At 61.1% G+C, this 57,671-nt stretch carries 48 protein-coding genes and 1 pseudogene (2 of these 49 only partly in view); 17 read left to right on the top strand and 32 right to left on the bottom strand.

The genetic code is table 11. The features are described 5' to 3' along the window. Window positions 1–226, bottom strand: partial view of a GntR family transcriptional regulator gene (locus tag BUB23_RS10655; RefSeq protein WP_084135945.1) — the 5' portion only. The gene continues 494 nt to the left of window position 1, outside the view; only the first 226 of its 720 coding nucleotides appear in the window; it begins with the start codon at window positions 224–226; its stop codon lies off the left edge, out of view. 218 nt (window positions 227–444) lie between these two features. Here BUB23_RS10655 and BUB23_RS10650 point away from each other — a divergent pair, with 218 nt between their 5' ends. From BUB23_RS10650 to BUB23_RS10630, 5 genes are all read left to right on the top strand, one after another. Further along, window positions 445–1,326 carry a branched-chain amino acid ABC transporter permease gene (locus tag BUB23_RS10650; RefSeq protein ID WP_218598933.1) on the top strand — a complete coding sequence of 294 codons (882 nt, stop codon included), beginning with the start codon at window positions 445–447 and terminating at the stop codon, window positions 1,324–1,326. Next, a complete protein-coding gene (locus tag BUB23_RS10645; RefSeq protein WP_218598931.1) occupies window positions 1,323–3,140 on the top strand; it encodes a branched-chain amino acid ABC transporter ATP-binding protein/permease in 1,818 nt (605 codons plus the stop codon). Before BUB23_RS10650 ends, BUB23_RS10645 begins: the two co-directional genes overlap by 4 nt. Then, complete coding sequence (locus BUB23_RS10640; protein WP_218598941.1) at window positions 3,133–3,864, top strand: ABC transporter ATP-binding protein; 732 nt, start codon at window positions 3,133–3,135, stop codon at window positions 3,862–3,864. The genes BUB23_RS10645 and BUB23_RS10640 overlap by 8 nt, the downstream gene beginning before the upstream one ends. Before the next feature lie 41 nt (window positions 3,865–3,905). Further along, complete coding sequence (locus tag BUB23_RS10635; RefSeq protein WP_073103062.1) at window positions 3,906–4,841, top strand: 3-hydroxyacyl-CoA dehydrogenase; 936 nt, start codon at window positions 3,906–3,908, stop codon at window positions 4,839–4,841. A gap of 110 nt (window positions 4,842–4,951) precedes the next feature. Next, the gene (locus tag BUB23_RS10630; protein WP_073103061.1) at window positions 4,952–6,088 is read left to right on the top strand and encodes an ABC transporter substrate-binding protein; all 1,137 of its coding nucleotides are present in this window, start codon (window positions 4,952–4,954) and stop codon (window positions 6,086–6,088) included. 18 nt (window positions 6,089–6,106) lie between these two features. On the opposite strand, the gene BUB23_RS10625 is transcribed toward BUB23_RS10630, so the two are convergent. From BUB23_RS10625 to BUB23_RS10600, 6 genes are all read right to left on the bottom strand, one after another. Further along, the gene (locus BUB23_RS10625) at window positions 6,107–6,523 is read right to left on the bottom strand and encodes a ribonucleotide reductase subunit alpha (RefSeq protein WP_073103126.1); all 417 of its coding nucleotides are present in this window, start codon (window positions 6,521–6,523) and stop codon (window positions 6,107–6,109) included. A 14-nt stretch (window positions 6,524–6,537) separates the two neighbouring features. Beyond that, window positions 6,538–7,326, bottom strand: a complete 789-nt coding sequence (locus BUB23_RS10620) for a peptidylprolyl isomerase (protein ID WP_073103125.1) — start codon at window positions 7,324–7,326, stop codon at window positions 6,538–6,540. A 14-nt stretch (window positions 7,327–7,340) separates the two neighbouring features. Continuing rightward, on the bottom strand, window positions 7,341–8,024 hold the full coding sequence (gene narI / locus BUB23_RS10615) for a respiratory nitrate reductase subunit gamma (RefSeq protein ID WP_073103060.1): 684 nt from the start codon (window positions 8,022–8,024) through the stop codon (window positions 7,341–7,343). 70 nt (window positions 8,025–8,094) lie between these two features. After that, on the bottom strand, window positions 8,095–8,781 hold the full coding sequence (gene narJ / locus BUB23_RS10610; RefSeq protein WP_073103059.1) for a nitrate reductase molybdenum cofactor assembly chaperone: 687 nt from the start codon (window positions 8,779–8,781) through the stop codon (window positions 8,095–8,097). A gap of 1 nt (window position 8,782) precedes the next feature. Beyond that, window positions 8,783–10,324 (bottom strand): nitrate reductase subunit beta, encoded by a 1,542-nt coding sequence (gene narH / locus BUB23_RS10605; protein WP_073103058.1) that lies wholly within the window; start codon window positions 10,322–10,324, stop codon window positions 8,783–8,785. Continuing rightward, window positions 10,321–14,145, bottom strand: a complete 3,825-nt coding sequence (locus BUB23_RS10600) for a nitrate reductase subunit alpha (RefSeq protein WP_073103057.1) — start codon at window positions 14,143–14,145, stop codon at window positions 10,321–10,323. Before BUB23_RS10600 ends, narH begins: the two co-directional genes overlap by 4 nt. A 508-nt stretch (window positions 14,146–14,653) precedes the next feature. Between BUB23_RS10600 and BUB23_RS10595 the strand changes: the two genes are divergently transcribed. Further along, window positions 14,654–15,916 carry an NAD(P)/FAD-dependent oxidoreductase gene (locus BUB23_RS10595; protein ID WP_073103056.1) on the top strand — a complete coding sequence of 421 codons (1,263 nt, stop codon included), beginning with the start codon at window positions 14,654–14,656 and terminating at the stop codon, window positions 15,914–15,916. Window positions 15,917–15,940: 24 nt separating this feature from the next. On the opposite strand, the gene BUB23_RS10590 is transcribed toward BUB23_RS10595, so the two are convergent. Together BUB23_RS10590 and BUB23_RS10585 are read right to left on the bottom strand one after the other, a co-directional pair. Continuing rightward, a complete protein-coding gene (locus BUB23_RS10590) occupies window positions 15,941–16,909 on the bottom strand; it encodes a Bug family tripartite tricarboxylate transporter substrate binding protein (protein ID WP_073103055.1) in 969 nt (322 codons plus the stop codon). Between the two features lie 182 nt (window positions 16,910–17,091). After that, window positions 17,092–17,985 (bottom strand): MurR/RpiR family transcriptional regulator, encoded by an 894-nt coding sequence (locus tag BUB23_RS10585; protein ID WP_073103054.1) that lies wholly within the window; start codon window positions 17,983–17,985, stop codon window positions 17,092–17,094. Between the two features lie 316 nt (window positions 17,986–18,301). Between BUB23_RS10585 and BUB23_RS10580 the strand changes: the two genes are divergently transcribed. The 8 genes from BUB23_RS10580 to BUB23_RS10545 all read left to right on the top strand — a co-directional run bounded on the left by BUB23_RS10580 (window position 18,302) and on the right by BUB23_RS10545 (window position 29,135). After that, window positions 18,302–19,378 carry an ABC transporter substrate-binding protein gene (locus tag BUB23_RS10580; protein ID WP_073103053.1) on the top strand — a complete coding sequence of 359 codons (1,077 nt, stop codon included), beginning with the start codon at window positions 18,302–18,304 and terminating at the stop codon, window positions 19,376–19,378. 16 nt (window positions 19,379–19,394) lie between these two features. Further along, window positions 19,395–20,519: an ABC transporter ATP-binding protein gene (locus tag BUB23_RS10575; RefSeq protein ID WP_073103052.1), complete on the top strand. Its 1,125-nt coding sequence runs from the start codon at window positions 19,395–19,397 to the stop codon at window positions 20,517–20,519. Then, complete coding sequence (locus BUB23_RS10570; RefSeq protein ID WP_073103051.1) at window positions 20,516–22,288, top strand: ABC transporter permease subunit; 1,773 nt, start codon at window positions 20,516–20,518, stop codon at window positions 22,286–22,288. The genes BUB23_RS10575 and BUB23_RS10570 overlap by 4 nt, the downstream gene beginning before the upstream one ends. Window positions 22,289–22,374: 86 nt before the next feature. Then, window positions 22,375–23,955, top strand: coding sequence for an AMP-binding protein (locus BUB23_RS10565; RefSeq protein WP_178372296.1), 1,581 nt, complete (start codon window positions 22,375–22,377; stop codon window positions 23,953–23,955). 73 nt (window positions 23,956–24,028) lie between these two features. After that, window positions 24,029–25,408: an aspartate aminotransferase family protein gene (locus tag BUB23_RS10560; RefSeq protein WP_425439536.1), complete on the top strand. Its 1,380-nt coding sequence runs from the start codon at window positions 24,029–24,031 to the stop codon at window positions 25,406–25,408. Window positions 25,409–25,550: 142 nt separating this feature from the next. Next, window positions 25,551–26,579 carry a hypothetical protein gene (locus BUB23_RS10555; protein WP_073103049.1) on the top strand — a complete coding sequence of 343 codons (1,029 nt, stop codon included), beginning with the start codon at window positions 25,551–25,553 and terminating at the stop codon, window positions 26,577–26,579. Window positions 26,580–26,598: 19 nt separating this feature from the next. Further along, window positions 26,599–27,468: a MurR/RpiR family transcriptional regulator gene (locus tag BUB23_RS10550; RefSeq protein ID WP_073103048.1), complete on the top strand. Its 870-nt coding sequence runs from the start codon at window positions 26,599–26,601 to the stop codon at window positions 27,466–27,468. A gap of 92 nt (window positions 27,469–27,560) precedes the next feature. Next, window positions 27,561–29,135, top strand: a complete 1,575-nt coding sequence (locus BUB23_RS10545; protein ID WP_073103047.1) for an aldehyde dehydrogenase family protein — start codon at window positions 27,561–27,563, stop codon at window positions 29,133–29,135. A gap of 25 nt (window positions 29,136–29,160) precedes the next feature. Here the strand turns inward: BUB23_RS10545 and BUB23_RS10540 are convergent, their stop codons facing one another. From BUB23_RS10540 to BUB23_RS10520, 5 genes are read right to left on the bottom strand one after another with little or no spacing between them, the layout of a single operon-like run. After that, window positions 29,161–30,129: a Bug family tripartite tricarboxylate transporter substrate binding protein gene (locus BUB23_RS10540; protein WP_073103046.1), complete on the bottom strand. Its 969-nt coding sequence runs from the start codon at window positions 30,127–30,129 to the stop codon at window positions 29,161–29,163. Window positions 30,130–30,169: 40 nt separating this feature from the next. Beyond that, the gene (locus BUB23_RS10535) at window positions 30,170–31,279 is read right to left on the bottom strand and encodes an enolase C-terminal domain-like protein (protein WP_073103045.1); all 1,110 of its coding nucleotides are present in this window, start codon (window positions 31,277–31,279) and stop codon (window positions 30,170–30,172) included. Between the two features lie 48 nt (window positions 31,280–31,327). Then, window positions 31,328–32,479: a mandelate racemase/muconate lactonizing enzyme family protein gene (locus tag BUB23_RS10530; protein ID WP_143160942.1), complete on the bottom strand. Its 1,152-nt coding sequence runs from the start codon at window positions 32,477–32,479 to the stop codon at window positions 31,328–31,330. After that, the gene (locus tag BUB23_RS10525; protein ID WP_245801230.1) at window positions 32,476–33,453 is read right to left on the bottom strand and encodes an NAD(P)-dependent oxidoreductase; all 978 of its coding nucleotides are present in this window, start codon (window positions 33,451–33,453) and stop codon (window positions 32,476–32,478) included. Before BUB23_RS10525 ends, BUB23_RS10530 begins: the two co-directional genes overlap by 4 nt. After that, window positions 33,450–33,899: an NIPSNAP family protein gene (locus BUB23_RS10520; protein WP_245801229.1), complete on the bottom strand. Its 450-nt coding sequence runs from the start codon at window positions 33,897–33,899 to the stop codon at window positions 33,450–33,452. The genes BUB23_RS10525 and BUB23_RS10520 overlap by 4 nt, the downstream gene beginning before the upstream one ends. A gap of 105 nt (window positions 33,900–34,004) precedes the next feature. Between BUB23_RS10520 and BUB23_RS10515 the strand changes: the two genes are divergently transcribed. After that, window positions 34,005–34,763, top strand: coding sequence for a GntR family transcriptional regulator (locus BUB23_RS10515; RefSeq protein WP_073103043.1), 759 nt, complete (start codon window positions 34,005–34,007; stop codon window positions 34,761–34,763). 282 nt (window positions 34,764–35,045) lie between these two features. Further along, window positions 35,046–36,095 (top strand): Fic family protein, encoded by a 1,050-nt coding sequence (locus BUB23_RS10510; protein ID WP_073103042.1) that lies wholly within the window; start codon window positions 35,046–35,048, stop codon window positions 36,093–36,095. Between the two features lie 243 nt (window positions 36,096–36,338). Here the strand turns inward: BUB23_RS10510 and rhuM are convergent. From rhuM to mnmE, 9 genes and pseudogenes are all read right to left on the bottom strand, one after another. Then, window positions 36,339–36,596 (bottom strand): annotated as a pseudogene (gene rhuM, locus BUB23_RS27335) (RhuM family protein); the annotation flags it as partial. Between the two features lie 420 nt (window positions 36,597–37,016). Further along, entirely contained in the window at window positions 37,017–37,463 is a 447-nt protein-coding gene (locus BUB23_RS10500; protein WP_073103041.1) for a virulence RhuM family protein, read from the bottom strand. 55 nt (window positions 37,464–37,518) lie between these two features. Continuing rightward, on the bottom strand, window positions 37,519–40,599 hold the full coding sequence (locus tag BUB23_RS10495; protein WP_073103040.1) for a type I restriction endonuclease subunit R: 3,081 nt from the start codon (window positions 40,597–40,599) through the stop codon (window positions 37,519–37,521). A gap of 9 nt (window positions 40,600–40,608) precedes the next feature. Continuing rightward, the gene (locus BUB23_RS10490; RefSeq protein ID WP_084135941.1) at window positions 40,609–41,910 is read right to left on the bottom strand and encodes a restriction endonuclease subunit S; all 1,302 of its coding nucleotides are present in this window, start codon (window positions 41,908–41,910) and stop codon (window positions 40,609–40,611) included. Continuing rightward, on the bottom strand, window positions 41,907–42,989 hold the full coding sequence (locus BUB23_RS10485) for a virulence RhuM family protein (protein WP_073103039.1): 1,083 nt from the start codon (window positions 42,987–42,989) through the stop codon (window positions 41,907–41,909). The genes BUB23_RS10490 and BUB23_RS10485 overlap by 4 nt, the downstream gene beginning before the upstream one ends. Continuing rightward, a complete protein-coding gene (locus BUB23_RS10480) occupies window positions 42,986–45,172 on the bottom strand; it encodes a type I restriction-modification system subunit M (RefSeq protein ID WP_073103121.1) in 2,187 nt (728 codons plus the stop codon). Before BUB23_RS10480 ends, BUB23_RS10485 begins: the two co-directional genes overlap by 4 nt. An 82-nt stretch (window positions 45,173–45,254) precedes the next feature. Then, window positions 45,255–46,247: a restriction endonuclease gene (locus BUB23_RS10475; RefSeq protein ID WP_073103120.1), complete on the bottom strand. Its 993-nt coding sequence runs from the start codon at window positions 46,245–46,247 to the stop codon at window positions 45,255–45,257. Between the two features lie 26 nt (window positions 46,248–46,273). Next, window positions 46,274–46,591 carry an HVO_A0114 family putative DNA-binding protein gene (locus BUB23_RS10470; protein ID WP_073103038.1) on the bottom strand — a complete coding sequence of 106 codons (318 nt, stop codon included), beginning with the start codon at window positions 46,589–46,591 and terminating at the stop codon, window positions 46,274–46,276. A 460-nt stretch (window positions 46,592–47,051) separates the two neighbouring features. After that, window positions 47,052–48,494 (bottom strand): tRNA uridine-5-carboxymethylaminomethyl(34) synthesis GTPase MnmE, encoded by a 1,443-nt coding sequence (gene mnmE, locus BUB23_RS10465; RefSeq protein ID WP_073103119.1) that lies wholly within the window; start codon window positions 48,492–48,494, stop codon window positions 47,052–47,054. A gap of 91 nt (window positions 48,495–48,585) precedes the next feature. Here mnmE and BUB23_RS10460 point away from each other — a divergent pair, with 91 nt between their 5' ends. Continuing rightward, complete coding sequence (locus BUB23_RS10460) at window positions 48,586–48,882, top strand: YciI family protein (protein ID WP_073103037.1); 297 nt, start codon at window positions 48,586–48,588, stop codon at window positions 48,880–48,882. A gap of 87 nt (window positions 48,883–48,969) precedes the next feature. On the opposite strand, the gene BUB23_RS10455 is transcribed toward BUB23_RS10460, so the two are convergent. From BUB23_RS10455 to rnpA, 9 genes are all read right to left on the bottom strand, one after another. Beyond that, window positions 48,970–50,403 carry a catalase gene (locus tag BUB23_RS10455; RefSeq protein ID WP_073103036.1) on the bottom strand — a complete coding sequence of 478 codons (1,434 nt, stop codon included), beginning with the start codon at window positions 50,401–50,403 and terminating at the stop codon, window positions 48,970–48,972. Between the two features lie 267 nt (window positions 50,404–50,670). Continuing rightward, window positions 50,671–51,384, bottom strand: coding sequence for an ABC transporter ATP-binding protein (locus BUB23_RS10450; protein ID WP_073103035.1), 714 nt, complete (start codon window positions 51,382–51,384; stop codon window positions 50,671–50,673). After that, window positions 51,384–52,127, bottom strand: a complete 744-nt coding sequence (locus tag BUB23_RS10445) for an ABC transporter ATP-binding protein (protein WP_073103034.1) — start codon at window positions 52,125–52,127, stop codon at window positions 51,384–51,386. Before BUB23_RS10445 ends, BUB23_RS10450 begins: the two co-directional genes overlap by 1 nt. Further along, window positions 52,124–53,131, bottom strand: coding sequence for a branched-chain amino acid ABC transporter permease (locus tag BUB23_RS10440; RefSeq protein WP_073103033.1), 1,008 nt, complete (start codon window positions 53,129–53,131; stop codon window positions 52,124–52,126). The genes BUB23_RS10445 and BUB23_RS10440 overlap by 4 nt, the downstream gene beginning before the upstream one ends. A 9-nt stretch (window positions 53,132–53,140) precedes the next feature. After that, on the bottom strand, window positions 53,141–54,061 hold the full coding sequence (locus BUB23_RS10435) for a branched-chain amino acid ABC transporter permease (protein WP_073103032.1): 921 nt from the start codon (window positions 54,059–54,061) through the stop codon (window positions 53,141–53,143). A gap of 54 nt (window positions 54,062–54,115) precedes the next feature. Then, complete coding sequence (locus tag BUB23_RS10430; protein ID WP_073103031.1) at window positions 54,116–55,318, bottom strand: ABC transporter substrate-binding protein; 1,203 nt, start codon at window positions 55,316–55,318, stop codon at window positions 54,116–54,118. A 223-nt stretch (window positions 55,319–55,541) separates the two neighbouring features. Beyond that, entirely contained in the window at window positions 55,542–57,242 is a 1,701-nt protein-coding gene (gene yidC, locus BUB23_RS10425) for a membrane protein insertase YidC (RefSeq protein ID WP_073103030.1), read from the bottom strand. A gap of 127 nt (window positions 57,243–57,369) precedes the next feature. Beyond that, a complete protein-coding gene (gene yidD / locus BUB23_RS10420; RefSeq protein ID WP_073103029.1) occupies window positions 57,370–57,603 on the bottom strand; it encodes a membrane protein insertion efficiency factor YidD in 234 nt (77 codons plus the stop codon). Beyond that, on the bottom strand, window positions 57,600–57,671 hold the end of the coding sequence (rnpA, locus tag BUB23_RS10415; RefSeq protein WP_073103028.1) for a ribonuclease P protein component. The gene runs 297 nt beyond the window's last position; 72 of the gene's 369 nt are visible here — the last part of the coding sequence; the start codon falls outside the window, past its right edge; it ends in the stop codon at window positions 57,600–57,602. The genes yidD and rnpA overlap by 4 nt, the downstream gene beginning before the upstream one ends.

Below are 57,671 nucleotides of genomic sequence, written 5' to 3'. Positions count from 1 at the left end.
TTTCCAGCCGGATCAGCGCCGCCCGGATGGGCGTTTGCGAAACGCCCATTTCCCGCACCAGGGCATCTACCGAAATGCGGCTGTTCGGCGCAATCTTCAATGCAATGAGCTGCGCCAGCAGCGTTTCATATACCTCGTCGCCCAGCGAAGGACGGCGGGCGATGGTCGGCCGCGCATCGTTTTCGGCTGCCCGCAAATAGCGGCTGATTTTCGGACCAAGGGACATAAAACGACTCCTTCATATGGCTTGACTCGATGATACCGACAAGGTAGAGTCGTGCAAAATGATATTTCCGATCGGATCATATATAGACCGGCACAGATGGTCAAGGGGAGGAGACTACCCTGCGGTCCGATGCTGCGTTGCTGCAAAATAATTACGAAAGCAGTCCCCCATGGCTCCAGCGTCAACCAGAGAGCCGGAATAGCAGAGGAGAAGACCGCATGGAGTTTTTGGCAATAAATTTTCAAGTGTTGTTCGCCGGGCTCGCGCTTGGCTCGATCTATTCCCTGGTAGCGCTCGGATTCGTCTTGATCATCCGGGCGACCAACGTCGTCAACTTCGCGCAAGGCGACTTTGCCATGCTGGGCGGCTTCGCGATGGTGGCGTTCATGAGCGGCGGCATGCCGTACTGGCTCAGCATCATACTGGCCCTGTTCGTGATGGGCATCGTCGGCATGGTTTTCAACCTGGGCGTGTACTACCCCTTGCGCCACCGGTCGTTCCTGCCGGTCATCATCAGCACTCTCGGCGCTTCCATTTTCATGCAGAACACGGTGCTGTATTTCTTCGGCCCGCAGCCCAAGCCCATGCAAAGGGTGTTCAAGACCCAGGGCATCGAGCTCGGCGGCGTATTCATGGACACGCAATACCTGGTGATCCTGGCGGTCACGGCGATCGCGGTCGGGTTCCAGTATTTTCTCTTCGAGCATACGCTGCTGGGCAAGAAGCTGCAGGCCACTTCGCAAGACAAGGACATGGCCCGCCTGGTCGGCATTCCCGTTGCCTCGATGATCGCGTTCACCTTCATCTACAGCGCGGTACTCGGCGGCGTGGCCGGCATACTCGTTTCACCCATCCTCTTCGTTTCCATCGGCATGGGTTCCATCATCGCGCTCAAGGCCTTTTCCGCAACCATCATCGGCGGTTTCGGCGACGTGACCGGCGCGATCGTCGGCGGGCTTCTGCTGGGCGTGGTGGAAAGCTTCGGCGCGCACTACATCTCGGTGCCTTACAAGGACGCCTTCGCGTTCTTGCTGTTGTTCATCTTCCTGCTGTTCAGGCCCCAGGGTATTTTCGGCGAAAAGATCTCGGAGAAGGCATGAAAAATACTCATTCTCCCGATATCCCGCCGACCGCCGCAAGGCCGGCCGCCATGCCCGGCACCCGGGCGCGCGCCGCCAGGCGCCTGGCATTCTTCACTGTCCTGGGCTTGCTGGTCGCCGCGGCGCCTTTCCTGCTCCAGTTCAGCCCCTATGTATTGAATATATTCATGCAGGCGGCGACGTATTCGATCGCGGTCCTTGGCATGACGATCGTGCTCGGCTATGCCGGGCAGATCAACCTCGCGCAGGCGACTTTTTTCGGCCTGGGGGCCTATGCCGTCGGCCTGGGCACAGTGGTGCTGGGGCTCAATTTCTGGATCACGCTGTTGATGGGCATAGGCGTGGCCACCGTCGCGGGGTTTGTCCTCGGACTGACGACGCTGCGGCTGGGCGGTCATTATCTGGCCATGATCACCATCAGCTTCCAGCAGATTTTCGATCTGGTTCTGGTCAACTGGTCGGAAGTGACGCAGGGCCCGGATGGCGTCGCGGGTATCGGGCGGCCGTCTTTGTTCGGCTATGAACTGGCCGACGATCGCGCCTATCTGCTGCTATGCACCGCGGTTCTGTATGCCGCCATATTCTTCGTATGGTGGCTGCCGCAGACCAGGACGGGGCGCGCCATGCGGGCGGTCCGCGAAAACGAGCTGGCGGCCGAGGTGACCGGCGTCAACACCCTGCGCGTCAAAGTGATTGCGTTCACCCTGAGCGCCGGGCTGGCGGGGCTGGGCGGGGCGTTCTACGCGGCCGGCTTTGCCTACATCAGTCCGGACAATTTCAATTTCGCCCGATCCATCGAATTCCTGACCATGGTCTTGCTGGGCGGCGCGCAGTCGGCATTTGGCGGCGCCTTGGGAACCAGCCTGTTGATTCTCCTGCCGGAATGGCTGCGCTTCCTGAAGGAGGTCTACCTGGCGGCATACGGCCTGGCGGTCATCCTGATCATGGTATTCCTGCCCGCGGGCATCTGGGGCTTGCTGCGCGCCCCGTTCGACCGCCGCCGCCGCAAGTCGGCGCCGGTGGATGTCGCGGCGATCGCGCCGCTGGACCTGGAGATACCTATCGTCGATCCCGCGCCCATCCTGAGCATTGAAAATGTCCAGAAGTACTTCGGCGGCGTCAAGGCGGTCGACGGCATCTCGCTGGAGGTCGCGCGCGGGACCGTGCATGCGCTCATCGGGCCGAATGGATCGGGCAAGACCACGACGCTGAATGTGTTGAACGGCATATATAAGTCGACCGGCGGGAAAATCGTCTTCGATGGCCTGGATATCACCGCAATGGCGCCGCATGAGCGGGCCGGGCTGGGCATAGGACGCACCTTCCAGAATATCCGGCTGTTTCCGGCCATGTCGGTGATCGAAAACGTCATGGTGGGGGCGCAGCGCGACAACAATCCCATCGAACCGGGGCGCGAAGCCCTGCGCGCGCGGGCGCTGTCGGCGCTCAAGTTCGTGGACATGGCGGACAAGGCCGAGCTGATCGTCAGGAATCTGCCATACGGCCATCAGCGCCTGGTGGAAATTGCCCGCGCGCTGGCCGGCCATCCCAAATTCCTGCTGCTCGACGAACCGGCGGCCGGACTCAACCAGACCGAGAAAAAAGGGCTGGGAGAACTGCTCAAGCGGCTGCGCGGGCACGGCCTGACAGTCTTCCTGATCGAGCACGATATCGGCCTGATCGAGCAGGTCTCGGACCGGATCACCGTACTCAATTTCGGCAAGAAGATTGCGGAAGGAACACCCGTCGAGGTGCTGCGCCACCCCGATGTCATCGCCGCCTATCTGGGAGAGCCCGCTCATGCCGCTGCTTGAACTTCATAATGTGCACAGCGCTTACGGCAATGTACAGGCGCTCAAAGGGATTTCCCTCCATGTCGAGGAGGGCGAGATCGTGACGCTGCTGGGCGCCAATGGCGCCGGCAAAAGCACCACCCTGCGCAGCATTTCCGGGCTGACCGCCGTCACCGAGGGGGAGATCCTGTTCGATGGCAAGCCGCTCGCGCGCATCAAGCCCGAGCATATCGTGCGCCTGGGCATCGCCCACGTGCCCGAAGGCAGGCGTATTTTTCCCGGGCTGACCGTCAAGGAAAACATCATGATAGGCGCCTCCGGCCGGGGCCGCCTGCCGCGTCAGCAGGTGGAAGGCGAGGTGGAGGAGATGTACCAGATATTCCCGGATCTGCAGCGCCTTTCGGATGCGCTGGGCTGGAGCCTGTCCGGCGGGCAGCAGCAAATGCTGGCCGTCGCGCGCGGCTTGATGTCCAAGCCCAAGCTGCTCCTGCTGGACGAGCCTTCGCTGGGCCTGGCGCCCATCATCGTGCAGCAGTTGTTCGCCACGATACGCAGCATACGCGGGCGCGGCACGACCGTCCTGCTGGTGGAGCAGAACGCCAACATGGCGCTTTCCGTTGCCGACCGCGGCTATGTGCTGGTCACCGGCAACCTGACGGTCGAAGGAACCCCGGCCCAGTTGCTGGACAACGAGGAAGTGAAGGCGGCGTATCTGGGCGGCGGCAAACATGCCGAGAGCGCGTGAATCCCAAGGCTTATTTGAATGACACTCAAAGAGACATATCCATGGAAAAAATAGCAATTATCGGTGCCGGACTCATAGGTTGCGCCTGGGCATCGGTGTTCGCGCGGGCCGGCCATCCGGTGGCGCTGCACGATGTGGACGCGCAGGCGCTGGCGTCGGCGGGGGGCGCCATCGAAACCAATCTGGCCGCGCTGTACGAAGCCGGCCTGATCAGCGAGACGCCGCAGGCGGTCATGCAGCGCATCAGTATTGACGCCAGCCTGGAAGACGCCTTGCGGGGCGCGGTATTGGTGCAGGAAAACGTGCGCGAGACCGTGGCGGCGAAGAAAGAAATATTTGCCAGGCTGGATGCGCTGGCCGACCCTGGCGCGATACTGGCCAGCTCCACCTCCGGCATTCCGGCGTCGAGCTTCACTGAAGAGCTCAAGGGGCGCGCGCGCTGCCTGGTCGGGCATCCCATCAACCCGCCGTCGCTGGTGCCGCTGGTGGAATTGGTGCCCGCGCCGTGGACCGAGCCCGCCGTCATGGAACGCGCGCGCGCCATCTATGAGGGCGCCGGCCAGGTGCCCATCATGGTCCAGCGCGAGATCCAGGGGTTTATCGTCAATCGCCTGCAGGGCGCGCTGCTGGCCGAAGCCTTCCGTCTGGTGGAAGACGGCTATATCGACAGCATCGATCTGGACAAGGCGGTCAAGGATGGCCTGGGCCTGCGCTGGGCATTCATGGGGCCGTTCGAGACCATAGACCTGAATGCGCCGGGCGGCATCCGCGACTACTGCGGCCGCTACGGGCCGCTCTATCTGGATATCGCCAGGCAGGCCCAGCCGCGCGAGTGGAGCGGGCCCTTGCTGGATACGCTGGAGCGCGAACGGCAGCAGGAACAGCCGGCTGCCGGGCGGCAGGCGCGCCAGGACTGGCGCGACCGGCGCTTGATGAAATTGATTGCGCACAAGCGCCGCGCCGCGCAAGAGGAATAGCCATATTTTCGGGGGGGCAGCAAGCGCCGCGGAGACAGGACGGCATGCATCGTCCTGCGGTCGCGGCGTGTATTGATTCAATTCATAAAGAAATATTCAAGGAGAGACACATGAAAAGAAAGATGATTTCGCTCTGCGCGGTTGCGGCAGTGGCGACGATGCCGCAGTTCGCCCAGGCCGCCGATCCCATCAAGATAGGCATGGTCGCGGAAAGCACCGGGCCCAACGCCGAAGCCGGCGTTTACCAGTCCAACGGCGCCAAGATGGCGGTCGAAGAAATCAACAAGGCGGGCGGCGTGCTGGGCCGCCAGCTGGAGTTGTACATCGAGGATAACCAGAGCACCAACCCTGGTTCGGTGCTGGCCCTGTCCAAGCTTACCAGCCGCGGCGACATGACGGCATTGATCGGGACGGTGCGCAGCACCCAGATCCAGGCGGTGTCGCCCACCGTCAAGAAGGTCGGGCTGCCCATGATGATAGGCGGCACCGACGTCGGCCTGACTCACAGCGGCAATCCCTGGATATTCCGCGCGCGTCCCAATGACGGCTATTCCGCCAAGGTCATCGCGGAATATGGCGTCAATACGCTGAAGCTCAAGAAGTGGGCGATCGTGCATTCCACCGACTCGTTCGGCAATGGCGGCGCCAAGGGCCTTACCGCGAGCCTCAAGGAGCTGGGCGTGACGCCGGTCACGGTGCAGGGGTTCACCAGCAATTCCCAGGACATGACGCCCATCGTGCTGGCCATCAAGCAGTCGGGCGCCGATATCGTCTCGACCTATATCGCCAACTCGACGGACGTCGCCATCTTCGCCAAGCAGCTGCGCCAGCTCGGCTTGACCGTGGCCTGGGTCGGTTCGCCCTCGGTATCCACCGATACGGCGATGAAGCTGGCGGGCGACGCCCTGCACGGCGCTTATTCGATCTCCGACTTCGCGGTCGGCTCCAGCCCGGAAGCCCAGGACTACGACAAGCGGTACAGGGCCAAGTACAACGCGGAGCCGGACTTGTACTCCGCGTGGGCATATGACGCCGTCCAGGTCCTGGCGCTGGGGATCAAGAATTCCAGCAGCACCAAGCCGGACGATATCAAGAAAGCCATACACGCCATCAAGGGCTACAAAGGCATCGAAGGCACCTACACTTATGACAAGAACGGCGACGGGCTGCACGGCTACAACATACTCAAGAACGATGGCGGGAAAATCGTGTTCATGAAGCACATCGACTTCACGCCGGCGGAGTAGGCCGGGCCATCTTGGCGGTCAGGACGGGTCGAATATCACCGGCTGTCCTTGCGTGTCGAAGGGAATGAACGCGCCGGTGCTGCCTGCCTTGATCGCCTCCACCATGCTGTTCAAAGGCGCCTCGGCTTCTTCCGAAGTCGGGGCGCACCCGCGTTTTCCGGCGAGCGCCGCGGCAAAGACGATGGTCCATTCCTGGACGTAGCGGCGCGATTCGTCGAGCAGCTCGCTGAATGTCCCCAGTTCTTCGGGCGTTTTGTCCAGGCAAGCCAGCGGCGCCAGCGCGCCGCCGGCGCCCGCCTCGAAGCGGGCCCGCTGCTGCGGCGTGCAATCGTCCGGCAATTCCACTCTGGTGAAGACGAAGAGCAGGCGCTGAGGCTCTGGCTGTTGCCTGGCGGCGCTGACCAGGTCTTCGAAACTTGAAATGCTTGTACTCATCTTTATGTGTTCCATTATTGCAGTAGCAGGCCGGGACGCGCATCCAGCTGGATGCCGCGCAATTCGGCGCGGGAAGCCAGCAGCGTCAAATATTGCTGAATCGCTTTATGCCGCACACGCCCCGAGAGATAGCGTCCCACGGATTCTCGCACGGCATCGAATGGCAGCGCAACGCCCGCGACGCGGCGCTCCACGGAGACGATATGAAAACCGTAGCGGGTATTGACCAGCCCGGGCAGCAGGCCGATGCGCTGGCTGTCGAAAACCGCCGCTTCGAATTCGGGCACGCTCTCGCCGCGGGCCAGCTGGCCCAGATTGCCGCCAAGCCGGCCCGAGGGGCAATTCGACAGGGCCAGCGCCAGCGCCTCGAAGCGCTCGGGATGTTGCAGCAGCTCGCGCAGCGCGGCTTCGGCGCGGGCGCGCAGCGGAGCCATGGCCGCCTTGCCTGTCAGCGCGAACAGGATGTGGCGGGCCAGGACCAGGTCCGGGCTGCGGAATTTCTGTGCGTTCGCTGCAAAGTAGCGCTCGCATTCCGCATCGGTGGGCATGGGCGTGGGGCATTCCATTTCCAGCAGGCGGTCCACGGTGCCATCGTCGAGTTCGGCGCCGGCCGCCAGCAGGCCGGTGGCGCAAGCCCGCTGGGTCAGCAGCTCGCGCAGCACCAGCGCCTTGCGCGCGGCCATGCCGGGGTCGGGTTCGTCCGGGTGCGCCGCGGATTCGGCTTCGATGGCAGCGGCTTCGATGACGACGCCATTGACGCTGAGTTCGCCCGGGGGCGGCGCGCCGATTGTATTTGCAGGCATGGCGCTTCCTTGCATCAGCGCTTGCGCACGATCTGAGGCGGCCGAAACAGATAGGCCACGGTCGCCGCGCCGCTCCAGATATGCACCAGCCGCGTGAATGGCGAAATCAGGAATATAGTGAAGCCCAGGGCGATGTGGGCTTTGTAGACCAGCGGCACCGCGGCGACCAGCGCGGCGTCGGGCTGGAACGTGACGATGCCTTTGACGTAGGTGCTCAGCGTTTCGAACATGGCCCCGTCCATATGGCCCAACGACAGCGGAATGGTGGCCAGCCCCAGCGCCAGCTGCAGCCACAGCACCGCCAGGACCAGGATATCCGCGTGCGCGCTGTTGATGCGGATGCGAGGGTCCGAAAGCCGCCGGTACAGCAGGATGGACAGGCCGACAATCGCCACGATGCCGGCGCTGCCGCCCGCGGCCATGGCGAGGAGCTGGTGCTGCGAGGCGTTCAGGAATGGCGATACCATCCAGTGCGGCGCCAGGAAACCCGCGAAGTGGCCGGCGATGACGATGAGCACGCCGACGTGGAACAGATTGCTGCCCAGACGCAATTGACGGCGCCTGAGCAATTGCGAGGAATCGCTTTTCCAGGTGTACTGTTCGCGGTCGAAGCGGATCAGGCTGCCAAGCAGCCAGATGGCCAGGCAGATATAAGGATAGACGCCGAACAGGACCTGATTGATGACATGCTGATTCATGAGTTCATCTCCCACGAAAACCGCTATTGCAGCCATGCCCGGCGAGCCCGCCGGGGCGCTGGTCCGCCGGCTAGCGCGCCGGCCTTTTTTCGTAAAACTGTATTGCCTGCGCCTGGGCGGCGGCCGGGGCCTGCGCGCCCAGGAAACTCACGGCTTCATCCTGCCACTCGCGATCGAGCGCCTCGCCGTCCACCTGGCGACTCGCGAGCGCATCGCGGGGAATTGCAGCGAGGGCCAGCGGCGCCTGGCCAGCCAGGGGCAGCAATGCGGCGACCGCCGCGCTGTAGGCGCTTCCTTGCCCGGCGAGCTGGGTCGCGATCTGGCGGTTGATGTCGGCGATTTCGACAAGCAGTTCGCGCGCATGCGCGGGACTTTCATGCGCCAGGAATTCAAGGAATACGGGCAAGTAATCCGGCAGTTCACCGCTGCCGAGAAACAGATTCTTTGCTTCGTACATTGCGAGCAGGTCCGCCATGGCCTGGCCGCGCTCGCGCGATTCGCCGTGAATATGCTCAAAGAGATACAGCGAATTCGCCCGGCCCCGATCGAAGGTTTCCACATAGTCCTCCTGCAGGTCCAGCAGGGGGCGCGACGACAGCTGGTCGACCAGCGCGGTCAAGGCGTCGCGCGTGGCGGGGGGAAAGGCGCGATGGCCTGCCACCGCCGCGCGTATCTCGGCAAGCTCGCCAAGCAGGGGTGGCTCCGGGTAGCCGAGCAGGGCGCTCAACATGCTCAAGATCTGCCTATGGTCGGCCATGTCAGTCTCCCGCCGCGCGTATGGGAATGGTCTTGCGTTCTTTGTTGATGCCTTTGCGGCCGCCGAACAGGCTGGTTTCGGTGGTGCCGTCCGAACAGCCGTTGCCGAACGAGAAGCCGCAGGAGGCGCGCAGGTCGAACGCGTCTTCGGCATATTCGCGATGCGCCGAGGGAATGACGAAACGATCTTCATAGTTGGCTATGGCCAGATAACGATACATCTCGTCGACCTGCGCGGTGTCCAGGCCGACCGCGGCAAGCAGCCCGGGGCATTCCTGGCGCTCGACATGGCGCGCGCGCATGAAGGCGCGCATGGCCAGCATGCGCTCGAGGGCCAGGCGCACGGGCGCGACGCTGCCGGCGGTGAGCAGGTTGGCCAGGTAGCGCAGCGGGATGCGCAGCGCATCGACATCGGGCAGCAGCCCTTTGAGGGGCAGGCGCCCGTCGCTCAGGGCCGAATTGATGGGCGACAGGGGCGGCACATACCAGACCATGGGCAGGGTACGGTATTCGGGATGCAGGGGGAAGGCGATTTTCCATTCCATCGCCATCTTGTACACGGGCGAGCGGCGCGCGGCCTCCAGCCAGTTCTCCGGCACCCCGTCGCGCGCCGCCTGCTCCCGCACGGCCGGATCGTCCGGATCGAGGAAGATGGCCAGCTGCGCCTCGTACAGGTCTTGCGGATCGGCGACCGACGCGGCTTCCTGGATGCGGTCGGCATCATACAGCAGGACGCCAAGGTAGCGGATCCGCCCGACGCAGGTTTCCGAGCACACGGTGGGCTGGCCCGCCTCGATGCGCGGATAACAAAAGATGCACTTCTCCGATTTGCCGCTTTGCCAGTTGTAATAGATTTTCTTGTACGGACAGCCCGATACGCACATCCGCCAGCCGCGGCATTTATCCTGGTCTATCAGGACGATGCCGTCTTCCTCGCGCTTGTAGATCGCGCCGGAAGGACAAGAGGCGACGCAGGCGGGATTGAGGCAGTGTTCGCAGAGCCGCGGCAGATACATCATGAAGGTGTTTTCGAACTCGCCGTAGATGTCGGTCTGGACCTGGTCGAAGTTATAGTCCTCTTTGCGCTTTTCGAATTCGCCGCCGAGGATTTCCTCCCAGTTCGGGCCCCATTCGATCTTCTCCATACGTTCGCCGGTGATCAGCGAGCGGGGCCGGGCGACCGGCCCGACCTTGACGTCGGGCGCGTCGTGCAGATGCGCGTAGTCGAAGGTGAAGGGCTCATAATAATCGTCGATCTCCGGCAGGTTCGGGTTGCCGAAAATATTGGCCAGCACGCGCCATTTGCTGCCGGCGCGCAGTTCGATACTGCCGCCGGCCTTGCGTTTCCATCCGCCGTTCCAGCGGTCCTGGTTCTCCCAGTCCCTGGGATAGCCTATGCCGGGCTTGGTTTCCACATTATTGAACCATGCGTACTCCATTCCTTCGCGCGAGGTCCAGACGTTTTTACAGGTCACTGAACACGTATGGCAGCCTATGCATTTGTCCAGGTTCATGACCATGCCGATCTGCGCTCGGATTTTCATGGCTTTTCTCCGGATTCTTCATCGGCCATCGCGAGAGTCGGGGCGCCCTGGGCAAGCGTATGCCGATGGCGCGCCGCGTCAGCCGCGGAGAGCACCGACGCGGGCGTGGATTCGTCCTTCCAGTCGATAATGCTCATTTTGCGGACGATCACGAACTCATCGCGATTGGCGCCGACCGTGCCGTAATAGTTGAAACCGTAGGAAAGCTGCGCGTAGCCGCCTATCATGTGCGTCGGCTTGAGCATGACGCGCGTCACCGAGTTGTGAATGCCGCGTACGCCGGTGACTTCCGAGCCGGGGGCGTTGATGATCTTTTCCTGCGCGTGATACATCATGACCGCCCCCACGGGAATGCGCTGGCTCACCACCGCCCGGGCGGTCAATGCGCCGTTCACATTGAAGGCTTCGATCCAGTCGTTGTCGACCACGCCTATCTTGCGGGCGTCGACCTCGGACATCCAGACTATCGGACCGCCGCGCGAGAGGGTCAGCATCATCAGATTATCGGTATAGGTGCTGTGTATGCCCCATTTCTGGTGCGGCGTCAGGAAATTCAGCGCGATTTCCCGGTTGCCGTTCGAGCGGCTGCCCGCCATGCCCACGGTGCTGCGCGTATCGATCGGCGGCTTGTAGACGCACAGCGCCTCGCCGAAATCGCGCATCCACGCGTGATCCTGGTACAACTGCTGGCGCCCGGAGAGCGTGCGCCACGGAATCAGTTCGTGCACGTTCGTGTAGCCTGCGCTGTATGAAACATGCTCGGATTCGATGCCGCTCCAGGTCGGCGACGAGATGATCTTGCGCGGCTGCGCCTGGATGTCGCGGAAGCGGATTTTCTCGTCCTCGCGGGCGCGGGACAGATGCGTGTGATCAATGCCTGTCAATGCGGACAAGGCCCGCCATGCCTTGACGGCGACCGCGCCGTTGGTTTCCGGCGCCAGCGACAGGATGACCTCGGCCGCATCGATCGCCGAAAGAATGCGCGGGCGCCCGTGCGACACGCCCTCGGCGGCGACGGGATAGTTCAGCGCCTTCAAGAGTTCGACTTCGTCGCCGGTTTGCCAGGCGATGCCTTTGCCGCCGTTGCCCAGCGAGTCGAGCAGCGGCCCCAGCGATGTGAACTTGCGATAGGTGTCCGGATAGTCGCGCTCGACGACGACGACATTGGCCATGGTTTTGCCGGGCAGCGGCGGGCATTCGCCGCGGCCCCAGTCCGCAATCGCGCCGGCTTGCGCGATTTCGCCGGGACTGTCGTGCTGGAGGGGCGACAACACGACGTCGCGCTCGACGCCCAGATGGCCTTGCGCCAGTTCGGAGAACTTCCTGGCGATGCCTTTGTAGATTTCCCAGTCGCTCCTGGACTGCCATGCCGGATCGACCGCCGCGGACAGCGGATGGATGAACGGATGCATGTCCGAGGTATTCATATCGTCTTTTTCATACCAGGTCGCGGTCGGCAGAACGATGTCCGAATACAGGCAGGTGGTCGACATCCTGAAGTCCAGCGTCACGACCAGGTCGAGCTTGCCTTCGGGGGCCTGCTCGCGCCACTTCACTTCCCTGGGCAGGATGCCGCCGCTCGCGCCCAGGTCCTTGCCCTGCACGCCATGCTCGGCGCCGAGCAGATGCTTGAGGAAGTATTCATGCCCCTTGCCCGACGAGCCCAGCAGGTTCGAGCGCCAGACAAACAGATTCCTGGGGAAATTCTGCGGCGCGTCGGGGTCGACGCAGGACATCTCCAGCGTGCGGTCCTTGAGGCCTTCGGCGACATAGGCGGCGGCATCCAGACCGTCCGCGGCCCGGCCGACCTCGAGCGGATTGGTCTTGAGCTGCGGCGCGGACGGCAGCCAGCCCATGCGTTCGGCCTGGACGTTGTAGTCGATAGGGCTCTGGGCGAACTGGCTGGCATCGGCCAGGGGCGACAGCAATTCGGTGACCTTCATCGTTTCATAGCGCCACTGGTCGGTGTGCGCGTAGAAAAACGAGGTCCCGTTCATGAAGCGCGGCGGCCGGTGCCAGTCGGTTGCGAACGCCAGCGGCAGCCAGCCGGTCTGCGGCCGCAGCTTTTCCTGGCCGACGTAATGCGACCAGCCGCCGCCCGATTTGCCGACGCAGCCGCACATGACCAGCAGATTGATGATGGAGCGATAGCTCATGTCCATGTTGAACCAGTGGTTCAAGCCGGCGCCGAGGATTACCATAGACTTGCCCTCGGTCTTGTGGGCGTTCTCGGCGAATTCGCGCGCGACGGCGATGACATCCTGCCGGCCGACGCCGGTGATTTTCTCTTGCCAGGCCGGCGTATAAGGCACGTCGTCGTCGAAGCTGGCCGCGACGTTCGGGCCGCCCAGCCCCTGGTCCACTCCATAGTTGGCGACGAACAGGTCATACACCGTCGCGACCAGCGCTACGCCATGGCGCGTCGCAAGCTTGCGCACGCCTATGCGGCGCGGCAGCGCGCCGGCGTGGCCGGTATGCGTGAAGTGGGTGTGTTCGACATTGCCGAAATAGGGAAAAGCCACCTCGACGGCCTCGTCGTGTTGCGCCGCGAACGACATGGCCGGGCGGATCGGATTGCCGCGGACGTCTTCTTCTTTCAGATTCCATTTGCCGGCGTCGCCGCCTTCCTTCTGGCCCCAGCGAAAGCCTATGGAGCCGACCGGCGCCACCGGTTTTCCGCTAAGCTCGTCGAAAGCGACGGTTTTCCATGCGGCGTTGTTGCCCTGGCCCAGCGCATCGTCGAATTCGTCCGACCTGAGCAGGCGCTCCGCGACATAGTGTTCGCCCTGCTTCACGATGCGCACCAGCAGCGGCATGTCGGTGTAGCGGCGGCAGTAGTCGGCGAAATACGCGCTCTTGGCCGCGACATGGAATTCCTTGAGGACGACATGGCCCATCGCCAGGCCCAGCGCCGCATCGGTGCCCTGCTTGGGGTGCAGCCAGATATCGCCGAACTTGGCGCCCTCGGCATAATCCGGAAAAACCGACACCACCTTGGCGCCGCGATAGCGGACCTCGGTCATGAAATGCGCGTCGGGCGTGCGTGTTTGCGGCACGTTGGACCCCCACATCATGATGAAGGTGGAGTTGTACCAGTCGGCCGATTCCGGAACGTCGGTCTGCTCGCCCCAGGTCTGCGGCGAGGCCGGCGGCAGGTCGCAGTACCAGTCATAGAAGCTCAGGTTGACGCCGCCTATCAGCGACAGATAGCGGCTGCCCGCGGCATACGACACCATGGACATGGCCGGTATCGGCGAAAAACCGACGACCCGGTCCGGGCCGTGCCGCTTGATGGTATGGATGTTGGCGGCCGCGATGATTTCGTTGACTTCGTCCCAGTCCGAGCGGACGAATCCGCCCAGGCCGCGGCGCCGCGTGTACGAAGCGCGCGCCGCCGGATCGTCGACGATGGCGCCCCAGGCCTGGACCGGATCGAGCGTGGCGCGCTTTTCGCGCCATTGCCGCAGCAGCGCGCTGCGGACCAGCGGGTATTTGAGGCGGTTGGCGCTGTAGAGGTACCAGGAATACGACGCGCCGCGCGAACAGCCGCGCGGTTCGTGATTGGGCATATCGGGGCGGGTGCGAGGATAATCGGTTTGCTGGGTTTCCCAGGTGACGATCCCGCTTTTGACGTAGATTTTCCACGAACAGGAACCGGTGCAATTGACGCCATGGGTAGAGCGCACAATCTTGTCATGCTGCCATCGCTGCCGGTAGGCATCCTCCCACTGGCGGTCTTCGCCCGTGGTCATCCCGTGCCCCGCGGCGAATGTCGGCCTTGCGGTCGAAAAATATTTCAGGCGATCGATAAAGTGGCTCATCCGATCTACTCCTAACAGGCGATATGCAAAAGCTACGCGTTAAAAAGTATTTCATCTGTATCTGCGCGCCGACCGTGTTGACGGCACCGTCGGTTGTTACGTTTGCCGGGGGCGGATAGCGGGTCGGAGGGCTGGCATTCGGGAACCGGGCGACTGCGCTGACGAATCTGGTAATTCATCCCGGTCGTTGTGCAAGTGAGGAGGCTTTTGAGCCAATTGGCCGGGTGATGCAAACTGAACTCCCGCATGGAAAGCGGGGATTGCCACGAAACGATAATACGTTCGCATTATTTCAAAGTCAAAGCAATATTCTGGACGGCGTTCCCCTGCCCGGAAAAACGCTGGAGCCATCGGGGGTGGTTGTCGTCGCGGGTAATCCCGGTGGATGATACGTATGATTCTTGAAAATCCTGATTGAATTATGTGTATCATTGTCGGATAAGAGAAGGTACGGCGGCCCGGCGTGCCCCGGCCATTGCCCGGCCTATATATTTGAGAGGAGTCGACCGTGGGAACTTTGGATAATGACCGCCGCGTGTTTGTGGTGGGCGGCGGCATCATTGGCACCTCATGCGCGCTGAGGCTGCAGCGCGGCGGCTACCAGGTCACCCTGCTGGAAAAGGCGGGGATAGGCGAGGGCTGCTCGTTCGGAAATGCCGGCTGCATCAGTCCGGCGTCTATCGTGCCCATGGCCATGCCGGGGATGCTGCGCAGCGTCCCCAAGTGGCTGATGGATCCGCAAGGCCCCCTGACGGTCAAATGGGCCTACCTTCCGAAAGCGGCTCCCTGGCTCCTGCGCTGGATACGCAATGGCAATCGGGCAACGGCGATCAAATCGTCGCAGGCGCTCCATGACCTGCACCGCGACGTCTTTGACGGTTATCGCGCTCTTCTCGGCCCGGAACAGTTCGACGACCTCATCAGGCCGGTCGGCCACCTCTATCTATGGCGCCAGGAGCCCCAGGGTTTGGGCGATGTGCTGGGGCGCGAATTACGCGACAGGCAGGGCATACGCAGCGTCATGCTGCGGGGCGGCGAAATCCAGGAGGCCGAGCCGCAGCTGAACAGCGGCTTCGCCGTAGGGATGCTGCTTCCTGACAATGGCTACACCGTCAACTCGGAACGCCTGGTCAAGGCGCTGGCCGCGAACTTCACGGCAGCGGGCGGCGTGCTCAGCCGCCGCAATGTCCTGGGATTCAAGGACGGCAGCCTCGGGCCGGAAGCCCTGTATACCGATTGCGGGTCCATTGCCGTGGGCGGCGCAAAGCTGGTCATCGCCGCCGGCGCATGGTCCGTGAGGCTGGCGGACAAGCTGTTCGGCCATTCAATCTCATTGGAAACGGAGCGGGGCTATCACGTCATGCTCCGATCGCCCTCGATCCAGCCGCGGCGGCCCATCATGGACTGCTCGCGCAAGTTCATCGCTACCCCCATGGAGCATGGCCTCAGGGTGGCCGGAACCGTCGAGATCGGCGGACTGGACGCGCCGCCCGACTACCGGCGGGCCGAAGCCCTGGTGTCTCACGCCCATGCGCTTCTGCGGAATCTGGAATTCGAGGAAAAGAGCGTTTGGATGGGGTTTCGGCCTTCGACGAGCGACAGCCTGCCCGTCATCGACCAGTCCAAGAAATTCCCCAATGTCTACGCGGCTTTTGGCCATGGCCACCTGGGCATGACGGGCGGCCCCGGAACCGCGCGGCTGCTTGGCGAGATCGTCGCCGGCAAGCCGGCTACCATAGACCGGTCGCCTTTCCGGATCGACCGGTTCTAGGGCGAACCGGCAGCCCCGGCGCGGCTAGTTGATGGTGATGCCGCTGGCCTTGACCACTTTCTTCCACTTGACGAGTTCCTGGTCCATCTCCGCCGCGAAAGCCTGGGGCGTATTGAACGAAGGTTCGACACCCTGGGCTTGAATCTGCGTCCTGACGTCCTGGCTGTCCATGGCTTTCTTCACGGCGGCGGACAGTTTCCCGATCACCGCCGGGTCGGTGCCGCCGGTCGCGAACAGCCCGTACCAGGTCGAAAATGAATACTCCGGCAAGCCAGCCTCGGCGACGGTAGGCACGTCGGGAAGCGCCGCGGAGCGATTCGGCGTCGTGACCGCCAATACGCGCGCCTGGCCGGATTTGGCGAATGGCAGGCCTGGGGGCGTTCCCGAAAAACCGATCTGGACCTGGCCTGCGATCAGATCCGATAGCGCCTGGGCATCGCCTTTGTACGGCACATGGACGATATCTATGCCTGCCTGTTCGGCGAACAGCGCACCCGCCAGGTGAACCGTGGAGCCGTTGCCCGAGGAGCCGAAATTCAGCGTGCCGGGCTTCTTCTTGGCCAGCGCAATCAGCTCGCCGATGTTCTTCACCGGAAGATCGTTGTTGACCATCACCAGATTGCCGGCGCGGGCGATCACGGCCACTGGCGCCAGGTCTTTGCGCGGGTCGAAGGGCATTTTTGCATACAGGGCGGGCGCAATGGTATTGGTGCCGGTGGAACCCAGATACAGGCTATAGCCGTTGGGCTGGGCCTTGGCCACATTATCGGCCCCGATGATGCCGCCCGCGCCGGGACGATTTTCCACGACGACAGGCTGACCCAGGATGTTGCCGAGTTCCCTGGACAGGATGCGGGCGAGGATGTCGTTGCCTCCGCCCGGTCCGAATCCCACCACCATGCGCAATGGTTGAGAAGGAAAGCCTTGCGTCTGCGCGGCCGCGGGCGATGCAATGATAAGGAAGCCGAGCAGCAGGCTGGAGAACGTTTTCATTTGAGCCTCATGGAGTTTTCTGATGACAAAGCCGACGATCAGCCAAAGCCAGCCGGAGAACACATCTTATTAAACATGAATCAAATGTTGTATCGAGATAAACCCCTAAAACAAATGTATCTCCCGGCGGCGAACTGGAAGCCGCCCGCGATGCATCGCAGGACATCCCCTGGGAATAGGCCTCAGCTTTTATCGGCCGGCGCGTAAGCGCCGGTTTCGTGCAATTGCCCTTCCGCGGCTTCCAGCGCCTTGACCGCGCCGCGCCCCTGTTTGGCAAGCAATTGCGCAAGCAGCGTCTCGACCGCCGCCACGCCCGCGGCGATCGAAGGAAAGAACGATGGGCTTTCGACGGAGAAGGGCAGGACGCAGTCGGCCTTCAGGGCGATGGGCGATACGCTGCTGTCGGTCAAGGCGATGATTTTGCATCCCGCCGCGCGCGCCGCATCGACGCAGCGGATGATTTCCCGGGAATAGGGGGCGAAGCTGACGGCGAACAGCACATCCTTCGGATTCAACGCGCGCAGCTCCATTTCGAGCGTGCCGGCGTCGCCCCGCAGCAGGGATACGGAGTTGCGGAAGAGGCGGTAAACATAGTGCAGCGAAAATGCGATGGGATAGCAGGCGCGAAAGCCCGCGATGCTCACATGGGACGCCGCCGCGAGCAGATCGGCGGCCTTCGACAGGGCCTCCGGGCTGACATTGCGCCAGAGATCGAGATTGCGATGCTGCGCCTCGACCATATCTGCAAGCATGCGCGAGGCGCTGCTTGAGCGGACGATTTTCTTCGCCCGGTTGGCATAGGGCTGCGGCCCGCTGCGAACCGCAGCCACAAAAATTTCACGGATACCTTGCCACCCGTCGTATCCCAACGACTGCGCGAGCCTGACCAGGGTGGCGGGCTGCACGCCGGCCTGAGCGGCGATCGTCCGCATCGAACAGATCGAAACTTCCTGGGGATGGTCGAGCATGAAGCGCGCGGCGGCCTGAAACTGCGGGCTCAGCGCGGGAAAGCTGGCGCGCAGCTTCGCCAGCAACTGCTCGCGCTGCCTGATCTGGATCTCGTTGCCTGAATGCATATGGCGTTCCAATCATTTAAGAAGTGCAACGATTGTTTCACAGCTTCAGGCGGAATGGGAGGGGGCCAGGAAATTGGCATCAGACCGACGTGGCGCCGTGGCTTGCGCCTTCGGCGCTGGCAGTGGCACTAGGGCAAACCCCAGTAATGCAAATGTTTAATTAATGATTAAATAAAACAAATGATCAATTTATGCGGGTCAAGGTATTTCCACGCGCCATGGCGCATTGCCAAACTCAACAAAAAGGAATTGGAGCCTCTCCGTTTTCCTTTGTTAGAACGACCAGAACATCGATGACTTTCCAACAGGAGGCGGTATGGGTAACGTCAAAACAGCAGTCAAGAAAATATCGCGGCGCCACTTTGTGCTGGCGGCGGGTTCGCTGGCTGCCGCAGGCGGTTTAGGTTTATCGCGCATCGGCTATGCCGCAGAAGGGCGTATCACGGTAGCGGATCCCGGTGGCGCATGGGGCGCGGCCGCGCGCAAAGCTTTTTACGATCCCTTTGAAAAGGCCAGCGGCATTCGTGTCGCCAGCGTTGCGCGCGAAGCGGATCCTCTTGCGCAGATCAAAGCCCAGATACAGACAAAGTCCTACCTTTGGGATGTCACCATTGCTACGCCTTACGCCCGGATACTGCTCGATAAGCTCGACCTGATCGAGCCGGCCGGCCTCGCTCCGGCGAGTTTCGATGGCATGATTCCCGGCTCTATTACCGATTCCTGGGTAGGCGTGGATGTATACGCGGCGATCCTGGCATACAACACGAAGACGTTCGGGGACAAGGGGCCGCAGAGCTGGGCCGATTTCTGGAATGTCGAGGCCTTCCCGGGCAGGCGCTCATTGCGCAAGTCGCCGGTCGACACGCTCGAGGCCGCCCTGCTCGCCGACGGCGTATCGCCGAAGGATTTGTATCCCCTCGACCTGGATCGGGCATTCAAAAGCCTGGATAAAATAAAGCCCCACATCACGGCATGGTGGGGGGGTGGTGCGCAGAGCACGCAGATGCTGCAGTCGGGCGAAGTGGACATGATTCTGCTATGGAACGGCCGGGCACAAGCAGCAGTCGATGGCGGCGCCCCTGTCAAAGTAGTCTGGAATCAAGGCTTGTATGGCATTGAAGGGTTCTTTATCCTGAAGGGAAGCCCCCGCGCGGAGCTGGCGCGACGGTTTCTCGAGTTCTGCACCGATCCGCTCAGGCAGGCCCAATATGTTCAAGAGGTTTCTTATGGGCCCACGAATCTGCATGCGTTCAAAAGCGTGTCGGCCGAGCGCGCGGCCATTCTGCCGACTTCGGAGAAGAACTTTGCCAAACTCATTGCATCGGGCGACGATTACTGGGCGGAGCAAATCGGTCCTGTGACGCAGCGGTTCAACTCATGGCTGCTGAAGTAGGCCAGGGCCAATAAAGATGACTAAAGCCTTACCGTGCCCCAAGCTCGAAGTCCGCGACCTGGGCAAGCGATATGGGGACGCAATCGCTCTGGAGCCGAGCAGCCTGGCCATAAACGCGGGCGAATTCATGACGCTGCTGGGGCCCTCCGGCTCGGGCAAGACTACGCTGCTGCAAATGATCTCGGGCCTGACTGAGCCGACGTCGGGCAAGGTTCTGATAGATGGATGCGACTGCACAGCCATTCCCGTTTATCGAAGAGACATGGGAATGGTCTTTCAAAGCTATGCCTTGTTTCCGCATATGTCCGTCGAGGAAAACATCGCATTTCCCTTGAAGATGCGCGGCTGGTCGCGCGGCGCTATTCCGGCGGCGGTGGACCGGGCCCTGGATATGGTGCAGATGAGCCATCTCAAAGGCCGTTTGCCGCGCGAGCTTTCCGGCGGGCAGCAGCAACGGATAGCGCTGGCGCGCTGCTTTGTTTATCAGCCTTCGGTCATCCTGATGGACGAGCCGCTGGGAGCGTTGGACAAAAACCTGCGGGAGCATATGCAGGTGGAAATCATGCGGCTGCACCGGGACCTCAAGGCAACAATCGTATACGTGACGCACGACCAGGAGGAAGCCTTGGCGATGTCCGACCGCATTTGCCTGATGAGCAACGCGCGCATTGAGCAGGTCGACACGCCCAACAATATTTACCTGCGTCCGAAAAGCCTGTTCGCAGCCAGATTTATCGGCGAGTCGAATATCCTGAGCGGTGATGTGCGCAGCAACGGGCGTGGCGGCTTCGAGCTGGATTGCGGCGGTTTCCGCGTCCCGATAGACGGCGGGTATCAGGCGGGCAGCCATATTGATTTGCTGATCCGGCCCGAGCATGTGCGTTTCACGAATGGGCCCGGCGAAACTTTGGTGCGCGGCGTGGTACGGGAACGGATTTTCGCGGGAGCGCAGGTCAAGATATTGCTGGAACTTCCTGGCGGGGTGGTAATGATCGCGCGCATGAGCAATGATCAGGTCCTGCCCGAGGTCAATGCCGCCCAAGGGCTGGCCTGGCCTCTCGACAGTACGGTTCTGCTGGACGCAGACAGTAAAACCCACAGGGAAAGAAAAAGGCCGAAACCCCTCGAGGTGGTGGCATGAGCGCCGGCGCGCTTCGCCCCGTACGCAAGGTCGGCGCACCCTGGCTGCTGCTGGTCCCGTGCCTGGCGTTCATGGCGGTATTCTTCGTCTATCCCGTGCTGAAAATACTGGCGTTCAGCGTCATAGGAGAGGCTGGCACGCTTTCAGCCGAGAACTTTGCGCGGGTCGTCGACAATTCAGTATACGTTTCCGTCCTTGCGACCACCTTCAAGATCGCTCTGCTGACGACGGCCTGCGTTCTCTTGCTGGGTTATCCGCTGGCTTACGGTCTGTACAAGATCAGCCCATCGACCCGGAACAACTATCTGATGTGGGTCTTGATCCCATTCTGGACCAGCGATCTGGTAAAGGCTTTCAGCTGGGTGGTGCTGCTCGGGCGCAACGGGGCGTTCAATCGTGCGCTGATAGATACTGGCATAGTGGGGGAGCCGCTGTCATTGCTGCATTCGAGCATAGGCGTGTATTTTGGCATGACCCATGCCCTGCTGCCCCTGGCGGTACTCACGATACTGTCCGTCATGACGGGGGTCGATAGCTCCCTGATGCGGGCGGCGAACTCGCTGGGCGCGGCGCCTTCCCATGCATTCTGGCGCATTTTCTTTCCGCTGACGCTGCCAGGCATAGCGGCAGCGGGCTTGCTCGTATTCATTACCGCCCTGGGGTTTTTCGTGATTCCCGCCCTGCTGGGCGGCGCTCGCGACACCCTGCTGGCCCAGATCATCATTTCCGAGATGCTGGTGATCATGAATTGGGGTATGGCCGCTCTCTTGTCGCTCATGTTGCTGGCCGTCGCCTTTGTGGTGTTCTGGCTATACGACCGCCTCCTGGGTGTGACGCGCCTGGTCGGCGAGGGACGAACCGACAGCGGGTTCTCCACCGGCATGTTGCGCTATTTCAGCAGGGCGTTGATCGCCATGGCCGCGTCATTATTCGCCATGCTGGATAGCGCCTTGCAGGCCGTTTTCGGCCGGCGCGGGACTGAAATCGCATTGAAGCTGTATGTGATCGTCATCTGCGTTTTCTTGATGATCCCGACCGTGATTGTGTTTCCAATGTCGTTCACCAGCGGCGCGTTTCTGGACTTTCCGCCGCCGGGCTGGAGCCTGCGCTGGTTCGAGGCCTATTTCACATCCAGTCTGTGGATAGATGCAACACTGCGCTCATTCGGAGTAGGCGCATGCGCTGCCGCGATTGCGCTTGTGCTGGGCTCCATGGCGGCATTGGCCTTGAATCGTTCTTCATCGCGATTCAAGGGCTTGATGGTCGCCTTTCTGATCTCGCCCCTCATCGTGCCGCGGGTCGTGACCGCGGTAGGCCTGTTCTATCTGTTTGCGCAACTGGGTATCGTCGGCACCACCCTGGGCCTGGTCCTCGGCCATGCCGTGATCGCGCTTCCCTTTGTCGTGATCACGATGTCGGCAGGCATGAAGTCGTACGACACCCGCCTGGACCAGGCGGCCGCGACGCTCGGGGCGACGCCGCTGAAGACGGCCTTGTATGTAATGCTGCCTATCCTCAAAGGCAGCGTGCTGGCGGCGTTCTTATTCGCTTTCATCATTTCATTCGACGATTTGAGCATTGCGCTTTTTACTAGCGGCGGCCTGGTGTCGACCTTGCCCAAGCAAATGTGGGACGACATGACGCTGCAGCTGAATCCGACCATTTCCGCAGCCTCGGTGGTCGTGACGCTGCTGACGCTGGCTTTGCTGGCGTGCGCCGCGCGCGCTACCCGCAATGTGACCAGATTGACTAACCAGCCTGCCAATTGATGCCCATGCCTACCACCACTTCAGCACCCTCCCCAACAATTGTGGAATACCCGCCGGATTCATCTGGGCTGCCCCCGGCGTTAAACGTGGAGCTGCCCCGCAGCGTCCTTTGCCAAACGCTTTATGAGCATTTGCAAGCAGTGGTCGATGCGGAACCGTCGCGTCCATACTGCACTTATGCCGGGGTTTCGTGGTCGGTATCGGATCTCATCGCCAGAGTCGATCTCGTCGCGGCTGGATTGCGGCGGCTCGGCTTGGCGCGGGATGCCCGTGTTGCGACCATGATGGCGAACAGCACAGACCATATCTGCATTATCTTTGCCCTTGCGAAGCTGGGTCTGGTGTGGTTGCCGATGAATGTCCACGCGCGGGGCGAAGGTGTCGCCTATCAACTCGCTCACGCCCGGCCATCGCTATTGATCAGCGACACGATCAATGCGGCCAGCCTCGGGCCTGTCCTGGAGGGCTTTCCCAGCCTTTCGGTCCTATGGCACGGCGCGCCGGCCGGCGAGGGCAATCGCCAGTTTCTCGAACTGCTCGAGCCAGAGGCAACGCCTGATGGACCGCCGGGCTGCGCGGCAGGGGCGGGCAAGAATGCTACGCCCGGCATGGACGACGTGTTCTGCATCCTGTATACGTCCGGCACCACAGGACGGCCCAAGGGAGTACAGCTCACGCACAAGATGCTGGCATTGGCGAGCCTGGGAATTACGCCTTTGTGCGACTTGCGTGATGGAGACGTGCTGTTCGTGTGGGAACCGATCTATCACATTGGTGGAAGCCAGCTTCTGCGGTTGCCGCTGTTCAAGTCCGCCAGCCTCGCAATAACGGAAAGATTCAGTGCCAGCCAGTTCTGGAATGAGGCGCGGTCGGTCGGCGCAACGCAGATCCATCATCTGGGCGGCATTCAACAGATGCTGTTGAAACAGCCACCCAGCGAGAATGATCATCACCATTCGGTCCGCCTGTGCTGGGGCGGCGGTTGTTCACCCGAGGTATGGGAAGCCTTTGCGAAGCGCTTCAATGTGCGCATCCATGAAGGCTACGGCATGACCGAGTGCTCGAGCATCGCAACGGTAAATGCGACGGGGCTGGCCGGATCCGTGGGGCAGCGCCTGCCATGGTTTCGCGTCGATGTGGTCGACGATAGAAAACGGCCGCTTCCTCCGGGGCGCGACGGCGAGATTGCGCTCACCGACCTGATAGGGGGAGCGTTATTCACCGGCTATCTGGATGATAGGGAGGCCAGCGACGCGGTGCTCGACGGCAACACTTTCTACACGGGTGATATCGGCTATCTCGATACGCTGGGCCATCTTTATTTCCGCGGGCGGAAAACAGACAGCATCAGGCACAACGGTGAAAACGTTTCGGCCTGGGAGGTGGAGCACATAGTGAACGGCCATCCTGACGTGGCCGAGAGCGCAATGGTCGGCGTGCCCGGTGAGCTGGGGGAGCAGGATATCAAACTGTTCATCAAACTGAAGCCTGGCAGGACATTCGATCCGGATGCGTTCGTGCAGTGGTGTGCATCCAGGATGGCAAAGTATCAGATTCCGCGATACCTCTGCCTGGTCGACGAGTTCGAAAAAACACCCAGCCAGAGGATCGCCAAGAAGGGGCTGGACCGGTCGACCGCGGGCTGCTGGGACAGGCGACAGGCATGAAGAAACAAAACCGGCTTGGCCGCGATGGCATCGTCCGGCATTCCATTCACCAACTCAAACCGAAGTGGCCGTCATGACAGGTCATCTACGCCTCAAGGAGCAGAAAGCGGTCACTATGGAGCAATCTCGTATTTTTCAGCGGGCCACGCATCAAGTCATGCCGGTCGCCCTTTCGGGGTCCGGCATCTACATTACCGATGCGCAGGGCAAGCAGTACATCGATGGATGCGGCGGCGCCGCCGTGTCGTGCATTGGACATTCCCAGCCTGCGGTCGCCCAGGCCATCATGGACCAGTTGGGCAAGCTCGCCTATGCGCATACCAGCTTTTTCTCATCAGCGCCGGCGGAGGAGCTTGCCGAGTATCTGGTTGAACTCGCTCCGCCCGGGATTTCGCACGCGTATTTTGTCACGGGCGGCTCCGAGGCAGTGGAGGCCGCGTTGAAGCTGGCGCACCAATATCATCAAGAGAACGGGCAGCCGCAACGGAACAAGATCATCGCTCGCTGGCAGAGCTATCACGGGAATACTCTGGGGGCCTTGGCGGCCAGCGGCAACAAGATGCGCAGGGTCGCTTATGCCGACATCTTGATAGACGTGGTCCACATAGAGCCGTGTTATCCCTATCGATACCGCCGCGCGGATGAAACGCTCGATGAATACGGCAGGCGCGCGGCGGATTTGCTGGAAAGCAAGATTCTGGAACTGGGCGCGGAACATGTCTCATGCTTCATCATGGAACCGGTGGTGGGCGCGAGCCTGGGTGCCGTAGCGGCCGCGCCGGGCTACCTGAAGCGTGTCCGTGAAATATGCGACCGCTATGGCGTACTGCTGATCTTCGATGAAGTAATGTGTGGGATGGGACGCTGCGGGACCAGCTTCGCATCGGAGCATGACGGCGTAGTCGCCGATATCTACACCATTGCCAAAGGTTTGACATCGGGCTTTGTGCCGCTGGGGGCGATTCTGCTGGGTCAGCGCGTATATGACATGATCAACGAGCACTCCGGAAGCTTTCGCAACGGCCATACCTTTTCCGGTCATCCCGTATCGTGCGCCGGTGCGTTGGCGGTCCAGCGCTTCGTCCAGCAGCACCACCTGCTCGATAACGTAAAGCGCCAGGGGCGCGAGCTGGAACGGCAGCTCCTCGCGCGCTTCGGCAGCCATGCCAATGTGGGCGAGATACGGGGCAGGGGCCTGTTTTTCGGTGTGGAACTGGTCGCCGACAAGAACACGCGCACCCCCTTCGGCGCGCAGCTTGGCGTGGCGGCGCGCGTCAAGCAGGAAAGCTTGCGCCGCGGCCTGCTCGTTTATCCGGGCTCGGGAACCTCTGACGGCGTCAATGGCGACCATATCCTGCTGGCTCCGCATTACATCGTCAGCGAAGAAGAGATTGGATGCATTGTCGAGCGGCTGGCCCAGGCCGTGGATGCGGTGCTGGAAAATATTGCTTGAGCCGTCCGGCCTGGCCGGGAAATCGCCGATTCCTGTTGCCGCGGGGCGGCATGAATCTTGTACAGTTAATCTCGAGGTATGAATAATGATGAAACCTGACATCCCGTCTATAAAGAGCTGGTCGCAAGAGCAGCGGTGCGACATGATTGCCGATTTCTGGGTATCCCTGTGGAGCTCCATCCAGCTTTCCATTTTGCGCGACAAGGGCGCCGAAGACCTGATCCGGTTCAAGACCTTGATCCTGCGCACGCATCAACGCACGCATTTTCTGGACGGCCTGGATAAACTGCACATTGACCGCTCGCTCCCGCCGGCCGTTGTCGCCGCGCAATATCATTATCTTTCCAACAAGATAGGAGGGCTCAATCTGCAGTACATCGAGGAGTCGCCGAAAAAAGTCTGGATACGTTACCTGCCCCCTGTGTGGAGTTTTCCGGATCTCAGCCTGGTCGCCGTTCCTTCATCGGTCCAGCGCGCCGTTTTTACGGGCTGGCATCCTTTTAATGGTGTCTCGCTGGGAGCGCCGCAGCTGGGCTTTGTGGTCACCAAGGTAGTGCAAGAGGGCGAGCCGTATGATGAGGGCTATTTTTTCGAGTATGACCATGTCCTGGAACCCGACGAACGGATCCAGTACCTGCCCAGCCCCGTGTCTCCGGACTTCGATCCGGGTTCGGCGCCAGAGCTCGATCCAGTAGAATGGCCGGCCGAACGCCTGATCAAGGCCAAGCGCAATTTTGCGCGCGGATATGTCGAGGACGGGATACGGACGGCCGTGCAAATGTACGGCGAGCACGCAGGCTCCGCGCTTATTGCCCACGCAGCGCGATTATGCGCTTTGGTCAGGTTCGAAAAACTGCGGGCCGACCTCGGCGTCCATGGAAACACGGCGCGTGATCTGGTGGACATCTTTTCTGCAATAAGCCAGCTCGCGGGGGAAAGCCTGGAAGCGCTGGAGCTTGGGCCGGGGCAGTTCAGCGTCACCCGGCGGAATCGATTGTTTATGGGGCAGCCCGTGCACCTAGGCGCCTTTTCGGCGCTCTTTCAGTACGTGGTGATGGCGGCAAGGATGCTGAGCGCGCGCGTGCGTGTGGATCTGGTGTCGGTCGGCATTGAAGATGGGGTCGTCGTAGAAAACTGGACCGCGCGGGACACATGCGAGCGACTCTATTGATTCCTGGTGATCATCATATATGACTAAAGAAGAGATGGACAAGCTTATCGAAGCCCGATTCGATAAGCTCACTCCCAAATTGCAGTGTGCCGCGCGTCATGTGCTGGATGCTCCCAACGATATCGCATTGCATTCGATGCGGGCGGTGGCCAGCCATGCCAAGCTGCAGCCAGCGACCATGCTGCGGCTGGCGCGCGAACTGGGGTTCGAGAATTATGGAGAATTCAGATCCATCTATATGGACTGGCTCTCCGGCCAGAACAAGACTTTCTACATGAGAGCGGCGGATCTGAGGCAACGCTCCGCCAAGGCGGATAAACAGGGATTGCTGTCCGAGTTTTTTCTGACCGAAGCCAGCAACCTGGATGAAACTTTCGGCCCGAAAAACGCCAAGGGTTTCAAGGTGGCGCAGAAGATCCTGGACGAATCCAAGGAGATCTACATCTTCGGACAGCGCAGCCTGTTTCCAGCCGCCTATTACCTGCATTATGCCTGCGCCATGTTCGCGTCCAACACGACTTTGCTGACCGGAGTGGGCGGCACGTTTGCGGACGAACTGCGGCGCATAGGCAAGGATGACGTGCTGGTCGCCTTCAGCTTTCACCCCTATGCGCTGAGCAGCATTGCCGCCATTGAGTTCGTGCGCCAGCGCGGCGCAAAGATAATTGCGATCACCGACAGTCCCGTCTCTCCCATCGCCACGGGCACCTCCGTCACGCTGCTGACCCCGACTGCAAGCCCGTCCTTGTTTCCATCGGTGGTGCCGGCCGTGGCAGTGGCGCAAGCCCTGGCCGCATTGATGATTGCCTCGGGCGGCGAAGAGCGGCTGGAAGAAATCGCCAATAGCGAAGCCCAGTTGCGGCATTTCAATGTGCTAAAGGAAAAATGAACGCAAGCGGGAGATAGCCGGGGCCGGCGCATTAAACAATGCATCGTCCTCCAGTGCGAAGGTCACGAAAGCAACAGAATGAAGGAATTGAGATGAGCGGTTTTAAATTGACGTATTCCACGATGTTCTCGCCGCCGCGGGAGCTGCATACCCGTTTTGCCAAAGCCGTCGACAGTTTGGCTGAAGAATTTGGCAAACGCCACGGCCTGTTCATAAACGGCGGCGATGTCCACAAGGAAGCGGTGACGGCCAAGTCCGACCCGGCGGACCAGGATCGGACCCTGGGGGAATTCTCGCTTGCGGATGAAACAGATGTAGATACGGCGGTAATGGCGGCTCGCCGGGCATATCCGGCCTGGCGCGGCACCCCATGGCAGCAGCGGGTAGCCATCCTGAAGAAGGTGGCAGGGCTTGTGGAAGAGCGCCTTTACGATATTGCCGCGGCGGTGTCTTTTGAAGTGGGCAAGAACCGCATGGAAGCCTTGGGCGAGGTGGCCGAGGTGGTGGAGTTCTGCAATCTGTATGCGCGGCAGATGGAGGAAAATAACGGCTATGACCGCGTGTTGCCTGACGACCCCCTGCCTGATTTCAAAAGCCATAACCGCAGCGTGCTCAAGCCCTATGGCGTATGGGCCGTCGTGGCGCCATTCAATTATCCCTTCGCGCTGGCCGGTGGCCCGGTCGCCGCAGCGTTGGTGGCAGGCAATACGGTTGTGCTCAAAGGCGCGGTCGAAACGCCGTGGTCGGGACAGCTGCTGGCGCAGTGCATCAAGGATGCGGGCGTGCCGGATGGCGTATTCAATTATCTGGTGGGCGAGGGCGCGACGGTCGGAGACGCCCTGATCCGGCATGATGGTATCGATGGCGTAACGTTCACGGGCTCATATGAGGTAGGCATGCATATTGGCCGATCCCAATGGGCGCGAGCCTTCCCCCGGCCATGCATCGCCGAGATGGGCGGCAAGAATGCGGTGATCGTGACCGCGGCCGCCGACCTCGCGGTAGCGGCCCAGGGTATCGTGCGATCGGCTTTCGGCATGTCGGGCCAGAAATGCTCTGCCTTGTCCAGGATCTATGTGGACGCGCGCGTGGCCGATGGCCTTATTGGCCAGCTTCGAATCGCAATGCGGAATATCAAGATTGGCGATCCCCGGCAGGAAGATACCTGGATGGGGCCGGTTGCGACGGCCAAAGCCTATGGGAACTTCGAGAAATATTGCGCCGCCCTGCGCACCCAGGGCGCCTCCATTCTGGAAGGGGGCGCGACCCTGCGCGCCGCCGGTTTGGAGCGCGGTTTTTTCTGCGCGCCGACATTGGCCGAAGCGCCTCTCGAGCATCCATTGTGGGCCGAAGAAATGTTCGTGCCCGTGGTCATGCTGGGGCGGGTGGAAAGCCCCGGGCAGGCGATGGCGCTTGCGAATGGCAGCAAGTTCGGCCTGACCGCGGGCTTCTATGGTTCGGACGCGGAAGTCGAATGGTTCTTTGCCAATATCGAGGCGGGCGTGACCTACGCGAACCGGCCGCAGGGCGCCACCACCGGCGCCTGGCCGGGCTACCAGCCGTTTGGCGGATGGAAAGGTTCCGGCAGCACTGGCAAGGCGCTTGCCTCTTTCCATTATCTGCCGCAGTACATGCGGGAGCAGTCGCAAACGCACATAGAACCATAGAATCAGCCGGGTTCCCGCGGCCCCGTCAGTTGGCGGCCGCGCCCGACGACTCCACCAGGCCCTTCCACAAGATCACTTCCTTGTCGAGGAATGCCTTGAAATCCGCCGGCGTGCTGCCTATCGCTTCCGAGCCTTGCTGCTCAATGGATTTGCGGATCTCCGGACTATGCATGACCTCGGCAATCTTGCGCGACAGCGTGTCGATGACCGCGGCGGGCGTGCCGGCCGGCACGAAAATCGCATTCCATGTCGCGACCTCGAAGCCAGGCAGTGTCTTCGAAATCAGTGGAATCTCCGGCACTTGCGGCGCGGGCTTGCTGGTCGTCAGTCCAAGCGCCTTTACCTTGCCGCTGCGAATGAAGCTCAAGGCATCGATCAAGGGGGCGAACACCATCTGGATGCTGCCGCCTATCAGGTCGGTCATCGCGGGAGCGGCGCCTTTGTATGGAACATGCGTCATCTCGACCTTGGCCATCGTCGAGAACATGACGCCCCCCAGATGCTGCGAGGTGCCCGGACCGCCGGAACCATAGTTGAGTTCGCCGGGCTTTTTGCGGGCCAGTTCAATCAGTCCGGACACATCGTCGGCCGGCAGACTGTTGTTGACGACCAGCACCAGCGGCGTGTGGGCGATTTGGGAGACTGGAATGAAGTCCTTGAGGATGTCGAATGGCAGCTTCTTGAACAAGGCAATATTGGCGATGGATGTGCTCGTGCCCATGAACAGGGTATAGCCGTCGGGTTTGGATCGCGCGACATAGTCTCCGGCGATGTTGCCGCTGGCGCCCGGCTTGTTTTCCACCACGACGGATTGGCCCAGCGCCTTGGTGAGCCCGTTTGCCAGGACGCGCGCCACGATGTCGGTGCTTCCCCCGGCCGAAAATGGCACGACGATATTGATGCTGCGCTCGGGATAGCTGGCATGGGCGGCGCCGGCGCATATTGCCGATGCCGCAAGCAGCGCGGCCAAAATATTGGTTTTTGATTTGAACATGTCTTCCTCCGTGAATTCTGGGTATAGGGAAGGCAAGCGCCTATGACAGTACGCTTACCTGTTTCCGCTGGATGAGCTCGAAATCGATTTCCGCGCCCAGGCCGGGTTCGGTCGGCGCGTATACATAGCCGTCGGCGTCCGCCTGGATGTCTTTGACCAGGCCATACTTCTGGGCGCCGTCGGGCAGCAGCACTTCGAAGAACTCGGTGTTTTTCAATGCCATGATGACGTGCAGGCCGGCCACGTTGTTCAGCGAGTTTCCGCCGTGGTGCACTTCATAGTTCATGCGGAAGGACTCGGCCAGGTGCGCCGTCTTCATCATGGTGGTGATCCCGCCCTTCAGCGCGACGTCGCCTCTCAGGAAGTCCGTTGCCTGCTGCATGACCCAGGGGGCGTAGGAGTCAAGGCCGACAGCGGGAAATTCCGTGGCCATGATGGGAATATGCAGTTGCTGCTTCAGCTTCACATAGTTGTAGATATCGGCATCGTGCAAGGGATCTTCGTACCAGTAGTAGTTCAGATCCTGCAGCGCGCGTCCGACCCGTACCGCCTCCGGATACTGATAGCTCCACGCGGCATCGAGCATGACCAGGTAATCGTCGCCCACGGCCTTGCGGACGGCCTCGCAGACTTTGATGTCTTCCTGCCACGGATGAGGGGGGTGTATCTTGTATGCCGCCCAGTTGAGCGATTTGTAGTGCATGGCCTCTTCGGCGTACGCCTGCGGGCTGTCGAGTATCATCGAACTGGCATACGCCTTGACGCGGTCGCGGTAGGATCCCAGCAGACGATGAATGGGCAGGCCTGCCGCTATGCCGCAGATGTCCCACAGCGCGACATCGCAGGCGCCGATGGTGCGCACGGTCGTGGTGCGCGACCGGCGCCACAGCGCATGGTAGAGGCGCTCGCGGTCGAGGGGATCCTGCCCCATGAGGATGGGCTTCAAGTACTTGATGAGGTTGGGGCCGTCGAGGTCCGCGCCATAATATGCCGAGCCCAGGAAGCTGTGCCCTGTTATCCCGTCGTCGGTTTCTATCTTCAGCAGGCCGATCTTGCTGGAGCCGGCAAACTTGCCGGTGTGGGCGGCATAACTGGTGGGCGGGATATCGTCCCAGCCAAACAGGGTTAGAGTGACATCGACTATCTTCATGGGGATCCCTTGCGTGATTGAGAAAGTGGGTAAAGGAATGATTGGCGGCTAGACGTAAGCCGGGCCTTCGATGACGGGATGCGCGCGCAGAAAGGCCTCGTCGACCGCGATGCCCAGCCCCGCCTCATCGGAGGGCTGTACGCAGCCATTCTCGTCCAGGAGGTCGGGGCGATTGGTCAGGCGGTCGCGGAAGAGGTTTTCCTTGGCCACGTCGGCTTCGAAATACCCTCCGTTGTCGATGGAGGCCAGCACATGGATGCTGGACGCCATGTTCAGCCCCGTCGCGCAGGTGTGGGGGCACACCGGAAGCCGCCATGCCGAACCGAGAGCCGCGATGCGCATTGTCTCGGTGATCCCGCCGGCCTTGGAGGTGTCGGGCTGGAGAACGCCGACTGATTTGTCTTCGATGAGCCGGGCGAATTCATAGCGCGTGTAGTGGTTTTCGCCAGCCGCCAGCGGGGTCGTACCCAGCGTGGCCGATGCCGACGCATAGCTGCGGTAATCCTGCGGCGAAAAAGGTTCTTCCAGCCAGATCACCCGGCATTCCCGCAGCGCGGCGGCGACATTGCGCACGTCCGCCAGGGTATACGCCGTATTGGCGTCGACCATGATGCCAAGCTCGTCGCCGCAGGCTTTCCGCACGGCGAGCAAGCGCGCCGTATCGCGCGCGGCGCTGTCGCCAAAACGCAGCTTGATGGCGCGATAGCCTTGGCCGCGCAAGGCGTTTACTTCATCCACCAGGATATCGGGGTCCTGGAAACCCAGAGAAATGCCTCCGGCATAGGCGGGAATGGGTTTGCGGGCGCCGCCCAGCAGCCGGTAGACCGGCCAGCCCACCGCTTTGCCGCGGATGTCCCACAGTGCCTGGTCAATGCCGCTGAACGCCAGCGCGGCCGCCGTTCCCATGCCGTGGCTGGACATTTGCCGCAAGTAGACCTTGTCCCACACGGCGTTGACCTCGGCGGCCGACATGCCGAGCAACAGTTGCCGCAAGGTGGTGTTGACCAGGTGGGCGATGGCGCCCGGACAACGGCCATGATGGGACTCGCCCCACCCCACCAGACCGCCGCGGGTGACGACCTTGATGATCACGCAGTCGCGCTTGACCGCCCGGCCTATGCCCAGGGTTACGCCGTTGCGGACTGGCACGGACGTTGCGAATGCCTGAAGATCGGCAATATCCAGATCGGTCATGCTCATTCCCTGCCTCCTTGTGCTGCGCGGCGTCCGGGCCACGCCTGCGGGTTGACCAGATGCTCCGGGCGCTCGCCGGCCATCATTTGCAAAAGCTGCCTGACAGTGCCTGCGCTCATGGCGCTGGAGCTTTCGGCGGTCATGCCGCCGACATGCGGCGTAAGCATGACATTGTCCAGCTGGAAGAAAGGATGGTCCGGCTGCAGAGGCTGCCGCGCATAGACGTCGAGCGCCGCGCCCCTGATCCACTTTTCCTGGAGGGCGGTGATCAGCGCGGGCTCGTCGACCACCGCGCCGCGGGCGGCATTGAGCAGCACGGCGTCCGGCTTCATGCTCCGCAATTGCGCGGCGCCTATCATGCCGCGCGTGGCGCTCGTCAACGGACAGCACAGCGCCACGTAGTCGCTATGCGCCAGCAGATCGGCGAGCGATGATGGCTGCACAGCGTCCGGCAGTGTCGCGCCGGGCCGCTGCATGCCCAGCACGCGCATGCCAAAGCCGCATGCGCACGCCTGCGCGAGCCGCCGCCCGATGGTGCCGACGCCGACGATGCCCAGCGTCTTTCCCGACAATTCGGTGGCGCTCGGCGCAAGCGCGCGTCCGGCATTCCAGCCTTGGCCGCGCAATATTGTTTCCATGCGCGCAAGCGGCCGCGCGAAAGCCAGCATGCCGGCCACGTAGTACTCGGCGACCGCCTGCGCGTTGACACCGGGAACGTTCGCGACGGGTATCCCCAGCCGCGTGGCGGCCTCCACCGGGATCATGTCCAGGCCTGTGCCGTGGCGCACCACGCCCCGCAGCCGCGGGGCATGGTCGAAGATATCGTCGGGCAACTGGCTGCGCACCACCAGGTAGTCCGCATTCGCGACGGCTTCCCGGCAGCCCGCGTCGCTTTGGTCCCGCAGCACGATGACCTCGGCTTTTCCGCTGAGCTGGCACGTCGCCGCGTCGGTCATGGGCAGAGTGCACAGTACTTTCATGGCTGGCCGCCCATCGATGTGGCGCCTGGCTCCGGGGCGCCAGATCGATGGCCCGCCGATGAGAGATCATCCGCGTGCCGGTACGCCGGACCGTCGGCCCACGGAGAGAATTCCGCGGGCACCAATATCTTGTTTTGCTGCGTCAGGACAAAGGGCTGCACTTTCGCGGCGTAGGACTTCCAGTCCGGATTGGCGAGCAATAGGGCGCGGCGCCGCGCCCTGTCCATGAGGTCTTCGTATGCCCACATGTGGACAACCTGATTGAGCTCGCCGATATCGGACAGGAAATAGCCCACCAGATGGCCAAGAATGGGCCGCTGGATGGCTAACCCTTCCTGCTGATAGGCCTTGACATACTGGGCCGCTTTGCCGCAATGGCAGGTATAGATGCGTTCTTCAATGATCATCGTAGTGGCGCTGGGGGTGAGAGAGATCGATAAATACATATAGTCCTATATAGGACATAGTGTGTTCGAACTTTGCTCGGCTGTCAACAGCAAAGCCAGGTTTTCCAGTGCGACAGCCGCTCCGCTTGGGGATAAACTATCGCCATGACAAAAAAGCCTTCCCGCTCGCTGCCCGAGATTCGCCTCGCCGGCCCCGATGGCCTGCCAAAATACCTGCAACTGAAAAACGCCCTGGCCGAAGAGATCGCCGCCGGACGCTGGGAAGCCGGTGAACAGCTGCCTACGGAAGATATTCTGGTGGAAGCCTCCGGCTTCAGCCTGGGCACCGTGCAACGCTCGCTACGCTTGCTTGTCGATGAAGGTGTGCTGGTTCGGCGCCATGGATCCGGCACGTTTGTCGCCAGGCGCCGGCATCCTCTGGGCGGGCCGTTCCGGCATTTCCGGTTCATCGATGACACGGGCGAGGGCATACTGCCCATCTATACCAGCGTGCTCAAACGCTTTCCGGTGCAGGAAGCCGGGCCTTGGGATGCCATCCTGAACAGCCGCCAGATCGTGTGCATAGACCGCGAGTTCTCGATCAATAACGAATTCTCGCTTTACGTGCGGATATACTTTTGCGCCGCCCGATTCCCGGAATTGGCCTCGATCGACACCGCCAAGCTCAACGGCGTCAGCTTCAAGGACCTGCTGTCCCGCAAGTACCACCAGCCGGCGGCGTCATATACCGAGAGGATGAGCGTCCAGCCGCTGCCGGCCTTTGTGATCGAGGCGCTGAAGCTGCCGCGCGGAACGGTCGGCGCGCGCCTGGACATCGTGGCGACAGACCAGAGCGGCGACGCCATTTACCTGCAGCACGCTTATGTTCCGCCGAACGGACACCAGTTGCTGATGCAGGACTGAAGGCGGGTTGGTAAATAGCTTTCTTCGTATCAGGCCGCGGTGCTGTCGGCCGCGGCGGACGAGGCCGGCAAATGCGCATGGCAGGCTGCCCGAGCATGTCCGCGACGCAGTGTCCAGTAATGAAATCCGGCTGACCCGGTATATCGCCGGATAGCGCGTTTCATCGCTATGGATAGATGCATCCCTGGCCGCTACAGCGCTGTTATGACAATGAAACGGAGTAAAACGGGTTCCACAGCAGCGCCCTTATAAATGGGTTTAAATGGGTGTATCATTGGATTCATGATCCGCTCCGACTCTCTCCACATCAGCCTGGAGATCCTGGGCCTGATTTCCGGCATTGATGAGTTCAAGGGCGCCTGGCGTGCGCTTGGCGTGCTCGCGCCCGACCGGCTGTTGGCGCTACGGCGGGTGGCCACCATCGAGAGCATCGGCTCCTCCACCCGTATCGAGGGCAGCAGACTGTCGGACCAGGAGGTCGAACGCCTGCTTTCCACGCTGCAGATCAAGTCCTTCACTACCCGCGACGAGCAGGAAGTGGCCGGCTATGCCGAGGTCATGGAGCTGGTGTTCTCGTCCTGGCAGGATATCCCGTTGACCGAGAACCATATCCGGCAACTGCATCGCGATCTTCTGATCCACAGCGATAAGGACGCCTGGCATCGGGGCGGCTACAAGACCTCGACCAACAGCGTGGCCGCCTTCGACGAGACCGGAAAGCCGCTGGGCGTGGTATTTGAAACAGCCACCCCCTTCGATACGCCGAGCCTGATGACGGAACTGGTGACCTGGTTCAACGAGGAGCGGGATGCCAACCGGCTCCATCCCTTGCTGCTTATCGGTATCTGGATCGTGGTGTTCCTGGAAATCCATCCCTTCCAGGACGGCAACGGCCGCCTGAGCCGGGTGCTGACCACCCTGCTGCTGTTGCGGGCCGGCTATGCCTATGCGCCCTACAGCTCGCTGGAAAGCGTGATAGAGCAGAGCAAGGAGACCTATTACCTCGCGCTGCGGCAGACCCAGGGCACGATACGGAGCGCAGCCCCGAACTGGCAGCCCTGGCTGGTCTTCTTTCTGCGCGCGCTGGCCGAACAGGTGCGCCGGCTCAACCGCAAGATCGAACGCGAGAAGCTGGTGCTTGCCACCCTACCCGCGCTCGCATTACAGATTGTCGAGTTCGCGCGCGAACATGGCCGCATCACCATGGGCGAAGCCATCCGCCTGACCGGCAGCAACCGCAACACGCTCAAGCAGCATTTTCGGACGCTGGTGGAACAGGGGCATCTCGTTAAGCAGGGCGGCGGCCGCGGGACCTGGTATGGGCTGCGCTGAGGCGCCATGTGAAGGCAAAGTCATGCTGATGCTATGCCATCGGCCAGCGTCCAGATCAAGCGCGCGCATCCCGCGCTGCGTGACGTTCTGCCCGGTCAGGCTCTGCTCGTCGTAGCCTTGCAGCAGGCTCCAACTGCGGGCATAATCGCCGATCACCCGCAATACCGCCCGTCCTTCGTCATTGACCAGTTGCCGGTTCGCGAGCGTGCGGGCCAGCAGGCTCACCGCCTGCTCGAACTCGATATCGCGTTCTTGCAGGCGGCGCCGATTGAGAGTGTAGCCATCCACCAGATGCTGTCGCAGCACTCCGGTGGCCCAGATACGGAACTGCGTGGCGCGCGCTGAACTCACGCGGTAGCCGACGGAGATGATGGCATCGAGGTTGTAGTGCTTGAGGCGACGCCGCACCTGCCGCTTGCCTTCGGTTTGAACGACTAAGAAATCCTTAGCAGTTGCCGCCTCACCCAATTCGCCGTCGGCGAAGATGTTCTTCAAATGCATCAGCACGTTTTCGGGCGTGGTGCCGAACGCCTCGGCCATCTGTCGCTGCGTGAGCCAGACGGTATCCTGATCCAGGGACACGCTCAACCGGACTTGCCCGTCGGTGGACTGGTAAAGGGCGATGCTGGAATTACTCATGCGAGCGTCTCCATTCGGCTTATTTCGGAAGCAACTCTGTCAATTAGGTCGTCAGGCCAGCATGTGCGCAGACTCCCGGATCAGCGCCGGCGCGCCCCGGTAGCCGGCGATCTTCTGGTCCGACCGGCTCTTCGCTGCGGTATTGCGGATGAGCAGAGATTTCAGACCCGCAGGCGCGAGTGGGGGTAATCATACCTTCTTGAAGGGATAGTATCCGCACTAATGCCCGTTTGTTCGGTCTCATACCCCATTTGGCGGCCACAAACAGGGCTGGCATCGGACTTACCTACGACCTGTGGCAGGCCAGGCACTGACGTTTTCTATGCGCTGGCGATCCAGCACATAGTCTTTGATGGCGAACTCGCGCAGGATGCCGGTCGCCCATTGGCGGAACCGGGTGGCATGCACCGGGTTGACTCGGTAGCCGACGGAAATGATAGCGTCCAGGTTGTAGAAGTCCACAACACGGGACTCCTCACGCGCTCCCTCCTGCTGAACTATCCGGATTTTCCGGATAGTTGCCTCGGCAGTCTGCTCATGGTTGGTGAAAATGTTCTTCAAGTGCTCGTCGATGGTGCGCACATCCACACCGAACAGTTCGGCCGTCAGCTTCTGCGACAACCACAGGGCTTCGTCCTCGTAATTGGCTTCAATGCTTTGCTCGCCGGCCTGGACGGTGAAGATCAGGAACTCGGCGGTGCTGTTGCGAACCAGTTTCTTACCATTCATCCGTTATTTCGTCCGAACAGTCCTGGGACGACCGTGTATTTCTCATGACAATTCATTACTGCGTTCCCGAACTCGATGCCCCCTCTCGCACGCGTCGAAAAATCTCGAATGCCAGATGTTCATGTGCGGCAGAACGAAAAGCCCTATCGGTCATGATTCGGGAAAATATTTCCTCGTTGCCTTCCATTCGGTCAATGAACAACTCGTCTAGAGCACGTTCCAGATAGGATGAAAAATTCTCCAGATTGTTTGCTCGTGCGGCTTCGACGATCTGTTCGTTACCTTCTGCTGTGGCACGGATCTGGTCGAAGAACAACTGGTCTGCCTCGTTAAAATCGGTGCCGAAACGCTCGTTGAGTTTGTCAACCAGGCTCGACAGCGCCACGGGCGCCTCAGCCACGCGCAAGGTGCCCACATCGGTCGGCCCCTTCAATGCGTCGGCATAGCCTTTACCAAGTTCGATGGAGCCTTCGGTTATCTGCTGCAGCCGGAAGTAGCGCAATGCCACCTCATCATCCAGCACAAATGCCTGCCCGTCGCCCGGAGGCGGCAGCTTGGCGATCAGGTTGCGGACGAAGGCATACAGCTTTTCAAGCTCGCTGTCCTGATAGGGAATGATCTGCGAGAGGAAGGCGTACAGATTCCGGTAGGCGGTGAGTTGCCCGCGAAATTCCTCCTGTTCGTGGTCCTCGCGCTCGCCGAAACGCTGCATCACGGTATCCAGCAAGGCATTCATCATGCGGTGGTCGTTGGCCGAGTGCTCACGCTTGGGTCGGTACCAAACTTCTGCGAAGGCATCCACATCGGCTGGCGCGAAGATCGCCCATTCCAATAGTTTGTGCTGCAATTCGGAGAGGCGGTGCGGACCGGCGTTTTCTCCAATGGGCGTCGTCTCGTAGTAGGGTTTGAACGCCTTGTAGATATCGTCTTCCGCATTGGCGAAATCTAGCACGAAGGTACGCGCCTTGCCCGGAGCCATGCGATTGAGGCGCGAAAGGGTCTGCACCGCCTGCACACCGGCCAGCTTCTTTACCACATACATCGTTTGCAACAGTGGTTGATCGAAGCCGGTCTGATACTTCTCGGCGACCAGCAGCACGCGGTAGTCGTCGCGCTCGAACGTCTCGGGCAGTTCGCTTTCAGTCAGTCCATCATTCATGGAAACTTCGGTGTAGGACGAGCCGGGGTCTTCCGGATCTTCCACCGTGCCCGAAAAGGCCACCAGCGAGCGAATGCCGGTATAGCCATTGTTCTTGATGTAACGGTCGAACGCCAGCTTGTACTTGACGGCGGCCAGCCGCGAGCCGGTGACAACCATCGCCTTGGCGCGCCCGCCAAGTTCGTGCATGACATACAGCCGGAAGTGCTCCACGATGACGGAAACCACCTGCTCGATGTTGACCGGATGCAGTTCGAGATAGCGTGTCAATGCTTTGGCCGCTTTCTTGCGCGGTACCTCCGGGTCATTCTCTACCTGTTTGATGAGGCCGAAGAAGCGTTTGAAGGTCGTGTAGTTTTGAAGTACATCCATGATGAAGCCTTCTTCGATGGCTTGCCGCATGGTGTACTCATGGAACGGCGATGTGCCCGATGGCCCCGGCTCGTCGAACAGCACCTTGGTCTTGAACTTCGGCGTGGCGGTAAAGGCGAAGAACGAAAGGTTCGGCTGACGCGCGCGCTTGAGGGCATCGCACAGCAGCGCCGCCCTGGCTTCATCGGAAAGATCGTCATCCTCCTCATCCGACATCTGCGCGGCAATCGCGGCCTCGATGCCGTCCTTGTTCAGCATCCCTTTGAGCGCGGTGGCGGTCTCTCCGCTTTGCGAGGAATGCGCCTCGTCCACGATCACGGCAAAGCGCTTGCCTGCGGTGTCGATCTTCACGCCTGCGCCCTTACCTTCAAGCGTGGAGAGCGCCTGTGAGATGAATGGGAACTTCTGGATCGTGGTGATGATGATCGGCGTGCCCTGCGACAGGGCGCGAACCAGTTGCTGGGTGTCCTCGTCGATTTTCTCGACCACGCCAGTTTTGTGCTCGAACTGGTAGATCGTGTTCTGCAACTGCTGGTCCAGCACGCGCCGGTCGGTGACCACTACCACCGAATGGAACACCTTTTCGTCATGGGTGTTGTGCAGGCTGGCCAGCCGGTGTGCCAGCCAGGCGATGGAATTGGATTTGCCCGAGCCCGCCGAATGCTGAACGAGATAGTTGCGCCCCGCGCCGTTCGCGCACGCATGGGCCACCAGTTTGCGTACCGCATCGAGCTGGTGGTAGCGCGGGAAGACCATTGTTTCCTTGCGGATGGTGCGCGCGCCCTTGTCGGTCTTGACCTGCCGCTCCTTCACCTCCAAGTGCATGAAGCGTTGCAGGATGTCGAGCAGGCTATCGGCCTGCAACACCTCATCCCACAGGTAATGGGTTCTCCAGTTGCCCTCGACAGGGGGGTTGCCTGCGCCATGGTTGTTGCCCTGGTTGAAAGGCAGGAATACTGTCTCCTTGCCCTTGAGGCGCGTGGTCATCCACACCTCGTCCGGGTCCATCGCGAAATGTACCAGGGCACGTTTCTTGAAGGCGAACAGCAGATCGCGCTCATCGCGTGTATCACAATATTGGCGTACCGCATCCGCCGCGCGCTGGCCGGTCAGCGGGTTTTTCAGCTCCGCCGTCGCCACGGGCAGGCCGTTGAGGCTCAGCGTCACGTCGATGATGCAGCGCCGGTTCTTGCCGTCAGCTTTCTTCATCACCGAGGTGAAAGCGACCTGCCGCGTGATGGTTAGTCGGTTTGCGGCATATAAGGCGGCGGCTTCGGGGTTCATGCCCGAGTTAGGGCGGAAATAGGCCAGCCGGAAGGTTTTGCCGTAGCACTTGAAACCGTGACGCAGGACATGCAGCGTGCCCTTGATGTCGAGTTCCTTGGCAAGGCTATCGAGCACCGTTGTTTCGGTCTTGGCCCCGAGCAAGGCTTCAAGTTGGCCCCATTTCGTTGCCTGAGTGTCTTTCAGAAAGCCGGTCACGTCATCGGGAAACAGCGCCAACGACTCGTCATAAGCGGCGGGCGGGCGCTTGGCATAGCCTCCCGCGCCGATCAGTCCGGTTTCGATTGCGGTTTCAAAATCGTTTTCGGTGTGGCCGGACATGGGCACTCCTTATCCGTTGAGTTCCGGGAGTTGGCCAGTGACGGCAGCGGTGATTAGTGCAGAGCGGTATTCGATTAATTTCTCGATAGCCTGAGAAACCACTATCGCGGTGCTCGAAAAATCTTGCATAACCGCCCATATCCATTTACCGATACTCTGCTGCTCGGCGATAGGTGGCAACGGGTGGCAAAGATTTTTCAGCGTATCTTGTCCAATATTCTGCATTGACCCACTGGTGCCTGTAGCTTCGCATTCGTACTGGAATCTAGCTAAAGGTGATCTTAAGAATGCAGTCAGATAGCGTCGATCAAGGCTATTGCTGACATCAAGTCGATAAAGTTTGTCGCAAAAAATAATATTTCCTTGCGTCTCTTCAACGATCGCAGCACTGCCAAGAAGTTCTTTTGTATTGGCGCGACTTACCAAGAGGTCACCAACTCGTACTTCATAACGAGTGATTGGCTCCAGGTCAGCCGGAAGAGCTTTGTTTTCTGACTCATCGTAATGCTCTCCGTTTACACATCCAACTTTCAATACACCCCACTCGCCTCTATCAGCAGGACGGTTTTCACATTGAGGCGACCATCCCTGTTCGATTTTATCTACGGAGAATCGAAGCCTTTGTCGTGACCAATGCGCCGGAATATCACCAAGCCAGTCGATTCCGGAGGGCTTCATGGGGACATCGGGGTTCAGGCCCTTGGTGACTGCGTGAGTGATGATGGCTTGGCGTTTTTCAGCCAGCCGGTCCAGAAGCGCGCGCTTCTTTTCGATCAACCCGTCGATTTGTGCGGTCTTTTCATCCAGAAACCTTGCTATGCGCTTTTGATCTTCTATGTCCGGCAACGGCAGAGGGTGGTGCCCGACTGTTTCCCAGTCCGCACGCGGCATCTTTGATCCAAAGGTATGCGAATCTACAGAATCAATGAATCCGAACGAGGTCAGTACATAGAATAGGTAGCGCGCATCTACTCGTTTCGATGGCCGTAGGCATAGCAACTCACCGGATGACGTGCCATTGAAGTCTGCATGAAACACCTTAGCCAAATACGGACGCAACTTGTTGAACAGAACATCTCCAGCCTGAAATAACCGACTGTCTGCTTCGTATGGTTGTAACTCTTCGTGCAGTAGTTTCCCCGTCCACGAAGCAATGTCCTCATTGGACAAATAAGGAAGCGTTGCACGCTGCTCTTCGTCTGGTCTTTCTGTAGACAAGGACACGTGCCATTTGAGCCAATCTTTCTTCCAGCTATCGGGAGCGTGTCGCACCCAATCAGGCAGTTGATCGCTGTTGGCGAAGTAACTCATTGATTTTTACTCCGTGTCTTGCGCTCCGCAACCGACGTTTTTGTGGCTTTCTTGCCTGTCTTCATGATCTCAGCGGATGTACGCAAATCCTCCAGGTACCGCGCCTCCGCTACCTGTTCGGCTTCAAGCCTCCGCCGCTCGGCAAATGCGTCATACTGTCCTTCGGCCCAATCCAGTGCCTGCTGGCGGCTGACCTTGCCGGCATTGTCCAGAACCGGCAGTTCGGTATCGCGCAGGAACTTGTCGAGAAAACCATCCCAGTCGGCGAGACGGATGTCCTGCCGGCGCATAGCGCGGAATTCGGCTTGGTCCAGGAACATCACGGTGATGCGGTTGAGGGTGTCGATTTCCTGTACATTCAGGTAGTTCTTGGCGGTACCCACGTCTTTCTTGAGAACATGACCGCCTTTCCAAGTGGTGACGCCCATGTTGGGCTTGGAGGAATCGGCGCGCTTGCGGATGATTTCCGCTGCGGTCAGGCCGGTGGCGGCGTAGTGCACCTTGTTCTGCATGGTGGCGAAGAAGCGCTGGGTTGCCTGGTCGCCTTCGCGGTAGTCGGCGGCCATGGCGAAGATTTCGCGGATGCGCTGGTAGACCCGTGCCTCACTGGCCCGGATTTCGCGGATGCGGGCCAGCAGTTCATCGAAGTAGTCCACCGGACTGGAGTTGCCCTTGAGCCGTTCGTCATCCAGCACAAAGCCCTTGGTCAGGTATTCCCCCAGGCGCGCGGTGGCCCACTGGCGGAACTCGGTGCCGCGCGCGGAGCGAACGCGGTAGCCGACGGCGAGGATGGCTTCCAGCCGGTAATGCTTGGTGTTACGGGAGACTGCTCTTCCCCCCTCCTGGCGAACTTGTAAGTACGGCTTACACGTTGCCGCCTCGTCCAGCTCGCCTTCGGCGTAAATGGCCTTGAGGTGCTGGGTGATGTTCTGGGGTGTGGTCTGATACAACTCGGCGATTTGGGCTTGGGTCAGCCAGACGGTTTCACCGGCCAGCAGCACGCGGATGCCGTCCGCATCGCCTCGGGCCGGGTAGATCAGCAGTTCGCCTTGCGTGGCGGGGATGATTTCCTTGCTCATGCCAGCAACCCTTTCAGCAAATCGGCGATTTCGCCTTCCAGTTGCCGGATGTCGGCCTCGATCTCCGGCAAGGGGCGCGGCGGCTTGTAGACATAAAAATGCCGGTTGATGGGGATTTCGTAGCCGACCTTGGTTTTGTCGTAATCGACCCAGGCATCAGCCACATGGGGCAGCACCTCGTTCGCCATGTAGGCGTCGATCACGTCGCGGAAAGCCTTGATCAGCCGGTCATTGGGTTTGTCCGGGCCAAAGTCCATGGGCAGCGGGAGTACGGTCCCTGCGGGCAGCGGAATGTTCTCGGTGTCGCGCAATTCGCTGTCCGGCTCCGGCCTGTCCTTGCCGTCGCGGCAAATCTTGGCATCCGGGTCGCGCTCGCCCAGTGCGGTGAAGATCACCTTCTTGATGGGGGCGGCCAGTTTTAGACCGGCATTTTTCGCTGCCCGGTCCCGATCGGCTTCGAATACCTTGCGATCCATGTAGCGGCCCTTGGCTTCCAGCGTAGCCAGCAGGTTGCGGATGGCATCTTGCTGTTCGCGACCTTCTTCGATCTCGCGTGCGGCGGCCTGGCCGTCCTTGCGCTTCTTGGAGGTGGCCAGGTTGGCGAAGGCGGATTGCTCGTCCAGCCTGGCGATACGCTCGGCCGTGGCTTCGAAGTTCATGCGCAAGGGGCGTTCCACCGTCACCTTGAGGAAGCCGAACTCTCGGTTCTCGAAGATGCAGGAGACAACGCGGGTTTCTTTCTCGCCGGTCTTATGGTCAATGACGACTTCTGCCGTCTCGCCATCCTTGAAGTTGCCATAGAGGCGGGTCAGCTCGCGTATCTGCGTTTCGGTGATCTCGTGGCGCTTGTTGTTGAGGCTTTTCTTCATGCGCTGGCAAAAGCGCGTGCCGTCGATCAACTGCACCTTGCCGCGCCGCTCGGGCGCCTTGCGATTGGTGACCAACCAAACGTAGGTGTAGATGCCGGTGTTGTAGAAAAGCTGGTCGGGCAGCGCGACGATGGCATCAAGCCAATCGTTCTCGATGATCCAGCGGCGGATGTTGGACGGCCCCGATCCAGCATCGCCAGAGAACAGCGGTGAGCCGTTGAAGACGATGGCGATCTTGGAGCCGACGGCGTTTTCATCCCCTGCCTTGTAGGGATGCATCTTCGAAATCATGTGCTGCAGGAACAGCAGCGAACCGTCGTTGATGGCTGGTAGCCCTGCACCGAAACGACCGACAAAGCCCAATTCCTTGTGCTCCTTCTCGACGATGGTCTTCTGGTCTTTCCATTCCACGCCGAAGGGTGGATTGGCTAGCATGTAGTGGAATTTTTCGCCCTCGAAACCATCGCGGGTCTTGCCGTCTCCCAGAGTGTCACCCAGCACGATGCTGCTGGTGTCCTCGTCCTTGATCAGCATGTCCGAGCAGCAGATGGCCCAGGATTCGTCGTTGTATTCCTGACCGAACAGGGCAAGATTGGCTTGGCTGTTTTGGTCGAGGATGAACTTTTCCGATTCCGACAGCATGCCGCCGGTACCGCAGGCGGGGTCGTAGATGGTGCGGAAAATGCCCGGTGTGTAAACGTCTTTTTCGCCTGTATAGACGAGGTTCGCCATCAGGCGAATGACTTCACGCGGAGTGAAGTGATCGCCAGCTTCTTCGTTCGCCTGTTCGTTGAAGCGCATCACCAGATGCTCGAACAGGTAGCCCATTTGCAGGTTGTCGATACGGTCCGGATGTAGATCCACATCGGCCATCGCCTTGACGATGGTGAACAGCCGGTTACTGGCGTCGAGCTTTTCGATCTGGTCGGTGAATTTGAACCTCTCGAAGATCGTCCGTGCCGTCGGGGAAAAGCCGTTGATATAAGACACGAGGTTCGGCGCAATGTTCTCGGGATCGCCAAGCAGACGCTCAAAGGAGAAGGGGCTGGTGTTGTAAAGAGGATACTTGCGCTTCGGGTCCGCCGCGCGTCCAAGCAGCCTTTCCATCGCACTTTCCGGCATGTTTTGCGCCGTCAGCTTATCGTATTTCTTAAGTACAGTGTCCTTAGTGGGCTCCAGAACGCAATCCAAGCGGCGCAGAACCACGATCGGCAACATGACCAGACGGTATTGCGGCGGACGATATGGGCCACGCAGCCGATTTGCGATTTCCCAGATGGCGCTTTTCAGCGCTTCGTGTGTATGGATATTCATCAAAACCTTTTCTTGTTCCAAATGCATAAGTTCGCCAACGCTGGTAGCGTTCTGGCATTAGCGAAGTGTCTTCTCGGCAAGCTCAAGCGGGCCAGTACAGCCGCTTCAGCGGCACGATACGCTTGGTCTCGGCATCGGTGGCGTCATAGTGCTCGATCAACGCACGGACCACATGGTCCAACGTCCACATCGCCAACGGGATAGAGGCGCGATCAGCTTCGTATTGCGCGTCCTTGCTAAAGCCGCCGGTACTGACGTACAGCCCGCGATCGTCCTTGTGGCGGCCGCCGAGGAAGCTGCGAATCTCCTGGCTGCCCATCTGCCCCTTGCGGTGCTTGACCTCCACGACGATGCGCGGGTGCTCGAAGCCGAAACCGTCGGGCGAGGCGACGATGTCCTTGCCCCGGTCGGAGCCGGCTGGGGAGACCTGGGTCTTGTAGCCCATGGCGCGCAGGATGCCGGCGACCAGTTGCTGCATGTCGTCCCAGTCGAGTTCATTAACCCGATCTTTGATGCGCTCCAGCGCCTGCGATTCGATGTCGGCTAGCGGGTCGGCGATCACTTCCTCGGCTTCATCTTCCACTGCCGGCGCAGGCTTGCCCTTCAATGCCGCCAGCACTTCTGCTGCCGCGCTGGACGGCACCTCGAACAGGGTCAGGGTCGCGCCCAGACTATTTTTTGTGCTGGTGCCCAGGCTGTCGCGTGGCAGTTCCTGCGCTTGCCATTGCACTTTGCGTGCCAGTGGCATTCCTTGCTCGGCCCACTCAGGGTGGTGCTCGGCCGGCCCTGACACTTTGCCGATTGAATAGACACGATTGGCCGGCGAATAGGTGACGATCCAATCGCCATCCTGGATGTCGTTGACGAAGCGCCAGACCTGAGAAGCACCTGAGATCACTGTCCCTTGTTTCGCCTGTGGTTCGGCAGACTGGTACTGGGCAATCAACTGCTTGCGCCCGATACCAGGCTTGGCGTGGGCGGCCAACTGGTTCCAGCCCACGGCAGCCACGCCGCGCTCCAAAAAAGGGTCGTACAGGCTGCCACCTTCGCCGCGCACCATCCACATCCGAGCCATCTTGTTCCCTCTTGTGCTCATGATCATCAGTCCAATACGACCAGGAATTCAGTCGCCAACGCGGTTGGCTGAACATCCCGGGCATTACGTTGCAGCGAGACCAGCCCATAGTCCGCCATCAGACGCAGAGTGCGTGATAGGTTCGGCACCTTGCGGCCGCTGAGTTCGGCCAGTTCCGTCAAAGACTTGGGTTGTTTGTCGTGGATCAGGCGCAGCAGACGGCGGTTATCGTCCGACAATACAGCTGCCAGCGATGCAAGAGACGGAAACCAAATGCTGGGAACGGCGCTCCCGCGAGGTAGCGAGCATGCCGGCTGCCGGATACCAACAATACAGCGCTTCATAATCGCGATCCAATGACACGTTAATCCGTTTATTGTATCAGTGTGTGATAATCATCGTCGATCAAAAATGCATACGAAGGGGCCAAATGGCTTCGCCCCTGTTGCCCAATAAGCGTAACGCTCGGCGCTATTACCTCAAGTCATTACCTCTATTCTATTCACATTGCCGTCACTGGCCTTCTGATAGCGGGCGGTCTATCGGTCGATAGACATCAGAAAAGGAGAGGTAAAGGAATGGCACTCGGGGGACAACGGCCCAACCCAGAAAAGAAAAGGGGGCCCTCCTTTGGATCCATGAAAGTCATCGCGCCATGGACTCCGGGTAACTTCGACCCAAATATGGGCCCGGATAGTGATGACTTCGACTGTATCACCGCATCCGTCAGCAGACAAAAATTCCCGCAATTACAAGATATCGAGCAAAATCAAGAGACGCCCATGGGCGTCCACAGACCTTGCCTCACTTCCCAATACAAAAACTGGAAAATATCTCCCCAAGCAAATCATCGCCGGTGAACTGGCCGGTGATGGCGCATAGATCTTCATGGGCCAGGCGCAGTTCTTCGGCGAACAGGTCGAGCACGCGGTCGTTCTGGCTGGCGTGTTCGGCGGCCAGGGCGAGGTGCTCGCCGGCGCTGTTCAAGGCATGCAGATGGCGTTCGCGGGCCAGCCAGGGGGATTCGGCGCTGGGGCTCCAGCCGGCGATGTCGAGCAGCTTCTGGCGCAGGATGTCCAGGCCGGCGCCGGTCTTGGCGGAGATTCCAAGGGCGAGTCCGGTTTGGGCGTGGGCATCTACTTTCCCGCTAGTCGCGCCGCTTGCCGCGCCAGTTGCGGCGGCCGGTTCCCGAGGCGTGCCCGCCAGGAATTTCGCCTGCTGCGCAGCATCCAGCAAGTCTATCTTGTTGAAGACCTCGAGCACCGGCGTGCGCGCCGGGAGGCGGCGGGTAATGGCGGTGTCGAGCTCATCGGTCTGCGCGCGCGCGTCCTGCAGGTGAATGATGACGCTGGCCTTTTCGATCTCGGCCCATGTCCGGGCTATGCCTATGCTCTCGACGGTGTCGTCGGTGTCGCGCAGGCCCGCGGTGTCGACAATGTGCAGCGGCACGCCTTGTATGTGGATTTGCTGGATGACTTTGTCGCGCGTGGTGCCGGCCACGGGCGTCACGATGGCGATGTCGTCGCCGGCCAGGGCATTGAGCAGGCTGGACTTGCCGACATTGGGCTGGCCGGCCAGCACCACGTGCAGGCCTTCGCGCAGGATCATGCCTTGCCGGGCCTGGGCCGTCAGGGCCGCCAGGTCGCCCTGGATCTCTTCCAGAGCGCTGCGGGCCTGGTATTTCTCCAGGAAGTCGATTTCTTCCTCGGGAAAGTCCAGCGTGGCCTCGACCAGCATGCGCAGGCGCACGATGCGCTCGCTGAGGGCGTTGACGCGGGCGGAAAAGGCGCCGCTCAAAGAGGCCATGGCGCTGCGCGCGGCGGCTTCCGATGAGGCATCGATCAGGTCGGCGACGGCCTCGGCCTGGGCCAGGTCCAGGCGCTCGTTGAGGAAGGCGCGCTGGGTGAATTCGCCCGGCTCGGCGTGGCGCAGGCCCAATTCCTTGCCGGCCTCGATGCAGCGCTCCAGCACCCGCCGCAGCACGGCCGGGCCGCCGTGGCCCTGCAGTTCCAGGACGTCTTCGCCGGTGTAGGATTGCGGGCCTTTGAAGAACAGGGCGATGCCGGCATCCATGGCTTTGCCGTCCTCGTCATTGAACGGCAGGTAGTGGGCGTGGCGCGGCGTGAGCGGCGCCTTGAACAGCCTGGCCAGCAAGGGTTCCAGGTTGCCGCCCGAAATGCGTACGACGCCTATGCCGCCGCGCCCGGGGGCGGTGGCGATGGCGATAATGGGTTCGTGGGAGCGCAGGGTCATGGCGGCATATGGCTAAGTTGGGAAAAAGCGTACTACTATTGGAATCCGGACACAGTTTAAACATAAAAATCTGCGAGGAACCATCATGCCATACCTGATCGAAACCTTTGACAAGCCGCACACCCAGGCCCTGCGCCAGGCCTTGCGCGACAAGCACCTGGACTACCTGGAAGGAAACAAGGACCTGCTGCTGGCTTGCGGGGCCAAGCTTGAAGATGATGGGACCGGCGGCACGGGCAGCGTCTACATCGTCGATCTGGAAACGCGCGCCGAGGCCGAGGATTTCGTGAATGGCGATCCGTTCGCGGTGGGCGGCCTGTTCGAGCGCACCGTGATTACGCGCTGGCGCAAGGCCTACCTGGACGGCAAGTGCTATCTATAGGCCATAGGCCGGATTAGCGGCGTAGCCGCGTAATCCGGCGCTGCTGCAGGCGGGCCGAGGCAGGCCTGCAGCAGCGCCTGCTGCCTGTCAGGCCAGCGCCCGGATGGCCGCGGCCACGCCGGCGCCGTAGGCGGGGTCGGCCTGGCCGCAGTGCTGGATATGGCGTTCCTGCACGTCTCTGGATGCGCCGGAAATCGCCCGCGCCGTATTCTCGAACAGGGCCTGCTTTTGCTGTTCGCTCATCAGGCGGAACAGCGCGCCGGGCTGCGAGAAATAGTCGCTGTCTTCGCGGTGATTCCAGTGGTCGGCGGCGCCTTCGATGGACAGGGGCGGTTCGCGGTAATCGGGCTGTTCCTGCCATTCGCCCTGGGTATTGGGTTCGTTGGCGGTGATGCGGCCATGATTGCCGTCGACGCGCATGGCGCCGTCCCGATGGTAGCTATGGAAAGGACACTTGGGCGCGTTGACCGGAATCTGGTGGTGATTGACGCCCAGGCGGTAGCGCTGCGCGTCGCCATAGGAAAACAGGCGGGCCTGCAGCATTTTGTCGGGTGAAAAGCTGATGCCGGGCACCACGTTGGCGGGCGCGAATGCCGCCTGCTCGACTTCGGCAAAGAAATTTTCCGGATTGCGGTTCAATTCCAGCTGGCCGACCTCGATGAGCGGGTAGTCGCCATGCGGCCAGACTTTGGTCAGGTCGAAGGGATTCAGGTGATACGCGCCGGCGTCTTTCTCCGGCATGATCTGGACGTACATGGTCCAGCGCGGATAGTCGCTGTTTTCGATGGCGTCGAACAGGTCGCGCTGCGAACTCTCGCGATCCCGCCCCACGACTTCCTGGGCCTGGGCGTCGGTAAGGTTCTTGATGCCCTGCTGGGTCTTGAAGGTGAACTTGACCCAGTAGCGTTCGTTGTCCGCATTGATGAAGCTGAAAGTGTGGCTGCCGAACAAATGCATATTGCGGAAGCCGGCGGGGATGCCGCGGTCGCTCATGACGATGGTGACCTGATGCAGGGCCTCCGGCAGGCCGGTCCAGAATTCCCAGTTGTTCTGCGCGCTGCGCATGCCGGTGCGCGGGTCGCGCTTGACGGCATGGTTCAGGTCGGGGAATTTGAGCGGGTCGCGGAAAAAGAAGACGGGCGTGTTGTTGCCGACCAGGTCCCAGTTGCCTTCCTCGGTGTAGAACTTCATGGCGACGCCGCGGATATCGCGCTCGGCATCGGCTGCGCCGCGTTCGCCCGCCACGGTGGAAAAGCGCATGAAGACTTCGGTCTGCTTGCCTATCTCGGAAAAAATCCTGGCGCGGGTGTATTGGGTGATGTCGTGCGTGACGGTAAAGGTGCCGTAGGCGCCGGCGCCCTTGGCGTGCATGCGACGCTCGGGGATGACTTCACGGTCGAAATGGGCGAGCTTTTCCAGCAGCCAGACATCCTGCAGCAGGGCCGGGCCGCGCGGACCGGCGGTTTGAATGTTCTGATTGTCGACGACGGGTGCGCCGGCGGCGGTGGTAAGTTTTTTCATGGCAAGCCTTCGGTGATGGGTACTAAGGACAACATTGGCGAATACGGCTGCTTCGTCGGCGAACGCGGAGACTGTTCGCTTGAGAAAGCAGGCATTGAAGGGAGTTTATAGAGCCAAGGCCGGAAAGTGAAATTGATTGATATCAACACAACGATAGTCAGAGACTATACATCAGGGCCGGGGCGCGCGGGGGCGCCTTCGGCGCCGCATTGGTCTTGCCTCGCTTAACCTCGCCCTGAAGGGCGAGGCTTGCGCTTAGGCTCGTGGTCAAATTCCCATATAGGGTTGCAGTTGCGCGCGCTGTTCCCCCAGCTCGGCGGAAGTGCCGGCCCATACCACCCGGCCTTTCTCGACAATGTAGTGATGGTCGGCCAAAGGCAGCAGGGAGTTCAGGTTCTTGTCTATGCAGAGTATCGCCAGGCCGGTGTTCTTGAGTTCGGCCAGGCAGCGCCAGATCTCGCCGCGGATGATGGGCGCCAGCCCTTCGGTGGCCTCGTCCAGTATCAATAGCCGCGGGTTGGTCATCAGCGCGCGGCCTATGGCCAGCATTTGCTGTTCGCCGCCGGAAAGGTTGGAGCCCAGGTTGCCCGACCTTTCGGCCAGGCGCGGGAACAGCGCGTAGATTCTTTCCAGATTCCAAGGCCTTGCCGAATGCTGCCGGTTGTGGGCCGTGGCGACCAGGTTTTCATGAACGCTCAGATTCGCGAAGATCTGGCGTCCTTCAGGCACCAGGCCGATGCCGGCGCGGGCTATCTTGTAGGAAGGCTGGCCTCCGATGTCGCGCCCGGCAAAACGGATGGAGCCGCGCGTGGGCGCCATCAGGCCGACGATGGATTTGATGCTGGTGGATTTGCCCATGCCGTTGCGTCCCAGAAGGGTCACGAATTGCCCGGCATGCACCCGGAAATCCATGCCGAACAGGGCCTGGCTGCTGCCATAGCAGGCGTCGATATCATTGACTTCAAGCAAGGGCGCCGGCATCAGGCATCGTCTCCCAGATACGCGGTCCTGACTTCGGGGTTGCGGCGGATGTCGCCGGCGCTGCCGCAAGCGATGCCGCGCCCATATACCAGGACGGTGATGCGATCGGCCAGTTTGAAAACGGCGTCCATATCGTGCTCGACCAGGACGATGCCGTACTGGCCCTTGAGGCTCAGCAGCAGTTCGGTCATCTGCAGGGATTCGGCCTGGCTCATCCCGGCCATGGGTTCGTCCAGCAGCAGCAGGCGGGGCTGGCCGGCCAGCACCATGGCGAGCTCCAGCTGGCGTTGCTGGCCGTGGGCCATGTCGGAGACCGGAACATGCAGGTGCCGGCCCAGTCCGACCCGCTCGAGCGCTTCTTGCGCCGGCGCGATGAGCGATTGCTGCTTTCCGGCCGGAGACCAGAAGCGGAAGCTGTGGCCCTGGTGCGCCTGCACCGTGAGCATGACGTTCTGCAGAGCGGTAAAGGGCGGGAATATGGAGGTGATCTGATATGAGCGCGCCACGCCGCGCAGCGCGCGCTTTTCGACGCGTTCCTTGGTGATGTCCTGGCCACTGAAGAAGATCTGTCCGGAATCGGGCCGGATCTCGCCGGCCAATTGGCCTATGAGCGTACTCTTTCCGGCGCCATTGGGGCCGATGATGGCATGCGTTTCTCCAGCCTGTACATCGAAATCGAAGTGGTCGGTAGCGGTCAGGCCGCCATAGCGCTTGACCAGCTTGCGCACGGATAGCAGGCTCATGATGCCTCCTGGCCGGCCGCCATGGCTGCCGGCTTCGCGCCGCGGCGCCGGTCCAGGATGGCCAGCAGGCCCATCAGCCCCAGCCGGCTGGTGGCCGCCACCAGGACGATCAGCGGGCCGAAGATCACCATCCAGTGCTCGGTCAGCGACTTGAGCCATTCTTCGGCGAGTATCATGGCCAGGGCCCCAAACAGCGGGCCGAACAGGGTGCCCATTCCGCCCAGCATCACCATGACGATCAATTCGCCGGAGGTGGTCCACGACATGTACGAGGGCGACGCGAACTGGGTAAGGTTGGCGTACAGCAGCCCGGCAACGCCGCACAGTGCCGCCGAAATCACATACAGCGCCAGCCGGTACCGGAAGCTGGGAAATCCCAGGGCCTTCATGCGCTGGTCGTTGATCTTGCTGGCCCGCACGGCCACGCCGAAACGGGAATGGACCAGGCGATGGCAGGCATACAGGCTCAGGCAAAGCACGATGAACGAGGCGAAATACAGCGTCAGCGATGCGCCAAGGTCGATCCCGCTGAAGTTGCTGCCACCGGCGAGCCTCAGGCCATCGTCGCCGCCGTACTGGCTGAGGCTGACAAACAGGAAATAAAACATCTGGGCGAAAGCCAGCGTGATCATGATGAAGGAAATGCCGCTGGTGCGCAGGGCGATGCTGCCGGTGACCAGGCCGACGATGCCGCATACGGCCAGGGTGGCCAGCAGCTGCAGCCAGCCATTGTCTATGCCGTGAAACCCCAGTATGCCTGCGGCATAGACGCCCAGCCCCAGGAACAGGGCATGGCCGAAACTGACCAGCCCGCCGTAGCCCAGTATCAGGTTCAGCGAAGTCGCGGCGATGGCGAAAATCAGTATGCGGGTGGCCAGGGTGACGACAAAGGGTTCGGCAACGCCGCGCGCGTATAGCGGCACCAGGGCCAGCAGTATCAGCAATGCGGTGCTCAGCACGGCGCTGCTGGACCATCTTGCTCGCATCAGGCAGGTCAAGCTCATCGGTATCGCTCAGGTATTGTGCACGGGAAAGAGTCCCTTGGGCTTGATGGCGAGCACCAGCGCCATCAACAGGTAAATCATCATGGACGCCAGCGCGGGGCCGGCAATGTCGGCGCTGCTGCGTTCCAGCACGCTGCGCAACAGGGAGGGCAGCAATGTGCGGCCCAGGGTATCGACCACGCCGACGATAAGCGCGGCGTAAAAGGCGCCGCGTATCGAGCCTATGCCGCCTATGACAATGACCACCATGGTCAGGATGAGGATGGGCTCGCCCATGCCCGCCTGAACCGACATGATGGGCCCGGCCAGCAGGCCGGCCACCCCCGCCAGCACGGCGCCCAAGGCAAACAGCAGGGAATTGAGCAGCACGATGTTCACGCCCAGCGCGCCGACCATGGTCCGGTTGGTGGCCCCGGCCCGTATCAGCATGCCTACGCGGGTGCGATGGATGAGCAGATAGCAAGCCGCCGCCACCAGCAGCCCGGCCGAAATGATGACGAAGCGATAGGCCGGATAGCGTATGCCCAGAAGATCTATGGTGCCGCCAAGGAATTCGGGGACTTCCATGTAGAAAGGCGAGGGCCCCCATATCATTCTTGCCAGCTCATTGAAAAACAGTATCAGGCCGAAGGTGGCCAGCACCTGATCCAGGTGATCGCGCTGGTAGAGCTTGCGCAGTGCTATCCATTCAAGGGCGAGGCCCAGCGCCAGCATGGCGGGCACCAGCAGCACCGCGGTCAACAGGAAGGAATCCGTGTAGCCGTAAATCGAGGCGGCGAAGAAAGCGCCCATCATGTACATCGAGCCATGCGCCAGATTGACGAAGTTCATGATGCCGAAAACCAGCGTCAGGCCGGCGGCCATCAGGAACAGCAGAACGCCCAGCTGCAGGCCGTTCAGGAACTGGATGACAAATAATGCTGGGCTCAATAGCGGCTCCGGGTCATGCTTCGCGGCCGGCCTGGCAGCCGGCCGCGGTGGAGTTTACTTCATCGGGCACTGGGCGGCGAAGTTGGCGCGGGTCTTGATGTCTATGGGACTGACGGCCTTGAGCTCGGCCCCGTCGGCGCCGGCCACGACATCGACCCGGTAGAAGCCGGCATCCGGGAATTGATTGGAGGCGAACTTGAAAGGCCCCCGCACCGAGGCGAAATCGGCCGCCTTGAGCGCGCCGCGGAAGGCCTCTTTGTCGCTGATGTCGCCCTTGACCTTGGCGATCGCCGAATCCAGCAAATTGGCCGCGTCATAGGACTGCGCCGCATACATCGACGGCACGCGCTTGTAGGCTTTTACAAAGGCCGTCACAAACTGCTTGTTCTGCGGGTTGTCCAGGTCCGGCGCGTAAGGGGCGCTGGTAATGACGCCCACGGCCAGCGACTTGAGCGCGGGCAGGGTGCTGCCGTCGATGGAGGCCGCCGAGATCAGGGGAATCTTGCCCAGCAGGCCCGCCTGGCGGTATTGCTTGACGAAATTGATGCCCATGCCGCCCGGGTAGAACACATAGACCGCGTCCGGCGCCGCCGCCTGCAGCAGGGCGATCTCGGCGGAATAGTCGGGCTGGTTGACCTGGGTGTAGGCCTCGTCGATGACCTTGCCCTTGTAGTCGCGCTTGAAGCCCGACACGGCATCGCGGCCCGCCTGATAATTGGCCGCCATCACATACATGTTTTTATAGCCCAGGTCGGATGCCAGCTGGCCCCCAGCTTCATGCAGCTGATCGTTGTCCCAGGAGGTGGAGAAAAAGAACGGCGAGCAGGACTTGCCGGCGATGGGGGCGGGGCCGGCGTTGGAGCCGATGAAGAACACGCCGGCGTCGGTGATCGGCTTGTGGATGGCCATCATGACGTTGGAAAAGGTCACGCCGGTGATGATGGCCACGTTCTCGCTTTTGAGCAGCTTGGTGGCGGCCTGTACTCCCACATCGGGCTTGAGCTGGTCGTCCTCGCGTATGACTTGCACGGCAACGCCGCCCAGTTTCCCGCCCTTTTGCTCGAGCGCCAGCATGAAGGCGTCGTATTGGTCTTGTCCGAGCGCCCCGCCGGGACCCGACAGCGTGCCGATGAAGCCGATTTTCAGGGGCTGCTGCGCAAAGCTGGCGCTCGCGCCCAGGGCGCCGAGAAGCGCCGCGGCGGCCAGGCTGTGGCGCAGGAACCGGCGATGCCGGGCGGGCGGGGTATGGGCGGTCATAAAGTCTCCTGTTCGCGTCGGCGGTCCCGGCAGGGCCGCAATCCGACAATGCTAGTGTTCGTTCTGGGTGATGTGATTCATCAGCATCGCCAACTTACATTAAGCCTAAAGCTTTTTCCATCGGGAATTACCCAATGCCGTCCGGCTGCGGCGGCCATGGCGCCGGCGGATATGGCAAGGGCGCCCGCGAAAGGCGCCCTTGTCGTCGGCCGGCGATGCGCTATCAGCGCGTGGCGGCGGCTTTTTCCTTGTCCAGCTTGTGCATGATGTAGCGCTGCTGGGCGATGGACACCGAGTTGTTCACGCACCAGTAAAGCACCAGGCCGGCAGGGAAGAAGAACATCATGCCGCCGAAAACCAGAGGCATGATCATCATGATCTTGGCCTGGGTGGGATCGGGAGGCGTGGGGTTGAGCTTGATCTGCAGGAACATGGTCGCCATCATGAACGCGGGCAGGATGAACCACGGGTCGCGGGCGGCCAGGTCGTGGATCCAGAGTATCCATGGGGCGCCACGCATTTCAACGCTGCCCAGCAATACCCAGTAAAGGGAAATGAACACCGGAATCTGCACCACCATGGGCAGGCAGCCGCCGAGCGGATTGATCTTCTCGTTGCGGTACATTTCCATCATGGCCGCGTTCAGCTTGGCCTTGTCGTCGCCGAATTTCTCGCGCAGGGCCTGCATGCGCGGCGTGACCTGTTTCATCTTGGCCATCGAGCGGTAGCTGGCGGCCGACAGGGGGTAGAACACCAGCTTGATCAGCAGCGTCAGCGCGACTATCGTCCAGCCCCAGTTGCCCAGCATGGCGTGCAGCCAGGTCATGATCTTGAACAGCGGCTTGGCGATGATGGTCAGCCAGCCGTAGTCGACCACGAGTTCCAGGCCGGGGGCCAGCGCGCTCATGGCTTTCTGGTCCTGCGGCCCGACCCAGAGGTTGGATTCCACAGCCTTGTGATCGCCGGGCTGGATGGCGCCGACCGATTCGATGCTGCGGATGGCGTACAGGTTGTCGGACAGGCGCAGGGCTTCGTTGTGGCGCACCACCCCTTCGGCGGGCACCCACGCCGAAGCGAAGTAGTGCTGGACTATGCCTATCCAGCCGTTGTCGGCTTCCTTGGTGTAGCTGCCCTTGCCCTTGTCGATGTCCGAGAATTTTATCTTCTGGAATTTGTCCTGGGCGGAATACAGCGCCGTGCCGGTGAAGGTGCTGTAGAACGACGAGGTGTCGGACGGGTCCTTGCCGTCGCGCACCAATTGCAGATACAAGGCGGGATTGATGGGCGCCGCACCCAGATTGTAGATGTCGTGCTCGACCTGGATATCGTAACGGCCCTTGTGCAGGGTGTAGGTCTTGACGACCTTGACGCCATCCGCCTCGGACTCGAAAACCACCTTGAGCGTATCGCCCGTGAGGCTGTTCTGCGAAGAGACCAGCTTGAAGGGGGTCAGGTGCGTGGGATAGCTCTGGCCGGCCGGCGCGCCTATCACGCCGGACTGGGCCAGGTATACCGACGAGGCCGAATTATCCAGCAATACCATGGGCTGGCCGGTGCCGCCGGGCGCCGTATACTTGAGCAGCTCGGCCTTGACCAGCTGGGCGCCCGCCGTATCGAAAGTCAGGTCGAAGACATCTGTCTTGATCTGGACTTTTTCAGAAGCGCTTGCCTGCTTGTCGGCGCCGCCGGGCACGGTGCCGCCGGCCGCGTCGGCGACAGGGGCGCCAGGCGTGCCGGGGGCGGCAACCGGGACGCTCGTGTCGGCAGGGGCGGCGGACGGCGTCTGCGCCGGGGCTGCGGTCTTGCTTGCGGTGGAACTGAAGCCAAACAGCGATGCTTTGCCGTTATGGACTTGCCAGTTGTTCCACAGCAGCAAGAGCGAGAAAGAGAAAATCATCCAGAGGATGGTGCGTCGGATATCCATAGCGCCTGTTTCAAGTTAAAGCTGAGCAAAAGCCCAACAGTTTAACGTAGCTCAGCTGAATCTGAGATGAGCAGAAAATTATTCGAAAAAACTGCAGCGGGCCGGTGCTTTGGGCAGTGCGCCCCCGCTACCGGGACCTGTGTTTCGGTTCTGGCACCGGATCATAACCGCCCGGGCACCATGGATGGCAGCGCGCAATGCGCCGCGTTCCCAGCCAGAGCCCTTTGATCGGGCCGTGTGTTTCAATGGCTTCTATTGTGTAGGTGGAACATGTGGGCGTAAAGCGACAGCTCCTGCCTACCCAGGGGCTGAGAAAATACCGGTAGAACCGGATGGGTGCGATGAGCAGTGGCTTGATCATTGCATGGCACGGTTGAGCAGGGCGTCGATTTCGCTGCGCACCAGTATTTTAAGCTCGGTGAGCGTAAA

This window comes from Pollutimonas bauzanensis (genome assembly GCF_900129885.1).
GTDB classification, from domain to species: Bacteria; Pseudomonadota; Gammaproteobacteria; order Burkholderiales; family Burkholderiaceae_B; genus Pollutimonas; species Pollutimonas bauzanensis.
Note: the sequence above shows the minus strand (reverse complement) of the source record. Positions and strands in the feature narration are given on the sequence as shown.

Coding starts and splice junctions, on each gene's coding strand:
- BUB23_RS10650 (WP_218598933.1), top strand. CDS start 445: ATGGAGTTTTTGGCAATAAATTTTCAAGTGTTGTTCGCCGGGCTCGCG.
- BUB23_RS10645 (WP_218598931.1), top strand. CDS start 1,323: ATGAAAAATACTCATTCTCCCGATATCCCGCCGACCGCCGCAAGGCCG.
- BUB23_RS10635 (WP_073103062.1), top strand. CDS start 3,906: ATGGAAAAAATAGCAATTATCGGTGCCGGACTCATAGGTTGCGCCTGG.
- BUB23_RS10630 (WP_073103061.1), top strand. CDS start 4,952: ATGAAAAGAAAGATGATTTCGCTCTGCGCGGTTGCGGCAGTGGCGACG.
- BUB23_RS10625 (WP_073103126.1), bottom strand. CDS start 6,523: ATGAGTACAAGCATTTCAAGTTTCGAAGACCTGGTCAGCGCCGCCAGG.
- BUB23_RS10620 (WP_073103125.1), bottom strand. CDS start 7,326: ATGCCTGCAAATACAATCGGCGCGCCGCCCCCGGGCGAACTCAGCGTC.
- narI (WP_073103060.1), bottom strand. CDS start 8,024: ATGAATCAGCATGTCATCAATCAGGTCCTGTTCGGCGTCTATCCTTAT.
- narJ (WP_073103059.1), bottom strand. CDS start 8,781: ATGGCCGACCATAGGCAGATCTTGAGCATGTTGAGCGCCCTGCTCGGC.
- narH (WP_073103058.1), bottom strand. CDS start 10,324: ATGAAAATCCGAGCGCAGATCGGCATGGTCATGAACCTGGACAAATGC.
- BUB23_RS10600 (WP_073103057.1), bottom strand. CDS start 14,145: ATGAGCCACTTTATCGATCGCCTGAAATATTTTTCGACCGCAAGGCCG.
- BUB23_RS10590 (WP_073103055.1), bottom strand. CDS start 16,909: ATGAAAACGTTCTCCAGCCTGCTGCTCGGCTTCCTTATCATTGCATCG.
- BUB23_RS10585 (WP_073103054.1), bottom strand. CDS start 17,985: ATGCATTCAGGCAACGAGATCCAGATCAGGCAGCGCGAGCAGTTGCTG.
- BUB23_RS10580 (WP_073103053.1), top strand. CDS start 18,302: ATGGGTAACGTCAAAACAGCAGTCAAGAAAATATCGCGGCGCCACTTT.
- BUB23_RS10575 (WP_073103052.1), top strand. CDS start 19,395: ATGACTAAAGCCTTACCGTGCCCCAAGCTCGAAGTCCGCGACCTGGGC.
- BUB23_RS10570 (WP_073103051.1), top strand. CDS start 20,516: ATGAGCGCCGGCGCGCTTCGCCCCGTACGCAAGGTCGGCGCACCCTGG.
- BUB23_RS10560 (WP_425439536.1), top strand. CDS start 24,029: ATGACAGGTCATCTACGCCTCAAGGAGCAGAAAGCGGTCACTATGGAG.
- BUB23_RS10555 (WP_073103049.1), top strand. CDS start 25,551: ATGATTGCCGATTTCTGGGTATCCCTGTGGAGCTCCATCCAGCTTTCC.
- BUB23_RS10550 (WP_073103048.1), top strand. CDS start 26,599: ATGACTAAAGAAGAGATGGACAAGCTTATCGAAGCCCGATTCGATAAG.
- BUB23_RS10545 (WP_073103047.1), top strand. CDS start 27,561: ATGAGCGGTTTTAAATTGACGTATTCCACGATGTTCTCGCCGCCGCGG.
- BUB23_RS10540 (WP_073103046.1), bottom strand. CDS start 30,129: ATGTTCAAATCAAAAACCAATATTTTGGCCGCGCTGCTTGCGGCATCG.
- BUB23_RS10535 (WP_073103045.1), bottom strand. CDS start 31,279: ATGAAGATAGTCGATGTCACTCTAACCCTGTTTGGCTGGGACGATATC.
- BUB23_RS10530 (WP_143160942.1), bottom strand. CDS start 32,479: ATGAGCATGACCGATCTGGATATTGCCGATCTTCAGGCATTCGCAACG.
- BUB23_RS10525 (WP_245801230.1), bottom strand. CDS start 33,453: ATGAAAGTACTGTGCACTCTGCCCATGACCGACGCGGCGACGTGCCAG.
- BUB23_RS10520 (WP_245801229.1), bottom strand. CDS start 33,899: ATGTATTTATCGATCTCTCTCACCCCCAGCGCCACTACGATGATCATT.
- BUB23_RS10515 (WP_073103043.1), top strand. CDS start 34,005: ATGACAAAAAAGCCTTCCCGCTCGCTGCCCGAGATTCGCCTCGCCGGC.
- BUB23_RS10510 (WP_073103042.1), top strand. CDS start 35,046: ATGATCCGCTCCGACTCTCTCCACATCAGCCTGGAGATCCTGGGCCTG.
- BUB23_RS10500 (WP_073103041.1), bottom strand. CDS start 37,463: ATGAATGGTAAGAAACTGGTTCGCAACAGCACCGCCGAGTTCCTGATC.
- BUB23_RS10495 (WP_073103040.1), bottom strand. CDS start 40,599: ATGTCCGGCCACACCGAAAACGATTTTGAAACCGCAATCGAAACCGGA.
- BUB23_RS10490 (WP_084135941.1), bottom strand. CDS start 41,910: ATGAGTTACTTCGCCAACAGCGATCAACTGCCTGATTGGGTGCGACAC.
- BUB23_RS10485 (WP_073103039.1), bottom strand. CDS start 42,989: ATGAGCAAGGAAATCATCCCCGCCACGCAAGGCGAACTGCTGATCTAC.
- BUB23_RS10480 (WP_073103121.1), bottom strand. CDS start 45,172: ATGAATATCCATACACACGAAGCGCTGAAAAGCGCCATCTGGGAAATC.
- BUB23_RS10475 (WP_073103120.1), bottom strand. CDS start 46,247: ATGGCTCGGATGTGGATGGTGCGCGGCGAAGGTGGCAGCCTGTACGAC.
- BUB23_RS10470 (WP_073103038.1), bottom strand. CDS start 46,591: ATGAAGCGCTGTATTGTTGGTATCCGGCAGCCGGCATGCTCGCTACCT.
- BUB23_RS10460 (WP_073103037.1), top strand. CDS start 48,586: ATGCCATACCTGATCGAAACCTTTGACAAGCCGCACACCCAGGCCCTG.
- BUB23_RS10455 (WP_073103036.1), bottom strand. CDS start 50,403: ATGAAAAAACTTACCACCGCCGCCGGCGCACCCGTCGTCGACAATCAG.
- BUB23_RS10450 (WP_073103035.1), bottom strand. CDS start 51,384: ATGCCGGCGCCCTTGCTTGAAGTCAATGATATCGACGCCTGCTATGGC.
- BUB23_RS10445 (WP_073103034.1), bottom strand. CDS start 52,127: ATGAGCCTGCTATCCGTGCGCAAGCTGGTCAAGCGCTATGGCGGCCTG.
- BUB23_RS10440 (WP_073103033.1), bottom strand. CDS start 53,131: ATGAGCTTGACCTGCCTGATGCGAGCAAGATGGTCCAGCAGCGCCGTG.
- BUB23_RS10430 (WP_073103031.1), bottom strand. CDS start 55,318: ATGACCGCCCATACCCCGCCCGCCCGGCATCGCCGGTTCCTGCGCCAC.
- yidC (WP_073103030.1), bottom strand. CDS start 57,242: ATGGATATCCGACGCACCATCCTCTGGATGATTTTCTCTTTCTCGCTC.
- yidD (WP_073103029.1), bottom strand. CDS start 57,603: ATGATCAAGCCACTGCTCATCGCACCCATCCGGTTCTACCGGTATTTT.